Source organism: Roseivirga sp. UBA1976, from assembly GCF_002336325.1.
Taxonomy (GTDB): domain Bacteria; phylum Bacteroidota; class Bacteroidia; order Cytophagales; family Cyclobacteriaceae; genus Roseivirga; species Roseivirga thermotolerans.
Genome location: NZ_DDDQ01000088.1, coordinates 1 through 45,805 on the forward strand (window position 1 = coordinate 1; position 45,805 = coordinate 45,805).

A 45,805-nucleotide genomic window follows, 5' to 3' on the forward strand; every position below is an offset into this window, starting at 1 on the left:
TTCTGAATAATGAAGACATAGTAAGCGTTAAAGATTACTTTGCTCCAGCCCTCAGGGCCCATCTGGGAGAATATATTCCCGAAGAAAAGCGCAACTTCTTTACCATTGGTGAGCACTATGATGCGCGCCCCTTATACTCCCATTTCTATCACTGGTTTGAGTTGGCCAGAATGGACAATGAACCCCACTCTAGCGAAATTAGAAGAGGACCTCTGCTCTACAATATCTTTGACTCCAGAAATGAAGGAACAGCCACTGCCGTAGAAGAAATGTTTATGCAGGCTGGCCTTTATAACGATGACCCAAGGGTTAGAGAAATTGTTTATATAATGATTGCCCAACGGGCAGCCAGAGGCCTGGGTTCACTCTATGCTCATGCCAATGAGATGACTATGGAAGAAGCCGGTGGAATCCACTCAGAATATACGCCCAGGGGATGGATGAAAACGGAAAAGGAGTTACTCATTTTCGAACAACATCTCTACCTCAGACAGCCCGGCTACGGCACCAGCTACATTACAGGTAAATACCTTTTGGAAGCCGCCATGGCAGATTATGCCCGCATAAATGAACAAGACTTTGAGCTGAAAGAATTTTTCGATCAACTCAATAGCATTGGCAATATCCCAATATCTCTGGGCCACTGGCAAATGACAGGAGTAAATGATCAGGTTCTGACCATAACCAGGCCGAACAAATGATTGGATTCTTCAGGAAAATAAGGCTTCAACTCATGGTTTCTCAAGAGAAAAGCAAGTATCTAAAATATGCCATTGGAGAAATTACTCTGGTGGTAATTGGTATTCTCATAGCTCTGAGCATAAACAACTGAAACGAAAGAAGGAAGACCCGAAATGAAGAGCAAGTTTACTTACTCGGGCTAAGGGATGAATTCCAATTCAATCAACAGGCCCTTCTCAAAGCATCCAGAATAAACGAAACCAACCTCAGACACGCATTGGAGCTTATTAAATATACCGGCCCAGGCACTCCTCAATTAACTGAGTCTCAGTTCGACTCTCTACTATATGGATCCATCGTCAATGAAGTGCAATTTTTGCCAAGTCCGGGCGTATTGAACGAGATTACCAATTCCGGCAAGCTGGGCAATTTTTCAGATGTCGAGCTTAAAAAAGCTCTGGCCTCATGGGAATCCATTCTTTCCAGAGTTAGATTTCAGGAACAAGAAGAAGTACAGCGCACAAGATTAGGCATCTTAAATTTCTTGTCTGATAAAGTCAACGAAAGAAGAGGATCATATGCCAAATACGGAGCAGTTGTAGGCTTTGGGCCAAGCAAGTTTAAGGGCAACAACCAAAACGTTTTACAGCTCGAAGAATTCGAAAATAAGCTGCTGGAATTCATATTTACCAACACCTTTTTAAGGGATAACTACTACCCGCAACTCAGGGAGCGAATAGACCTGATTCTATCCCTTATCAACCAAAACATTGACCCATCTTCATAAAGCCTCCAAGCAGAGTAAACGAATATTCTAACATTGTACTTTTCGTGTTATCTTAAAGCCATGTCAAAATTCCAATTCCATAGCCTTTCGGTGTACCCATACCTGTTTATCCTGTTTATTAGCCTCTCTTGCCATCCTTCCGGAGAGCAGGCCGATACCGACAAAACCTCGGGCAATCCGATTTTTGAAGGCTGGTATGCCGACCCCGAAGGAACTGTTTTTGGCGATGAGTATTGGATATTCCCTACCTACAGCAACCGATACAAACAACAGGTTTTCTTCGATGCATTTTCGTCTAAAGATTTGGTTACCTGGCAGAAACACGAGAGAATACTCGACACTACCATCATTAGCTGGGCCCGGCAGGCCATGTGGGCTCCTGCTGCTATTGAAAACAACGGCAAATACTTCCTGTTCTTCTCTGCCAATGATATACAGCGCCCCGGCAGCTCGCTATACAATGCCAACGACAACATTAACCACACGGGTGGCATTGGTATTGCCGTGGCCGATGCACCCGGTGGCCCCTATAGAGACTACCTGGGTAAACCCCTGATCGATGATTTCTATAACGATGCCCAGCCGATCGACCAATTTGTGTTTAAAGACACCGATGGCCAACACTATATTTTCTATGGCGGTTGGAGGCACTGCAACATTGGTAAGCTCAGTGCTGACTTTAAAGAGATTATTCCATGGGATGAAGAAAACCTTTTCAAGGAAATTACACCCGAGGGCTATGTAGAGGGCCCTTTTATGTTCCTTAGGAACAACAAGTACTACCTCATGTGGTCAGAAGGTGGCTGGACCAACGGTAGTTATAAGGTAGCCTACGCCATGGCCGATAAAGTAGACGGCCCATACCACCGAATTGGTACAATTCTGGAGTCCGATACCACCGTTGCCACCGGAGCCGGACATAACTCGGCCATCAATGTGCCCCATACAGATGAATGGTATATGGTATATCACAGACGCCCCATTCCTAACGAAGACCGTGACCACCGCGTGACCTGTATCGACAAAATGGAGTTCAATAGTGACGGAACCATTAAGCCTGTGAAAATGACATTTGAAGGCGTAAAAGCCCGCCCCATAAAATAGCCACCACTTTTTTCCACCGAACAAATAACTGACTATCAGTTATTTATAAATAAATGTAAAAAATTTTTAACATCATGTTAAACTTTATATACCTTTGGTACGTCATTTTTTACATAAGGTCAAATTTTATATACAACTAAAGTCATGTCATATCGAGAAAACAAAAACCTGGTCAACATTGTCAGTGCCATAGCGGTGCCGGCCATTTACTTTTTCTTCATTTTCAAAAACTCGCCTTACGAACACATGGACACTGCCGAACTGCTTAAGTTCTGGGGTAAGGAAATGATGACCTACATATTGGTGGCCATTGGAGTGCGCATAGGTATAGAAATACTGTACTCTGTGCTCTATGCGGTAATTACCCGTGAGTCTATTCCAAAAACTGATGAGCGCGACAAGATCATTGAGCTAAAGTCTAAAAACATCAGTCAGGTTATTTTCATCTTCGGAATTATAGCCGGCATGGGTTCACTAGCCCTGGAAATGTCGGTAAACACTTTCTTCCTGGCTTTTCTTATTGGAGGAGTAATTGCAGAAATCGTTGAAAATCTGGTGCAGCTATTTTACTACCAAAGAGGCTTTTAATGGCAAAGTATAAAATTCAAAATAACATAAGAACACTCAGGTTCCTGAACGAAGAAATGACCCAGCAGCAATTGGCTGAAAAAGTGGACGTATCGCGACAAACCATTGTGGCTATAGAAAAGGGCAAATACTCCCCCACTCTGGAACTGGCATTCAAGATTGCCCAGGTATTTGAGGTTCCTTTACATGAAGTATTTTCTTATGAGCCGGAAGGCAAAAACTCAAAATAGCTTGGTCATTCCATTAATTAAATTCAAAACAACATGAAAAGGTATATCAGAAAAAGGTACTGCGGTCCGGAAGGGCTAGAAGTTGTGAACATACCAACTCCTGAACCGGCTGAGGATGAAGTGCTCGTTAAGGTACAAGCAACCTCTATAAACCCGGCCGACTCGCACACCATGCGAGGCACTCCCTACTTCTATAGGTTAATGTTGGGTGTTTCCAGGCCCAAAAACCCAAAACTGGGTGCCGACCTTTCAGGTATCATTGAAAAAGTAGGAGCCAACGTAAATCAATGGCAAGTAGGCGATGAAGTTTTCAGTGACATTCTTTCGGTGGGAGCAGGAGCCTTTGGTGAATACATTTGCGTAAAACAGCAACATCTGGTTAGAAAACCAAATGGCATCTCACATCAGGCGGCTGCCGCGGTGCCCCTTGCCGGAATTACTGCCTTGCAAAGCGTAACCAGCAACGGCTCATTGAAACCCGGCCAACAAGTAATGATTATAGGGGCCGGAGGTGGAGTAGGCACTTTTTTGGTGCAACTGGCTAAACACTATGGAGCCGAGGTAACTGCGGTGTGCAGCACCGGCAAAGCGAAGAAAGTAAAAATGCTTGGAGCTACTGAAATAATAGATTACACCCGGGAAGATTACAGAAACTGCCAAAAAGCATTCGACCTCATAATAGATGCCGTAGGTAATTGCTCGGCCGGCACGGCCAAAAAACTACTCAAACCCAATGGCACCTGCCTGCTCATTGGCTGGGGCGGATTTGGCCACTTAATCAGCTATATGCTGTACGGTTGGTGGATAGGCCTTCGAACGGATAGAAAAATCAGCATACTGACAGCCCAATTCTCCACAGCAGACCTCAGCACTCTTGGTTCCCTGATAGAAGCCGGGGCCATAGTACCGGTTATAGACAAGATTTACTCATTTAAGGAGCTGCCACAGGCTATAGCCTATCAGGAATTGGGGCATTCCGGTGGCAAGGTGGTGGTTACACTTTCCAATGAATAACCACTCAGCAACTCAGCGCAACAACTGGGGCATTTCATTCACCGTTTCGGCAAGATATTCAGTCGATTAGGTGATTTTTTGAACACATTGCAGATATAAATATCAAGGTCATGAAACTCCTTATTTTTAAAACCAACATTGAAAACGAACTGAAGGTAAAAAAGGTCAATGCCTTACTGGCCTACAGCCCTGAAATTATGGACTGGTCAGTAGATCTGGAAGATAGAGATAAAATACTACGCATAGAAGCCGAAGACGAAGTTGTAGAGGCAGACATTATGGATATTGTGAACTCATGGGGACTACACTGTGAAGCACTGGAAGACTGACAGAGATTACTGATTTTTGCTACACGTTACAGTCCTGCAGACTCTGATTTCTTCAGAAAATGCAGGACGACTATTTACCCGCATGGCTCGAAGTAAAAGGCACCCTACAAGACCTCTATTCGGTTGCGGTGCAGCTCAATTTTTTCCTGTCGTTCCAACTTCTTTAACAAACGCGAAACCACCACCCGACTGGTATTGAGTTCCTGCGCTATCTGCTCATGGGTTTTATGAATGATGTAAGAACCGGTACTTTGCTTCTTGTCCAGCAGGTATTTCATTAGTCGCTCATCCATGTTCATAAAAGCAATACTATCAACCGTGCTAAGCATTTCATCGAACCGATTGTGATAGGCATCGAAAATAAACTTTCGAAACGACTGATAACGAGCCAGCCAATGATCGATTTGACTCATGGGAACCATCCACAACCATGTATCTTCTTCCGCTACCGCTTTGAACGAAGCCAACTGATTGCCCAAACAGCAGGAAATGGACATGGCGCAAGCATCGCCTCCTTCCAAATCATAAAGCAAAAGTTCTCTCCCGCTGTCTTCCTCACGCATCACCCGCAAAACACCGGAAACCACCAGAGGCATTTCCGCTGCTTTCATTCCCGGCTCAATGAGCGATTGACCCTGAATTATTTTCAAAGGTCTTCCTGTCTGAAGAATATCCTGCTTGAGATCTTCTTCAAAACCCATTTGACTCAGTAGCTCAGCTACTCTCACATGCACACTTTCCATCGGTTATCTAAAGTTTAGATAAGGTTTACCTGCCGCCCAAAGTAACTCTACTTTGGCCTTTTCTATAGCTACCCGCTGCTTAATAAGTTTCACCTGAGCCTCCAGCAACTTGTCTTGTTGGAAATTGATTTTAAACAGGTCGCTTTCGCCCACATTGAGGTTAAAAATCTCGGCCTCCAGTAATCGTTCATAGTTGCTCACCGCTTGTTGTAAAAGGCTCACCATTTCGCGACCATTGACCATTTCAAAATAGGCACCCTCAACCTCATTAAGAATTTGCTGTTGCGCAAACTGGGTCTCAAAACTGGTTTGATCTATCTTAATTCGTGTTTGCCTCAACTTGGCCCTTTCCTTTCTCAAAAACAACGGAAACTCCACCTCCAGGCCAAACTTGTAGTTACTACCCAAAGCAATATCTGTGAAGTCGCCAGAGTAGTTTATGGGTGAATTAATGAAGTTATAATTAAGGTCTACTCTTGGTTTAAGGTTTTCTTTGGCCAGTCGTTCATCTACTCCCAACTGCTCTAGTTTAAAGCCTAACTTCTGAAGTTCAGGGTGATTCTGAACGGCAAAATCAAGAAGACTGTCCAGCGATTCTTCCGGAAGGGTAAACTCGGCATCCCAACGTGGGGCTACATCATCCTGCAATTCCAATGGCTCCTCATTTTCACCCCACAAAAAGTTAGAAAGCATAAGGCCAGAACGCTTAAACTGAATGAGAGCGGCCTGCCTTTCCGTACTTCTGTTCTGCAGCGTAATGGCGGCCTGAACAGTATCTACAGCAGCTAGTTCGCCAAGCTCAAAGTCTACTTTAACTCTACGGTAAATCTCCTGTGAAATGACCAAACTCTGGTCAACCATTCGAAACTGAAAATAGCTGTAATACCAGTCCCAATAGGCCTTAACAGCCGAAAGCAGTGCCTTATTAATCATCTTTATGCGTTCAGCATCTGTTATCTGGGCAAAAAGCTCAGCCTGTTGCACAGCTGCCCTTCGCTGGTCGATTAGCAAACCCCGGCCCACCGGCAAACTCAAACCGGCCGTTACTTGTCTAAAGTCTTCGCTTTCGGCAATAGAACGCTCCGGGTTTAGGTATACCCCACGGTTTCTGTCTACGCTAATCTTAGGGTCTACCGGAAACCACAGGGGCACTTTTAGAGTGGTGTTGAAAATATCGTAGTACTCCGTGTCTTTGTAGTTTTTCACATCCCAGTTACCGGTAAGCTTGGGATCGAAGGCTCCACGAGCCAGGCGAATTTCTTCACGAGCATTTTCGGGCAGTAAATCGGCTTGTTTGATCACCGGATGGTTGGCCAAAACTACTTTCACGTAGGCTTCGAGAGGAAATACCTCTGCACTATCGCTCGGTGCCACTATCTCGGCAATGGTTTTTACCTCAATTTGTTGCGCCAGCGTAGCACTTACGCACATAAAAAAGGATGAAAGAATAATCAGTACCTGCTTCATGAGCTTTTTACTTCTTTTCTTCTTTAACCAAAACCGCATCTTCCGGAGCCTCATACAAACTTGGAGGGAAACCATTGAGTTGACGCCATATCTCGTACCAAACGGGCACATTGTCTAGCATAACCCAACCTTTGGTACCTGAGCCCATTCGCAACTGTTGCGGCCATTCCTCTTCGGCCGGGTCTGGCGTTACTAAAATCCTGAACTCTCCCGGTCTGGACTCTACCCTGTCGATCACCTGTACCACACCTCCAAAGGTACCAACAGAAACACTCGGCCAGCCGGAAAACTGCAATGCCGGCCAACCATCGAACTCAATTCGCACTTTTCTACCCTTTTGAATAAGCGGCACATCCATGGCTTTCACATACATTTCTACTGCCAATCGAGGGTTCTCCGATATGATTTGCACAATGGACTCTCCCTCTTTTATGGTTTCGCCAACTCCTGCTTTGAGTGCTTTTACCACATAGCCCGACTGTGGCGCTCTCAGCTGATAGTTCTGGGTGCGTATTTGATAGTTGCTAAACTGATTCTCCAGTTTGGCCAAATCGGCCTCTGCCTCAAAAACTTCGGCCGCAGTGTTATTCAGATCAGATCTTGCCTTGCTGATTTTGTCCTGATACTCGGCTTCCACACCGGTAATATTTACCCGTGCATTAATCACTTCCGTTTTGGATTCCAGAAATTTATTTTCAGCACTAATGAGCTTCATTTTCGCCTCCTGATACTTAGATTCTAACTCCTGAAACTTGGTAAGGGCAATGTTTCCGGCCTCATAGCGCTGTTTGTTTCGGTAGAATATATTTTCCTGGTTGGCATATCTTACTTTCTCGGCCTCATAATCTACACTATCGCTTGTCAGCTTAAAACGAGACTGCCTGAGCTTGTTTTGCGCCTGCTCCAACTTAACTTTCATTAAGTTTTGCAGTGCCTCAATCTGATTTTCCAGTTGGGTAATTTTCTCCTTCTTGGAATCTATACTCTGTCTTTTAGCCTCAATCTGTTCCTGGGTACGCTGCAATAATTGCGGATCGAAATAGTCGTCTTTTACCTCTGAAAGAGTGAGAATGGTATCTCCTTTTTCTACAAATTGCCCTTCAATTACATGCCAGGCTTCAATTCTACCTGCAATGGCCGATTCTACCGACTGAGGTCTTTGCCCGGGAGAGAAGGCAGTTACTTTTCCCTTTCCTCTTATGTTTTGCTGCCAAGGAAAAAACAATAGCACAAAGAAGACCAACGAAATGGATACCAACACCTTGGCCAGAAGCTTGCCGGCATTAGGAGTTTTAAGGGTTTTGAACAAAATGCTTTTCTGCTCTACACTCCTGTTATCGGTTTGTTCAGAAATATTCAACATAAGCTTATCCGTTTACCAGGTCTTGTAAATATCCTTTAGAAAGCAATTCTTCGTAGGTCGAATCGGCCTTAATCTGGCCGTCCTCCATCAGTACCACACGGTCGCAGGCCGACATCACGGCCGGATCGTTAGAAACGGCCACCACAGTGCACACACTCATTTCCATAACCAATTGTATGAGCTTGAGCTTCTCCGAACGCTGAAACATATGAAAGAAGTCGTTCAGAATCATGAGCTTAGGCTTCTTAACCAGGCAACGTGCCAATATGAGCTTGCTCACAAAAGAAGTGGAATATCCTTTGCCTCCACTTAAAATGTGGGTATTCATTCCGTTAGGCAACATGTTCACCTTGTCTTGCAAGCCAACCAGGCGAATGGCCTCAATGGCATCGCTCACAGAAACCTGAGGTTTGCCCACCGTTACGTTGTCCAGAATTGTACCTTCAAAAATATCTTCCTGAGACACATTCTTGGCAATCTTATCGCGTAGATTGGTGAAATCCAGGTCTCTCAAACTGTATCCGTTAATGGTGATAAGGCCTTTGTACTTATGATTGAGTCCGGATAACATGTTGGTGAGAGTGGTTTTGCCCGACTCGTTGCCTCCGGCAATACACAACTTGGTTCCGCAGGCAATGGAAAGGTTAATATTCTTGAGGCTTAGATCGTCAGCACCAGGGTACGAGTAATTAAGGTCTTTTACTTCGATAGAAAAACCACGGTCTACATCTTCCTTGCGTAAATCAATCCCACCAACTTTTTCAAGCGGCAAATCAGTTACCTGGCTAATTTTATCTACTGCCGTGAGCATATCATAGACTACATCCATGTAGGTGATAATCTTTTCCACAGAGTTGAGAATAAGGATAATGATTACCTCAGAAGCTACGAACTGTCCGAGGGTAATTTCCCGATTAATAACCAGTGAAGTACCAATAATGAGGAGCCCTCCCGTAATGGCTGCCTTAAACAGTACAATGTAACTGTATTGTGTAATGAGCACCCGGAAATGGTTCTTTCTGTTTTTGAGGTAGTTGTTTACGTTGTACTCTGTCTTCTTTATGGGCAGGTTGGTATTGCCCGAAATTTTGAAGGAGTTAAGCACCCTGGCTATTTCTTCCAACCAATACACCACCTTATACTTGTACTTAGACTCCTGAATGGATGACTCCAACCCCTTGGGGCCGGTTAATCTGAAAATGAGCACCAAAGTAAGTACCAGCACCAAACCAAAAAACACAAAGAATGGGTGGTAGAAAGAAAGAAGCAGCAAACCAAAAACTATCTGTATTACGCCTGACATCAGGTCGCCCAGCAACTTGGGCAATCCCTTTTGCAGAGTAAGCACATCAAAGAACCGGTTCATAAGTTCGGGGGTATGCAGATTAGAAAGTGCTTCTACTTTCATGCGTGGAATTCGGAACGTAAACTCCAGTGCTGCTTTGGTGAAGATTCTTCGTTGAATATATTCCACCAGGGTTATTTGCATAATTTGTAGCCCTCCGGCCGCCAAAATACCCAGCAACACAAGCCCTATAAGCAGGTATATGGAGCTAAACACCACACCACCGGAAACCAATTCAACCGTAGCCTGAATGCCCAATGGCAGGGTGAGCGATACAATACCCACAAAGGCTGCATAAATAAACACATAGAAGATGTCTTTCTTTTCCTCTCCCAATACCCTTAGCAGTCGCTTTACGGGCGAAAGTGGCTTAGGCACCTCGTCTTCGTCATGCTCAGACACCAGGCTCTTGTAACTAAACGTGCCCAGCAGAATAATCTCGCCACTCTCGTTTTTGATTAAACGGCCCTCAAGTTCTTCAAGGGTTATTTCCAGAGTCTCGCTTTCCGTTACTTCCTGAACAACCACCTCACCCTTCTTGTCCTTGTGAATAATTACCGGGGCAAAACCCGACTCAGTAGTCTTCAGGGCAATCAAAGGAATGCTTACTTCCTTAAGAAACGGAATCAGTTCATCGTCTTTCAACGGCTGATCGAGTAAAACCACCCGTACTTTGTTGGCCGACTCTAGCAAGTCACGCTTAAATTCGTACGATTCATCGATGGAATACAGCCGGGTACCCACCTGTAAATCCTGGTACAAAGCATCTTCGATGCCTTCACCCAGCAATAGCTTTACTTCTTTTATGGTGTTAGCAATGTGCTGATTGGTCATGTTTTATTCTTGAATAGCTTTTAAAACTAATTGATGGATGAACTCATAGTTTTGAGTATATACCTTGTCGTTGGCTCCTGAATGATCGGTAAGTGAAGGCAAATGCTCCGAAAAGAAGACTTGCTGATGAGCCGCCTGCAAACAGGTACTTATCAGCGAATGGGCATACGGATAATCAGGGTTTATCTCCTTAACTATGTCTGCAATGCGCCCACAGAGCGATTTAACCCCTCTAAAAAGGCCAAAGCTGTTGTCATGATCTACCTGTTTGGTTAGGTATGTTTTGTCAAATTCATTAATCACTATGCGCTGCAAGGCTGTTTCGTCTACATCTGGAAATGAATTATCGTATGTCTTTTTCTCCGTTACCAAGCGCAAAGCTTTTGATAGTCTCAGGTAAGGGTCGGCCACGTTGTTGGTCTCAAATTCAATCTTATACTCCAGCCACGTCCAGTACCACGTAATAAGATACACCAAAAGCTTGTGTTTGTTTTCAAAGTATCGATATATCGAAGCTTCGGTAGAATCTATAACCAAAGAAAGTTTCTTGAACGTAAAGGCTTCGAGCCCCAACTCGTCAATCATTTGAATGGATTGCTGTACTATTTTTCTCCCCAATTCGGTGTCTTGAGGATCTTTTAAATACAGGCATTCATTCATTTGCAACTTAAGCAGAGTGGCCATGCATTAGTAGGTTAATTTTACTTTAGATAATAATAGTATTACTATTGTTAAAATTAGTAATACAACGTAGGCAGTTTAATTTTGTTCATTGGCTGCGAAAAAAAACGAGAATATTTTTTCAATAAGGCTTCAAACCCCTGACTTACAGAAGACTACGCGATAAAATATTTCGGACCGGGCACAAAAAAAAGGATCACTCCCCAGTGATCCTTTCCGTATTTTTACAAATACCCCCAAATAACAAAAGCGGGGGACGATTACTCGCCCCCACTCACCCTGTTTCAACTAGTGTTAAAACAGGATGCCAAGGTACTGTTCAGAACCAGACTGTCAATAGGAAAACCTACCTTGGTCTATCTCCTTTCAGCTTCGCCTTACCCGAGCCACTTCGTGACAAGGGAGGGTGAATTTTGCAGCTTCCAGCATTTACATGCCAATGCCTATTTATACTAAGAACAAGTCTTTTCTAAATTCCTCGCTCTCGTGGAGTTTGGCGCACCGTTTCCGGTGGGGCATTGCAACGCAGCTCGTGGCTGCGTTGGCCGTAACATACATTACGGCCGCTTCTCATCTACGGCCTGCTTTAATCACCTTTCAGCAGAAAGATTTTTAAAACGTCTTCAGATTACTCCCTTTCAAAGTTGTGATCTGGCACCTGTGGAGTGAGTCCCTGAAAGCCTCAGTTCCACACCACTGAGACTATTGCCTCAACGGTCGATTCGAAACGTTTGCTATTTCAGATTTACCTGAGTAAACCCTTTCATTACACTTTTTCAGGCTTCCCCTGAAGAGAGATTGAAGCCATGCTTCAGTTCTTTATCCCTCACTTGGTATGTCTAAGGTATCCTTAATAATTTTACGCGCAAACTTTGTAAGTCCTTAGTTTTCAACAAGTTTCCCACTCCCTAATTCACAAGGTTATACACAGGGTTATCCACATAGTTATACACACATCTCTCAGCTTCAATCATTTAACATCTTCTACCTCCTATTTAAGCCTCTTTCGGTTTCCATAAGAAGCTTTCTATCTTATACTGCCATTTGAGGCATTTTTACTAAAATTGCAGCCTAATTGAAACGACCATGAGCGAAAACGAAAAGCACGAATCCCTGAACTTTATTGAGCAAATGATTGAGGCTGATTTGAAATCGGGCAAACGACAGGCCGTGCATACCCGTTTTCCTCCTGAGCCCAATGGCTACCTGCATATAGGTCATGCCAAATCTATTGTGCTAAACTTTGGCCTGGCCGAAAAATACAATGGCACCTGCAACCTTCGGTTTGACGATACAAATCCGGTAAAAGAAAGCACCGAATATGTAGACGCGATTAAGGCCGATATCGAATGGCTTGGTTATGAGTGGAACGGAAAGGCGCGTTATGCTTCAGATTATTTTGAGCAACTCTACACGTTTGCCGTAACCCTCATTGAAAAAGGACTTGCCTATGTAGATGAGCAAACAGCCGAACAAATAAGTGCCGGTCGCACCAACCCTTCTACCCCCGGGATTGAAAGCCCGTTCCGAAACCGACCGGTAGAGGAAAACCTGGACTTGTTTAAACAAATGCGCGATGGTGAATTCGAAGAAGGCTCGCATGTACTTAGGGCCAAAGTAGATATGAATTCGCCCAATATGCATATGCGCGACCCTATTATGTATCGCATACGCAAGGTGAAGCACCACCGCACAGGCGACCAGTGGTGCATTTACCCTACCTATGATTTTGCCCATGGGCAGTCGGACTCCATAGAAGAAATTACCTACAGCCTTTGTACCCTCGAGTTTCGTGACCACCGGCCTTTATACGACTGGTTTATTGAGAAACTGGGCATATTCCCTTCGCAACAAACCGAGTTTGCCCGGCTAAACCTGGGGTATACTGTAGTGAGTAAACGTAAGCTGCTACAGTTGGTAGAAGAAGGGCATGTTTCCGGCTGGGACGACCCCCGAATGCCTACCATAAGTGGTTACAGACGCAGAGGCTACACCCCGGACTCCATTAAGAACTTTATTAAAAAAGTTGGAGTAGCCCGGAGAGATGGCATAACAGACATTGCCTTACTGGAACACTCTATAAGAGAAGACCTGAATAAGAAAGCTAATCGTGTTTTTGGTATTCAAAATCCGCTAAAAGTGGTGATTACCAACTGGCCGGAAGATAAAGTAGAAATGCTTCAGGCCGTAAACAACCCTGAAGATGAGTCGGCAGGAACTCGTGAAATGCCATTTTCGCGCGAAATTTATATTGAACGAGACGACTTTATGGAAGACCCTCCATCGCCTCGAAAATGGTTCCGCCTTGGCCCCGACAGAGAGGTTCGGCTGAAGTATGCTTACATTGTGAAATGTACGGGCTTTAAAAAAAGCGAATCGGGAGAAATTGAAGAAATCTACTGTGAGTATGATCCGGAAACAAAAAGCGGACAAGACACCAGTGGTAAAAAAGTGAAAGGAACCCTGGGTTGGGTATCTGTGGCTCATGCCGTTGACGCAGAAATCAGGCTTTACGACCGTCTTTTCAGAACAGAGAACCTGAACACTATAGAAGACGACTACCTGAATCACCTCAACCCCAACTCGCTGGAGGTGATTGAGCACGCCAAGCTGGAGGCATCATTGGCCCACGCAAAGCCGGGGGACCAGTTTCAGTTTGAGCGTCAGGGATACTTTATTGTAGATAAAGACAGTTCTTCTAACAAATTGGTATTTAACCGTACAGTGACACTAAGAGACAACTGGGGTAAACAGAATTAATGGTTAAATTCATGAGACTAACACTCATGAAATGACCCTTCGACTACCCGTCTTTTTTTGTCTTCTATTAATGACTCTAAATGCTTTTGAGCTTACTGCATGGCAGCCAACTCAAAAGCATTTTTCATTAAAAGAACAGGCCGATTCGCTCTATAAAGCTCAGCAATGGGCCGAAGCCCTGGCACTTTTTCATCAATTAGAAAACCTATCTTCATCCGATTCAGACAGGGCATCCCTCCTTTCCAAAATAGCCCGTTCGTATTTTAATCTTTCCCGCATTGACGATGCCATTGAAGCCTATGAGGAAAGCTTGCATATTCGTTCACAATACCTACCTGCAACAGACACCTTGCTAGCTCCTACCTACGCTATGCTCGGCTATCTGTACAGGTATTATAAGTATGACGATCGCAAGGCGCTCCTCAATTACAGGCAGCAGGCCCATTGCATTGAAGACCACCCTGAAAGCTTCGATGCACAAACCTCTTTTTACAATGCCTATAATCTGGCTACTACTTATCGGTTAATTGAAGACCATGAAATGGGGCTCAACTATGCATACAAAGCCCTGCAAATTGCACACAATGAAAACAACGATGGCTTTAGAAGCCTGAGCTATTCTGTAATGGCCAATCTGTACAACGCCCTAAACCAAAATGAAAAAGCCATAGCAGCCTATCAGGCTAAGATTGAACTTACACCTGCCTCATCCAAAACAGCCGCTGAATTGGTTACAGACTATAACAATATGGCCACGGCCTATCTGGACTTGAATCGGACTACTGAAGCCGAACACGCTTTACAGCAAACCATTGATCTCCAACAAGGAAAACCCATTTCGGCTCGTAGTTGGCTTATTTACGGCAATCTACGTGTAAAACAAAATCGGCCCACAGCTGCAAACAGGCTTTACAACAATGCACTGAACAACTCCAATAGCAACAGGGAAAAAGCAGTGATTCACGCCCAAATTGGCAGGGCCTATGAAGACCACAATCACCTGCACCAGGCCATAAGCCACTACAACCTGGCCATTGAACTGGAAACCAAAGAAATGTTGGGAGAGGCAGTCTCTCTCTCCGAGGTTTCAACCCCCAATCCTTTTCTTTTCAGAGTTCAGAGTCACCTTGCTCGCAGCAAAGTGAAGCTTTTTAAAACCAGTTCGGAATACCATTGGCTCAAAGAAGCTCTCGATAGCTACGACCGTCTGTTGGATTTTGCCGGCAGGCAGCGAGAACAGTTTGTAACAGAACAAGCAAAACTGGCTTTTCAGGGTTATGCACATAACCACTATGAATCGGCTTTAGAGGCCCTATTTTTAAGTAAAGATTCCCTACCGGCCGAAGAGGTATGGAATAAAGCCTGGGCATATATGGAAGACAGCAAGGCTCAAGACCTCCTTGAATCTATTGGTAGGGCCAAAAACTACGCCTTCATAGCGGTAAGTGACTCCATTCTTCAGGCCGAAAGCGATCTAAGAGACAAACTGGTACGCCTTACGGCCAGTTTGCAAGCTTGCGAGGTGTCTGCCTGCCCCGACTCTCTCATTATAAACCGCAGAAGGCAACTGCTGCAGATTAACGAAGACCTGGAGCAGATAAGACTACTTGTAGAAGAGCAATACCCAACCTACCATCAGGCCCTGGCCGGTAGTGAAGCCATTTCGCTAGATGATTATGCGAAGCAGATGGAAAACAACCAGACCATCATGTATTTTATGGGGCAACACTATGTATACTACCTGGCCATAGCAGGTAATCGAGGAGCGTTTGGCCGCCAACCCATAGACCATCAGTTCACACAGGAGCTAAATAATTTTCAGAACCTGGTACACCACAGGCTGCTCTTCGCAAATAGAGAGTCTGTCGATTTTCGCACTTTCACCAACTCAGCTTATGCTTTATACACCAAACTAATGCCCTCAGGGCTCAAAGGTTCTTCACAACAGTTGACCATCATTCCCGATGGTGCCCTCAACCAGCTTCCTTTCGAGGCACTCCTTACCCGGCTTCCATCCCACAAAACCATTAACTACAAAAGCCTCGACTACCTGATTCATCAAAAGGAAATTGCCTATGCATTTTCGGCTGCCCAATTGTTGAGCCAAATAAGAGCGCAAACCACCACCGAACCTGCTAAAATCATTGCCTTTGGAGAACCAGCTTCGCAGGAATTCAGCTCCTTAAAAGGCTCCACAACCGAGCTGCAATACATTAAAGAGTCGGTTAAAAACAGTCGATTTTATACAGGGCCAGCAGCTACTAAAGCAGAATGGCTACAGTCGGTAAAGTCAGACCACAATATTCTGCACTTGGCCCTTCATGCCTCGGCCGATACTCTTACTCCCTTGTATTCAAGTATCTATTTTAGCCAAGGGGAAAATACAAACAACAGGCTTCAGCTTTATGAGCTATATGAATCAGGAATTCGTTCTCAGCTGGTTATTCTATCGGCCTGTGAAACCGGCCTGGGCAAATGGCAAAAAGGAGAAGGAGTACTTAGTTTGAGTAAGGGCTTTAGCTATGCCAATAACCCCAACCTTATTATGTCTTTATGGAAAGTAGCCGACCGGGCTACTGCAGAACTTTTTAAACAGTTTTATAGGGAAATAGCTGCTGGCCAACCTGTGGGCAACTCGCTCAGGCAGGCAAAACTCCAATACCTCAACCGGGCCGATGAGCTAAGTGCTCACCCCGCCAACTGGGCCGGATTCATTCAACTGGGCAATGCCAGGCAAACTTTTGAGTCTGCACCCCAACAAAGCCGGACTTACTGGCTACTGGCTCTTGCTCTTGCTCTGACCACAATAGGCATGGTAGTGTTAAAAAAAGCCCGGGCCAAGAAGGACAATATTCTTGAGCCCAGACTTTGATATTGCTAAGCGCAACCACAAACAATCCACTGCCAAAGCGTGTACAGTATATACACTATAGAGGCAGCACCAACAGCGTACCCTCCAAAATAAACTGGCGGAGGCGGTGGTGGTGGCTTGTGGTCTTCAAGTACTCGGTTGTCTGTGCTGTCATCATTATCAGTTTCACTCATGGCTTATTGGTTTTGGTTAAAAAATATTACATCTCTTGTAGGAGTTCATTTGCCCTTTCTGAATAAGACGAATCACCCTCTGCCAATACCTTCAACTGTTCCTTTGCCTTTTCAGTCTCTTTTGTATGTAAGTAACAAAGTGCCAAATACCATCGCGCTTGGCTTACAAGTAGACCTTGCCTTCGGAGTACATCTTGCAAGTGCTCTATGGCTTCGGTATGTTCGTTCAACACCATATGAGCCTGAGCACTATAAAACAGCACATACTCTTTCTGTTCTGCTTCTAGTATTTGGTTAAAGAGCTGCACAGCTCTTTCATAGTCTTCATTGTCATAGGCCAAAAAGGCCTGTTCTTCTTTAGTAAGTGTTTCGTTGCTACGCGTATTGGGAAGCACCACATTCGCATATACCTCAAAATAATTATTGTACAGTCTTTTATGGCTTTGGTTTGCTCCAAAATACCAGGCCACAACACTTACTACTCCCACCAGGAAAACGGCAGCCCAGCGCATAATCAGCGAAGGCCCCAAACTTCTCTGCTCACCTTGCGGCTCTTCTAAAGGGTTTCCAAGATCTTTTTCCCAAGAATCCATAGTGTGCCTCAGCGCATTTCTACCTGCTTGCTCTATCCCCTCCTTCAGTGCTACAAAATCCTCCTTCAGAGCTAGAAAGTCTTTGTCTTCGGACAGTCGATGCTCTACCTCAGTCCGTTCCTCTGCCGACAACTGGTCGTTCAAATATTGTTCTATGCGCTCTAAGTCTCTTTCCTTCTCCTCCATCTAATTCCCTCCGGTAAATAATTTTCGTAGTCTGTTCAAACACTTATACTTCAAGTTCTTGGTCGTATCAGTGTTTTTATATTCCAGCGCCAGCGTAATCTCCGCCAGGCTCATTTTCTTATAGTAGTATAGTTCCAGCAATTTCTGGCAGGGATCTCCTAACTGATGTAATGCCTGTTCAACCTTGTTGAGCAGCGATTCTCTGCTCAATCGTTCGTCAGTCGATTCTGCCTCAAAGCGGCCCGCTTCGGGCTGCTTTAACCTAAGCTCGCGCAACTCCCGGATTTTGTTTTTCCCAATACCGAAAATATACGTTTTGGGATCGCTGGTAAACACCTGCAACTTGCCCGAAACCACATTTTCATAGAACTGTACCATGCTGAGCTGGTAGGCCTCTTTGCACTCTTCAAAATCAAGATCGAAGTGTTTGTTGGCCCATACCATAAACTCACCTCTGTACATTTCATAGACCTTTTGCAATTCAGCATTGTCTCCGCGCCTAATACGGTCAATCAGCGATCCGCTATCCATTCAAATGCTATCCTTTAATGATCTTATAGTGAAAAAGGTAACCCTCCACTATGGAAAGATTTCTCAAAAACTCATTCAAAATAGACAATTGTATGCTTAACAAAAAGTAAGGCACCCCTGAGTCGCTCAGGCGTCTTTGAACGGTAATTCAATTTTTTTCTTTTGCCTGGGTTACCTTTTTCTATTTCTCCCATTAAGGGTGCTAAAGTTTCTCGAAAACGCACCTTAAAATGAGAGAACACCTTATCATAAAGCTCCATAAACCTGTTTCCAGGCAGTTCAGCTCCTGGCAACAGCTTATTCATGATAAATCCTCTCCACAATTTTCACTTGCAGCCGATGTAGACTCCATACTGGAGAAAAACCAAGTACCCGTTTGGGTAACCCATGAATATGAAAAGGCCAAAAAGTCAGGATGGTCGCCCACAGAAGTAAAGAATGGGCTCAACCGAATCTACCGTCTCATTCTTCGTAACAAAGCCAGCATACCCCAAAGCCTGGTAGACCAAATAGCCTTGCTTCCGGAAGTAGAGTATGTTCGAAAATTTGAAATTGCATCGGCCGAGCTGCCAAAGTACGAAGCCCATTCAGTACTGAACGACCAGTTTCCACAGCGAGCGCAGGAAAAAATCATAAAAGAAGCCCATCGGTTCACCCAGGGCCACCCCACCATAAAAGTGGCCGTGTTAGACACGGGCATTACGGCTACCCATCCGGAGCTGCGCCATGCCCTCTTAGACGGAAAAGACTTTGTAGACATTATAGATGGCCAAAGCGACTTTGTTGGCGATTTTTTAGGGTTTGATAATGATCCGGGCGATGAGGTTGGCCATGGCACTCATGTAACCGGCATTATAGCTGCCCGCGGGCTTCATATGCCCATGGGGCTTTCGCCACGCTCAAAAATTATTCCGGTGAGAGTACTAGGGGCCATGAGGAAAGGTGACTCAGTGGTTGGTGCCGGCATAGTTGATAATATCAATGCTGGGTTAAAATTCGCCATCGATGCCAAGGCCGACATTATTAACATGAGCCTGGGCATTAAACATTCCGGTGGCGGCCTCCCTCACAAGGAGGTAATCGACTATGCCAAAGACGAAGGGGTAACCATTGTGGCTGCAGCCGGCAATGACGGCAGGCACCAAATGTATTATCCCGGAGCTAATCCTTATGTAATTGCCGTTGGTGCCTTAGATACCAACGGTGAAATTGCCCCCTACTCCACCTACGGTGCCCACATATCCTTTGTGGCTCCGGGCACCAATATTTACAGCACTTACCTGGAAAATAAGTATGCCTACTCTAGCGGCACCAGCCAGGCTGCTCCTTTTGTAACCGCACTTATTGCGCTTATGAAGTCTTATGCCAAAAAACGAGACAAAGCCCTCTCCGACTCGAGCATTAAAAAACTACTAATGCTCACGGCAGATCGAAAAACAAGAAAACTAAAAGAAATGAAAACCGGCTTCGGTGCCGTCAACCCTGTTGACGCCCTTAAGCTACTGGATTATAAGTTAAACTGATACACATTATGAAAACCAAAAACGAAAACAACGGCACCGTAGAATCAGTAGGTTTAGACTACCAATTACTGGAACTGGTAGCCAATGATTTTAGAATTGCAGCTCCCCGGCTAACGGCAGATGAGCACAGCAAACATGCCCTCAAAATCCTTAAAGAGAAAGCCTCTAAGGAGCATCAAGCCAAGAGGCAAGAGCTTATTAAAGCGGGCTACTCCCTCACTATCGATGAAGTGAGTAAAAAAATCAATAAGAGCGGTATACACAATACCCTCCGGTATCTGCTGGCCGAAGAAAGCCTCTATGTAACCATTCTTCATGAGGTGATTCTCAAAGAAGGAATTACCGATACTCAGGGTATATACTCCAGAGTATCGGCCCTGACCAATCGCATGAAAGTAGAGTTCTTCAGCGAAGTTATCAGGCATGTGATGGACGATGCCAACATTGACAAACAAGCGGTTTCCATCAAAGCCCTATTAACGGAGGTGATAAAGAAGAACCCCTCCATTAATGCCACTCAATCGCCCATCCTAAAACTTATCGATGAACTGGACGATTTGGGCCTTATTCCTGATCTTATAGAAGCCTTCTTTTCTCGCCCCAAACCTGAGGTAGACCCTTCCAAAGCCACCGATGAAGTCAAAAAATCAATGGCCAATTACCTTATGAGTGTAGGTCTGGTGGTCACTCAGGACGCCATTAACAACCCCTCTCAAAAATTCGATGAAGCTCTGTTTTACGCCTATGCTCAGGCCATTAAAAAAAGCTCGAACGGTGAAGACCCCATAAGTAATTTGTATTCCAACACTTATGACAGCGAGTGGGACTATTCGGTAGATACCTTTGAAACGATTGAAGAACAAGGAGTAGACAAAGAAAATATTTATGCCGCTGCGGCTCTTTTCTACATTAAAACACTAGGCGATGACCTGGGTATTTTCAGAGTTGCCGATGCCATTATTCTGGCCTGGACTCAAGGCCGACTGGACATTCCACAGGGAGAAACCTCCTCAAAGTTATATCGCTACTACAAGCTTCGTGAAGAACGCACCACTATGGAAGAAAGAGCCATGTTCTACAAACAGGTGCTCAACATTGGCGATGCCGAAATGCTCGATAACATGGTGGCCAACGAGGAGTTCTCACAACTGTGGGAGGTGCTCATGGAAGAAGTTGTACGCTACATAGAAAAATATGAGTCGGCCGACAGCCCCGATTATATTTCAAAAACCCCTGTTTACCAATCGCTTAAAGACATCCAGTATAACCTTACCACTCGTACCAGCGGCATGGTAAAAGCTATGACCCGCGAAATGTACGCCCACCTGCAAAGCGCCATTGAGATACTGCGTGAGCAAACCGTAGTAGACCAACTGGGCTATGGTTATCAGAAAAGCATGTGGAAGGTAATAGAGCGCGTAAGCCAGTCAGAGTTTGACTCTATTCCGAACGTTTCGGCCCTGAGAAGAGCTGCCATAGAAGGCAATAAGCTGTTGCGTTGGATAGCCGATTTCGATGAAGGTTCTGTTACAGAAGAAAACTTTGTTGAATTCCTTCACATTGCCGAGAACTTCATCATATCTCAAAGTCAACTCATTGATAATGATGACAATGATGGCTATAACGAGAGAGAAATTGACAACATGTTGGATGAGGATAATGATGATTGGGACTTCTAAACCCAGAGGCCACCATTCACTCATGTTCAAAAACCATTAAATCATTTCAACGATGACACAAGAAGAACAATTAAAGGAAATAGCCCGGTCTAAGGCGCGCAATGCCCTGGCACTCTCCCCTTCTTTCAGAAGCATGCCCATAAAAGACCAGAAGTCTATTTATAGAGAAACCGTAAAAGCAGAATACGACAAGCTGGCCCACCAGAGTGGTTTAACCACCGCCATGGCCAATGTGCCCAAAGCCAGCGACAACATTGACGACAGTCGCCATGCCCCCAATTATGAGGCTGGAGTGGATGCCTTCAAAGACCTTCAGGAAGACATTAACTTTGCCGATTTTGTAGGGGACTTACTGCGTTCGGTTTTCGATGCCAACATGGACGTAATGAAGTCGCAAACAGACGATTACATCCGCCTGATGAAACAGGCCACAACCGATTTGGCCTCGTTCATCAACAAAATTGATGATACCACCACTTTTGCCTATCTGGCCGAAAACAACAGCGATGAATTCGGCATGTCTTTTCAAGACCTGGATGATGACTCAGACAGCGGCAATAGTGGCGATGGACAAAAGACGGTGCTAACAAACTCAAACGGTGAACCTGTAGACCTGGGAGACAACCAGATAAAAGCCAAAATAATGGAGGCTAAAATAGCCATGGCCAAAGAACACCGTACCGCTTTGCGCGAAATGATACTCATGGGGGTTACGCGCCTGGTGGTAGAAAAAGGTAAGGTAAAAGCCGGGGTAGTGTTCGACTTTAAGGCCAACCGGAATGTGCAAAAACAAGACAAAGCACTTAATAAAAACTCAACCTCCAGTGGCAAGTCGAGCCGTGTTGGTGGAGGTTTGTTTGGCATTTTCAGAGCCGGAGGTGGTAGCACAAGCAGTACCAGAAACACCAACATGAGCGTGAGCTCGGCCAAAAGTGTGGCCAATGACGAACTCAAAGCCAAGCTTATGGGTGAAGTGGAAATTGTGTTTAAGACCGACCACTTTCAGTTAGATAACTTTGCCCAGATGTACGGCCCCGTTACTAACAACGGTTCGCAACAGGCCGCTCCACCAACCAGTCCAACACCTAAGTAGTTGTGGCCCTGGCTTATCTAAAATATGAAGGTAGCTTCGGAGGAAATCATCACTTCACCTTCGACTTGGGAGCCAATCGCTTCTTCAAGTTGGGTGTAGGGCGCGAAACCCGAAGATCCAAGCGATCAGGGCTTAGGTTTATAGACAATGTCTATTACACCACCCCGCTCAAAAACATACCTGAGCAAGCCCTGGGAAGAGGTAAGATAGTATTGCCTAACGAACGCCTTCAGGAAAGGCAGTCGTATGTGCAGCTAATTAGCTATGCCGATCGCAAACAAACGGGGGCAACCTTCTCCGACCTGATAAGCATTCGAATGCTGTCTTCATTGAATGGAAACGATGGAGATTTCACCATGCCAGAGTTAGGATTTTCAAACCAACAAACCATGAATACAATTAACATAGACCATAAACCACTTACACTAAAAGAAGAGCAATATAGCGATGCCATGTTCATTCAAGGGTTAATTGCAGCCATACCGGGAGTTATAAGTGCTGCAGGCCCCATACTCAAAGGATTGGTATCGGGTGCCGGAGGAGCATCGGGCATAGCCAATATTGTAGGCAGCCTGTTAGGTGGTGCCGGAGGAGGCCTACTCAACGGTGGAGCTACAGCAACCGCTCCTGCCCAGGCAGGCAATGGGAGAGCTTCCATAGACCTTACGAATCCTGAATTTCTTAACCTGGTCAAAACTGTGCTCGAAAAACTCCCCAACCTTTCCACCGCCAGGGCACAAAGCCAATATTCCGAAGCCAAGGTGGCTCCGGCACTGGCTGCTCTGATTCCCATGCTCCAGAAGGTGCTTTCTCCGGAGGTAATGAAATCAATAATAGAAAGCCCTAATAAAATGCTGAACACCATAATCGATGGCACGGCCAAGCTAGACAAGCAAGATATGGAGCATCTGGAAAAACTTAACCCGGGTGTAGACGACCCCTCAGTGGAACGAATTCTGGCCGGAATGAGCCTGATGCTGGCAAGTAATGCCAAGGCCATCCCGTTTAAGCAGATCAGATCAGTAGATTTCGACTTTAAACTCAAAAGAGCCGAATCGGGCAAGTCTCAGAGCAAAGCCTTTCTCAAAGGTGCTGCCATTAGGGTGCCCATTCAGGTGAGTACTCCCAAAACCCTGCCCGAAACCATTGTGCAGGTAATTATCAAAGACCCTGAAAAACTCACGGTGTTTGTAGAAAAGAAGTTCAAAGTGCCCACCCTCCAAAATGGGGAAGTTTTGGACACCATTTCTTTCGATGCCCATGAACTGCTGGATGTACCTTCTAACAAAGACCTGCTGCTTTGCCTCTCGCTGGTCTGGAAAAACAGTAAGGGACAAAAAATAGGCACTCAGAAAACTACCCTGGTCACCTTTACTTCGGCCTATATGTTTGGCCACGTGGGAGGTGTGGTAGGCTCATCGGCTCCTCTAAACGATGTGAACCAGCACAGGGACTTCTGGCACAAAGTATGGCAAGCCGACCTTAAGGGTTCTACACGAAAGGTCACTTTCGACACCAAGTACATTTATCAGCTTTCTAACCAAACCAGCAGGAATGCACAGAACCAAACCCGGATAAAATGGAATAACCCGGCAGAGTTTGGAGAGGAGCGGAACGTACAGGGCAAGTTGCTTAGTGGCTTTGAAGCAAGCATTACATTGCTCAACCAGCTATTGCCTCGTGTAAGCGATTACCCTTCGCTTTCCCAAGATCAACTGGAGGCTCTAAGCAGCGACCACTTTGTAGGGCAGTCTGCTTTTTCGGCCCGAACACAACTGGAGTTCAGAGGAAGAACCGGAGACACTTTAGCACTTTGGATATTTCCCGAACTGCAAATCAGAGAGATTGTATTGAAAAAGACAGCTGAGGCCGACCTCAACGGCCAGCCGACAGCCTTTACCGAAGAAACCGTGCACTTTGGGCTACCTGCCGCGGTGCACTTTATAGGAGTAAGTTCAGACCGATAAATCATTGACATGAAAAACCCAACAAAATATCCCATAAAACAGGGCCTGAGCCAAAACATGAACATATCGGGCATTCAGATTAATGGAATGAAGGTATTGTTCGAAGAAAAGGTAAGTCTCATGCCCATTAAGACCGTGAACATAAGCCACAAATAATATGGAAAAAGAGTCCTACCAATTGATTGATGAGGCCCTAGCCCCAGTTTCCGGGTTCTTCAGCGATATGATTGACATAGCCGGAGAATTGCGCGATGAGGAACAAGGCCTTAGTCTCTACCTGGAAAATATGAGCATTTCTACTCCCATAGAAATGGATGTGATAATGACAGAAAGTGGAGAGATGGTATTAGGTAGTGCTCCACCCACACAAACTGTAGAAACCTCATTTATGCCTGTTTTTCATCAACTCAAAGTAAACATAAGCCTGGAAAAAGATGAGAAGTAACAATCAATCGTGGAAACTGGAAACCTTCATTGACACGCTCACTGTAGAATTAGACAAAGTGCGCGAAACTTTGGCGGTAAAGGCACTCAACAAGCCACTCACCTATTCGGTGAAAGATGTTGAACTGGAACTACAGATTTTTCCTGAATTCGATGGTGACGACATCCGCTTCTTAACCGCCAAACCAGGTCAGCAGGGAGCCTCCAAAGTCTCCTTACAGCTGGGTTCTATTACCGACAGACAGGTGAGGGAAACATCTAAGGCTCCCAGTGCCAATGACATTTCTATTGAAGAAGTGGAAGACATAGATCAGGAAACCAAAAAAGAGCTTAGAAAAATAGGAATCACCAGCGTGGGCGATCTGAAGAAGACCGAACCGATTCTCAAAAAAACCGGCAAACCCATTAACTACAACAAACTGGCCAATCTCATTAACAGATCCAGGAGAGATCAGCACGCACCGCGCATTCAAAAAGTATCCCTCTCTCAGGCCAATAACAACCGCTTGCTAGACATTCGCGGAGAATACCTGGCTCTTAGCAGCGACTTTACCCCGGTGGTAAAAATAAACAATAAGGAAGCACAGGTACTGGAAGCCTCCGAAGAACTGGTTAGGGTTATAATCCCTCAAGACCAGACACTTAGCCAAGCCAATGAGGTAATGATTGCCTTTGACCCATACGCATTGTACACACTGAACTTAAAGAACTAATCATGAAGAATCGATTAAACGCCCTTCAGAAAGAATTGAAACGGACCTCCCCTGCCAAACGGCACCGGGACTCTCGTCCTTACATGTTCAACAAAAGCGAAATTATTGTTTCGTTCAAAAATGGAGTCAATCAGGCAGCCGTTTCCGATTATTCTCTTCAGGTTATAAAAGACCTGCTCAAAGCTGCCAATCTCACCAAGGCCACTATTTCTGACAGTACCCGAACACCCGAAGATCAGGCCGCCATTATGTACAGAAATCTTGAAAACGAAGGAGTAGAAGCTCAACTGAGGCTCTATGGAGCCAGTGGAGACAAAGTAATTCAGGAGTACGTGAGATTAAAAGCCGAAGGCAAAAGCAAGAGTGAAATAATAGCCGGAATGCTAGCCAAAATTAATGCCTTGGGCCCCACTAACGTTTCCCGACATACGGCCGATCCAAGCCAGGTAAACATCATTGACATTGCACCCTCATCTATAGAAGACAAACCCGCTTTCGAGAAAGCCATAAAAACAGAAAGTCGAATATCGAGGTATTTTTTGCCACCGGACGACCCTGCCTACCATATCGAAATCCCTCAAAACCAGGCTGTAGCTCAATCGCTTCGACTAACCCGACAAAGCCGTTCCGAGCAGTTCTATGACGACCTCTCGGCCATTCAACTTCAATTCAACTCAGAATCTATTGAAATAACCCACGAACAATCAGCCGAAAGCGCAATTAAAGAGTTTTTCAGTCCATCAGAAGAAGCCGAAGCGCAAGGTTCTTTTGAGTTGGTAAACAATGACTATGTATACAAAGACGACTCCCCTAACACCGCCTCTCCCCGAAGAGCTACCATTGGAACAGATAAATTCTCGGACCTTAAACCGGCAGAACCTTCAGATCAGGTAGACAGGGAAATGAATCGCATTGACCAAAAGCTCGATAATCCTTCCGGTGGCAACAGTTCTGCCGTATTGGCCAAAGACATTCCTGACTTCGACCGATTGGAAGAGGAAGTTCCCGATAAACCCGATTCAAAAACCAAAGAGGAAATAGATTTTGCCAAAGATCTAAAAGCCATACTGAGTGGTGAAAAACTCTACGATCCGGAAACCAAAAACCTGGTAGATCACAAAAGAGAGGTGCATTTGGACGATGAAGTACCCGAAGCTCCTTCTGCCCCTGCCAAAGCCGAAGCTACTCCCCCAAAAGAGCAGGCCGCTGCTCAGGTTACCAATGAGCCCTACGACTTATTCGAGCAGATTGAGAAAAACCGAAGTACGGAAAAGGGAGCCTCTATTGCCATAGAAGATGATTACCTGGCCTTTGAAGACCTGGAAATGCCTCCGGTATCAGCGCAATCTAAAAACACCATTGTGAACATAGAGGTGTTGGAGCAAGCCGATAAGACCATGGACAATGGCTTTATTCCGCAAAGGGCCTCTGCTGTAGCAGGAGAATTAAGAGCCACCAGCGTGAGTGACATGGTACAGAAAGTATTAGCACACTTGCAGCCGGGACAAAAAATTGGAAGACTCACTCTAAGCGGCCACGGAGCCAAAGGCAATATTTCTGTAGGGGCCGGTATGGGCAACATCGGAGGTAAGATAATCAATGGTGATGCTACCCTATGGAAACCGGAACTGGCTAAGTTAAAGGATAAGTTTGACGAAACCCGTGGAGAACTCTTTCTCAGAGGCTGCAATGTGGGAGCCGGACAGGCCGGAAGTAAAAAACTTAAGGAACTGGCCGATTTTCTAAACGTGAAAGTATATGCCCCCACAGGCAAGGTATACGACAGCTCGGAAGAAGCCGGTTCGGTACATCAGGTGGCCTTCCCGGGTTCTCCGGCTCCAATACCCAAAAAAACACCTAGCGAAGAAAAAGCAGCCAAGGCCACAGCCCACACCAATCCAAACAGTATGCTCTTTAGAGGTTTAGAAGAAATACTATTCAGTACCCGTGAAGAAATAAACTGGAACGAGAAACCGGAACAGGCCGATATTAGCAAAACCGATAGCGAGTGGATTGGCAACTTCCAAACCCAGTTGACACCCACCGATGCAGCCGATCTGAAAGGGCTTGCGGCCAAAGCCAATGGCCTTGTATTCCTCAAACGAGGGGGCCAATACCAGCACCTTACAATCTTCAACGACTTCCACCATTTGATAGACAAAGACTTTACCCTGGCCTATGAACTTAGCCCCCACTTGCGCGAGCAAGTATTGACCCTCTTCGATCCCAACTCCAAACTCTCTTACAATAGTTCGCAAAGGGCTGAAGACTTTGGTACTAACACCACCGTAGATATTACGGTGATTGATCACAACAATGATGGTTACCTGGGAGGCAGTGCACTATTCACTCTCGGTGAGTTAAGGGCCGGAAGCGTGAAAGACATGGTCGATAAGGTACTAAACCACCTCAAAGAAGGTCAAAAGATAGGCAAGCTTACCATTATTGGCCATGGCAACAAAGGCATTATAGTAATGGGTAGTGCCAAAGTACTAAAGACCAATAAGTACATAAACAGTAACGAATCAGAGTGGAAACCACAACTGCAAAGACTTAAGGGCAAGTTTGCCGAAACCGGTGAAATTTTTCTGAGAGGCTGTAATACAGGAGCAGGTACCAAGGGGGCCAACAAGCTCAAGAAGATAGCCGATATAGTAGGTGTAAAAGTTTCTGCTCCCACCGGCAAGGTTTATCCGCTTTCTGAAGAAAGCGGTTCTAAACACCAGGTGGCCTATCCGAACAAACCGGCTCCAACCCCTATTCCAACACCCACTGAGAGCAAAAAACTTAAGCTTTCGAAAGCCAAATCCATTGATATGACACCAACCGAATCCATAAAGGCCATCATGCTGCATGCAGCCGGGTTAGACGATTTCCCCGCTAACCCTGCCGATTATGCCGTTATGGAAAATAGCTCAGAATTCATTCAGCAATTTGTAAATGGAATTGACTTTAGCCAGAAAGAAGATGCCTCACAGCTTGCGGCAATTATAGATGCCCAATTGGTGGTAATAACTCCGCAAGGACATAAAACCTATCAGCTGTTCAACGACTTTGAGTTGATCGCTGTTGGCAACGAATGGGCCAGTGCCTATAGCGTGAGCTACGACCTGAAGCAGGCCATACTGCAAAAACTTGAAAACCGGAACGACTCTACTCCATCAGTCTGATCGCTATGAAAAGGGGTAAACTGTTCATATTACATCATGACGTTCAACGTCATAAAAAGGCCAAACCTGCTCCTGACCGGCTAGCTGAAGCACGCATGGTTCAGTCCGGTCAGGTAAGGTCTGGCTACTTCGATGACCTAAAGGCCATTGAACTGAGCTGTAATGAACAGCCAACCATTCCGGTACTACCCAACTCTCCCGATTATTCTCAGGCCAAAGATGCACTCCACGAAGTAAAGCAACTGGAAATAACTGATGGGTTTTCAGACTTTATGGACTCCGCTTTCGAAGATCAATTCGATGAGTTTTTTAACGAAAACCCGGAAGAGATAAACCATTCTCCCCAGGCCAGTAGTGAACAAAGCACAGCTCCACCAAAGCAAAAGAAGCAGCCAGTGTACTCACAGCCTAAGGCCGAAACAGTACCTGTCGACTATTCCGACCCACATCATTTATTCGATCAGATTGGCAATAACATAGCCAAAACGAAAGCCATAAGCCTGGGTGAATTTTCTATCGAAACCAGTGAAAATGCTTCAACACCTCCGCCACTCATGGGCGAAGATGAATTAAACGAAGACTTAAACCTTTTGAACAATACAAAAAAACATAGTGATGAGAAATAGAATGCTGGCGATACAACAAGAGTTGTTAACCAATAACCCAAAAATGAAGAAAGTGGCCAAAGCCAGTGCCAAGCGCCACCTGCACAGCGCCTATAACAAAAGCAATTACGATAAGTACCTACCCATAATAGGAAGGGTATTAAGAAACGGACAACCGGTTAGCGGTGCTGAAGTGGCATTTGTACAAATGGTAAACGATACCGGCCAACGCATGAACTATCAGGTACATACAGGCAGCTCTATAACCAATCAGAACGGAGAGTTTTTTATGGGCATTCAGTATGAGAACCACAACTTTGCAGCGGTCACTCAAGCGACTATAGAAGTAACCGTTAATACGGAAAACCACAATATGGTCACCCAAACCGGAATAGACTTAAGAGCTGCCATGGGAGCCGTTTTCCCTACCACTACTATGGACGCTATTCTTACTCTCCTGAAAGCACCCAATCCATTCAGTTTGATATCCACCAATTTCGTTGGGATTGCCGCCATCAAAGACATAACTATTCAATAACACTGCTATGAGAAACAGAATATTATCTATACAACAAGAGCTAAAAGCACCCGGTGTAGCCCAAAGCTACTCCCTCATTGGTGTAAATAAAAAAAGCAGGAGTGCTCGGCCGGGCGGACTATTGGCACGAACTAAAAGCAAAGATCATGACAAATACCTGATTGTGACGGGTCAGCTGATTAAAAACGATAGTCCGGTGGCCAATAAAAATGTGGAATTGGTAGGGCTGTGGCATGAGAACGGCTACGCCATGTCTTCGACCAACTATATTGCATCGGCCAAAACAGACGCCAACGGGTATTTTAAAATGGCACTAAAGTATGATCAAACCAATACCATTGAAGTGGCCGCCCGAGCTTTGGTAAAAATAAAAGTAGACGGGCAAGAGTACTTGCTGAAACCAAAGCCTATGGCCGATCTCACACACATGCTTTCTATTATATTCCCAGGCGATATGAAAGGGGCTATTCTAAAGTTTCTAAAGGTCAGAAACCCAATGAAGCTTATCTCAACCAATTTTATTGGTTTGGCCACGGCTCAAAAAGTACCCCTAAAATAAGGCAAGCTATACAGAGAGGTGAGTTCAAAACCAGATTTTACCACCTGCCACCCACGGAAATACATTTTCGGCAGGCCACTATAAAGTCTTACTTTTGAGCCAACCTCTTTGTTTGCCATGAGTCTTAACCCCACCCGTATCCACCAACTATCTCCGGGCGATATAGCCCTTGTAGGACTACCATACGATGAAAACTCTTCTTTTCTGAAAGGGCCTGCCCTGGCTCCCCAGCTCATAGTGGATGCCATTAATTCCGACTCAGCAAACTTCTACACTGAATCTCTCATTCAGATAGCAGATATCCCCCATCTCAAATGGTGTGGAGAAACCAGTCTCTCTGACTATTGGGCAATTGAGAAAACAATTGACAGCATCCTTGCTAAGGGAGCTATACCCTTTAGTCTTGGAGGTGATCACTCCATTACCTATCCTATTGTTAAAGCAATGGCCAAAAAGTATGCTCAACTGAGCATTCTTCACTTCGATGCCCATGGCGACCTCTACGATGTGCTGGATGGCAATAAGCTTTCGCATGCGTGCCCCTTTGCCCGAATAATGGAAAACCAATATGCACAACAGCTCACGCAAATAGGCATACGCACCATGACTCAGCATCAAAAAGAACAAGCCGATCGGTTTGGAGTAACCGTAAACACCATGAAAGACCGGCACCAACTCAAAGGCTTGAATCTGGAGGGACCGGTTTACCTGAGTTTCGATCTGGATGTGCTAGACCCGGCTTATGCACCGGGTGTTTCGCACCATGAGCCGGGTGGTTATTCCACCCGAGAGGTACTTGATATTATTCAGTCGCTTGAGCTCGAAATTGTGGGTTTAGATGTGGTAGAATACAACCCCAAAAGAGACCTGAATGGTGTAACGGGAATGGTTGCCGCTAAAATTGTCAAGGAGCTGATCGAAAAAGTGCTTTAATTAACCTCTATTGCCCTTACCAGCACTTAGGACTACAGCTTCTATGCCCCGGTGCCATATCTGTAGAACTCTTCCAGCTTATCGGTATTGATAAAGTCTACACCCAGCTTTTCCATTTGCTGCCAACTATTCCGGTTATCCGGAATTGCCCAGAAACGAAACTTCTTCCCCTCAGCATGGGCTTCTTTTATCAGTTTGCTGATTTTCTTTCGATCTGCCTTCGGCAGTTTCCCCTCACCATTCCATTGAGAGTAGGCTCTAAAGCTCACACTAATTACCGGCATAATGTGGCTACCAATACCCTTACCTAAGTCGTCCGGCCGGCCATCCAGTGCGGCTAAATCCGGGTTGTCATTCACCAACCCAAGCGGTCGGTTGCCAGAAATAAAGAGTGTAACAGGCCCTTCTTTCTCCACTCTAGTTTTGGTGAGTTTAGTAAATAGGTGTGCATACTTTTTTTGCAACTCAGCCAAAGCCATATACGTGGTGTGAGCATCGCTCTTAAAGTCTACCATTAAGTAAAAAGGCAAGTCGCTATTCGCATAGACACTGCCATGGTTAACCCTCACTATACTATCCAAGGGTTGAAAATAAAGTGCTTCGAGTGTCCTTTCTACCGAGATATCTTCATAATCATGCGCCACAAACAGTTCACCATTTACCTCAAACACATCTGCTTCAATTGAAGTAAACCCGAAGGAATAGGCATCTAAGAGTGGTCTTTCATGGTAGTAATCATTGTGTGCATGAGATTTTGGCAGGGGCTTTTGTGCATGAACACATAGCCCTGAAAAAAGCACACACACGAGTATTAATGTTCGCAACATACTCAGCCCATATTAAGGTTTGGCAATATGCTCCCAAGGGCCGGTAATGGCCAGGGTATCTCCGTTTTCCTGAATATTCACAAAAAGGGTTTTTCCTGAAGGTGAGAAAGTAACCCCGGCAAATTCCGACTTGGAACTCCTATTGCAGGCTATATCGTACAACTCTCCTTTTTGATTGATACCTCGTACATGGTTCAACTCTCCATTGTCTTCAGTAAGTACCACATCGCCCCAGGGCGCAATGCACAAGTTGTCGCACATATGGAGTATGGTTTTATCGGCAGACTCTGCAAATAGCTCCAGCGTTTGGTCTTCCGGTGAGTATCTGAACACCTGACCAAACTTTTTCGGGCCACCATTGGTACAGGCAAAGTACACTTCCTTATTGCCATACCACATTCCCTCACCTCTGGCGAAACGAGCCGCTCCTTTATCGAAACCTCTGTATCTTAGATCATCTTCTTCAGAATCTACATTGTCAAGGTCGATCCACTCTACTTCTAACTTTTCATTGGGTTGAATGGTGATCTCTTCCCAGTTTCGGGTATCGAAACCTGGTTTATCCTTTATGGCAAGGGCTTGTAAGATACCTCCGCTATGCAAGTCGTTTTTGTTATTTGGTATAAACCGGTAGATCAGTCCATCATGAGTATCTTCGGTCTGGTACACATAATGTGTTTCCGGATCTACCGCCACAGCTTCATGGTTGAAGCGCCCCATTGCCTTAATTGGCTTGGGTTCGGCCACCAGAATGTTTTCAGAAGCCGGCACCTCAAATACATATCCATGATATTGCTCTACCGGGCCTTCAGGTCTGGTTACGTCTTCTTCACAAGTGAGCCAACTACCCCAGGGGGTAATTCCACCGGCACAGTTACGGTAGGTTCCGGCCAGACTCAGGTATTGTTTCTCAACCTCTCCGGTTTCTTCATTGTAAACCAAAGTGGTGGTTCCTCCTAAACCCGGGTATTCCGAATTACCCGCATCGAACAGGTTTTCTGTCCCAAAAGACTTCAGGTTTTCATTTTCATTGCCAAAAGCACCTTCTTCCTTTCGGCCCGGGCTATTCTCATGATTCCTGACTATTATTACTTTGCCGTCTGCCGCTTCAAAAGTCCCCATTCCATCGGGTCGGGCAGGTACTTTCAGGCCATCGTCCATGGGGTCTCCCCATTTGGATATAATCTTATAAGAAAAGCCCTCGGGTAAATCCAGGTAGCCCTTAGGATCACTGATAAGTTGCACTTTACCATTGGATATCGCTTTGCCGGCACATCGCGAGAGGGCTATAAAGCCAAGGCTCACAACGGCTGATTGTTTGATGAACTTTCGTCTGCTGTTGGCGGTCATGTCTTGATTGAAAGTGTGAGAGGCTGTTTCTAAAACTTGTTTCCATCATCCTAAACTCATGGAAAGCCATTCGGGGCTTTGTATCTATTTAGAATGACCGTATAAACGTTCGAAACAGCCTCATCACCATTACTAATTGAAAATAAACCTAATCTACTTTAAATAGCTGTTGATGTGGGGCTCAGGGCATGAACCCTTTGTTAAATCTATTTTACGAAGGCTTCAACGGCCTTTCCGGCTCCTTTGAGTTGGTAGTTGAGTCCCAACAGTTTAGCTACGGTAGCTGCCACCTGATTTTGATAGTATTGGCCTGTTTTTACCTCTCCCAAGGCCGGAGTATCGGGGCCAATAGCAGCCATCCAGATTTGATCTGCTCCTTTTATGTCAGTTCCGTGGCTTCTCCAGGTATCCAGCGGCTCTGTTCCTCTGCCATGATCTGTAGTAATAATCAAAGTGGTTTTATCCTTGTATTGAGGGGTAGACTGAATGTACTCCCAAATTTCTTTGATAAACTGATCGGTTTGCCTGGCCGACTTCAGGTAGTGATCATACTCCCCATCGTGGGCAAAATCGTCTGTTTCGCCATAGGCAATATATACGAGCCTTGGCGAGTGTTTTTTTACATATTCCATGGCAAAATGGTGCGTAAAAGCATCAAGTCTCACTCCTCCCCAGGGGCTTGGAATTTCGTCCTGAAGCTTATTAAGAAATTGCTCTTTTTCAGAAAGCGGCTCATCAGTAGATTTTTCGAACCCGGCATTTACGGGAACTCCGCTCCTTTCTTCGTTGATAATGTATGGAAAGACATCCCAGGAACCAAAAGCTGCCACTTTGCCTTCAAAACCTTTTTGCTTGTGAGCAAACTCCAGTATGGTTTCGTTAGGATTCTGAATTTTTGCGTTGGAGTTGATTCTCTCATCATCTGCTTTACCGGTCAAAATCTCGTTATACCCCGGGTAGGAAAACCACATATTGTTGGTGCAATTGACCAAGCTTCCCAACTCTCTGTTTCCTAATAGCTGACCTTCTTTGGCCAAGGTGTTCCAGAAAAAGGGCATCAGTACCTCTCTTCTTTCAGCAGGATTTTCTCTCCAAAAAAGCTCCCTCAGTTCTTCTGCGTTGCCCACATAGGTTTTGTTGCCTATGAGTTGTTCATCGGCACCGGTATAGAGTTCCTGCCAACGAAGCCCATCGAGCGTAATAATGAACACATTTTCGGTTTTATATTGGCCACAGGCACTTAGTGTTACAAGGCACAAGGCCAGGGCTATTATATTTTTTTTCATTTCTTCTTTTTTTAATAAGAGGTTATGGCCACCCTTACTATGACCATAACCCTAAATCTAAAAATTAACTAACAACTATGATTACTGAACATCCCACCAAACCCGTGTGGTTAGGTTGTCCGGCCCCTGTCTTTGTATAGCGGCATTATAGTTTTCTTTGTTGAGTGCCTGAACACCTGAAGGATACATGAACCTTACCGGAACGGTGGCCTGCACAGCTCCCGGTCCGGGAGTTATCTGTGGCACACCGGTTCTTCTCCAATCGAACCAAGCCTCTAAACCACTGAAAAAGTTGGCGATCCACTTTTGCATAGCAATTTTCTCTAATCGCTGAGCAGGAGTACCCACATAAGCCACCTCCGGTTGAGCGTAATAAAGAGCATCGGCTTCTACAGCATCTTTTATGGCATGGTAGCCTCCCACTTCCAGGCGTTCATCGTAATAATCGAATGAAGCCTGAATACCGTTTCGGTAATAATCTGCTGCTGTACCTGTAGTAATAAACCCTCTTTCTCTAGCCTCGGCCAATATAAACTGAAGCTCGGAGTAGCTCATTATCATGGCTTGTCTGGCAATTGGCGAGGCCAATGAATTGCAAGCCGAGCAAGAGAACATAAGCCCCAGTCTGGAGATGAAGTTAGAACCTCCTTTGGCAGGATCGCCACTTGGCGAATACTGAAGAGCCTCCTCATCGGCCAGTCCATTAGGCACTCCCTGGTAGTCATCCCAGTCGCCAACCAGCCCGGCTCCAGAGTCGGTAGTTGGCTGAGCATAGGCAAAAAGCCTGGTATCGTTGAGCGACTTGAGTGTATTCTCCATTTTTTCACTCAAACGGTATTCATCGAAAGAGCCCGAACGGGTGGTATACAAAGGCTGCTGGTTGGGTAAATCGGCCAGGTATTGCAGAGCTACATTGTCTGCATTGCTCTCCATTATCGGGTGATCGACCGGGTTGCCCACAATGGCCTGCATGGCCGCACTTGGATCTATACGATCGGACAAGCGGAGGTGTATTCTGAGCAATAGAGAGTTGGCAAACTTCTTCCAGCGCAGTATATCACCATTGAACAGTATATCGCCTTCAATACCCGGTCCATTCACATCGAGGATGTCATTTGCCTCATTGAGCTGAGCAATTATCCCTTGGTAGATCTCTTGCTGAGCATCGAACTTTGGTAGGTTCACCCCTTCTTTGGCCATAGTAGCTTCAGAATAAGGCACATCTCCGTAAGCATCGGTTAGTACAGAAAATAACCAGGCCTGGTATACCATTGCCACTCCCAGAAAGTTGTTGTTGCCCGACTCTGTGGCTATTTTCTTAATGTTTTCAACATCGCGCATAATGTTGTAGTACGAGTTATAGGGCGAAGACTCCGGCCCCCAGTTGTACCGGTCTTCATTGGTAAACTGTATTTTGGCAGAATATTGCATTACCACGTTGCCAAGGCCCCAGGCCAGACCAGCACTCTCGTTTATTCCGTTTCTCAGCACCGTAGGGAGCAGCAACGAAGCCGGTACTTCTTCCGGACTGTTGGGATTCATGTTGAGCTCTTCGAAGCCATCGTCACAAGCCGCCAGGCCAAAACATACGGCTAGGACCGCTACTACAAATAGTTTATTGAAACTTTTCATTTCAGTAGTTTTTAAAAGGTCTTAAAATTTGATATTAAGGTTGAAGCCTATGCTTCTGGCTGATGGATAAGCCATGTTTTCGATACCGGGCTGCAGGGTTCCTCCACTCATGGCCATAACATCCGGGTCGAAGTGAGGGTTTTCTGTCCAAAGGGCCAGATTTCTGCCCACCACAGAAGCTCTAACAGACTGAATGAAGCTGTTTTGGAACCAGCTAACAGGCAGGTTGTAACTCACCCTCACCTCTCTCAGTTTTACGTAAGAGGCATCGTATTTGGCAGCCTCCACGTTGTTTCTCTCATAGTAGCGATTGTGCCAGTTTCTGGAACTGATTTTCACCGTGTTGGGAGAATATGAGCCGTCTTCATTCTGAATAACTCCGGGGGAGACTATGCCATTACCTTCTTCGGTTAGGTCATATCCGTTTTCGCGTCCGTAAAGAGTTTCTTTTAACTGACCGGATGTGCTACCAATCGTTTTGGTACGCGATACCACAATGCCGCCATAGCGTATGTCGAACAAAAAGCCCAGGGAAAGATTTTTATAAGACAGACTGTTTTGAATGCCCATCATCCAATCCGGGTTATAGTTGCCTTGTTTCACCAATTCTGAGCCTCTCAAAGGAGTTCCTTCGGCAGAATGTATAATCTGGCCATAGTACGGACTGTTTTTGTCTTCTACTCTGGCAAAGCCAACTCCGTAAATGTCGCCCATTCGCTCTCCTTCTCTAGCCTGTATATAGGCTCCATTTCTCGCTGTTAGCGTGTAAGCATCCACACTTTCATCGAGCTCAATTACCTTAGACCTATTGCGGGTAAGGTTCACGGAGGCATCCCACTTCAATCCGCTGGCATTTTCCAGTGGTGTACCGTAAACCATCAACTCAATTCCGCTATTCTGAATTTCACCGGCATTAATAATGCGGCTGCTATAGCCTGTGGCAATGTCGAGGGTAATGGGAATAATCTGATCTTTGGTGCGATTGTCGTAGTAGGTAAAGTCCACGCCCAATCGGCCGGCAAATAGCCTCAGATCGGCTCCAAGCTCATACGAATTGGTTCTTTCGGGCTTCAACTCACTGTTGGCCAGTGTAGAAGACTCTGACTTGGCTTGGGTACCACCCCATGGTGTGCTGGAGTTATAAACATTGGAAAGGCTGTATGGGTTGGTATCGTTCCCCACCTCGGCATATGCAAGCCGCACTTTAGCAAAAGAGATAAAGCTTGGCAACAAGAAAATATCGCTGAGAGCTGCACTAAGAGTGGCTGAAGGGTAGAAATAGCTATTGTTGTTTACCGGCAAGGTAGAAGACCAGTCGTTTCGACCTGTAACATCCAGGAAAATCATGTTTTTATAGGCAAACTGTCCGTAGCCATATATGGAATTGATTTTCTTTTCCTGATCATATTGTTCTACCTGAAGGTTTACGGCCGAGTTGGAGAAGTTGTAGATACCCGGAATTAACAGCTGAGGAGCAACCGTTTCATTGTAGTTATTGGTTTGTCTCATCTGGTTACCTCCAACTGACACGGTAAATTCAAAATCCGGATTCAACTCTTTGCTGTAAGTCAATAGGAAATCGGTGTTTTGCTCATAGAAGAACAGCTTGTCTTCTCGGTACATACCCTTTGGAAAGCGCTGGGTGCTGAAGGCTCTTCTTCTATCTCGCAGTTCGTTGTAGAAGTCTATTCCGGTGCGGAACATTAGGCTGAGCTCATCGGTAAACTGATAGCTTGCCGATACTGTACCAAACATTCGGTTTTTATTCTGACCGTTGGTGTTCTCGTAGGTAGTAAAGTAAGGGTTATCGTGGTAGTTGTAGTTGTAATTAAACTGCTGCTGACCTTCCAACCCCGGCATCCAGTAGTTGCGAAGGTTTTTGGTATTGATTTGTCTACCGTACCAAATCCACAGATACATTAAGCTTTCGGTACCATAGCTTATGGCCGGGCGATTGTCGCTTTGTGAATTTACATAGTTTACAGAGGCATTAAACTTGAGTTTCTCGGTCAGGTTAAGGTCGGTTTTTAAAGAAACAGTGTTTCTTCGCAAATCCGTATTGGGTACCATTCCCTTTTGGTCCAGATTGGTGTAAGAGAATCGCACATTGCCAAACTCGCTGGCCGAAGTAACGCTTATGTTGTTGGATAGGGTGACTCCTGTTTCAAAAAAGTCACTCACATTGTCCGGATTACTCACCCAAGGGGTTGGAATAATTGAGCTTCCGGCCGGGGCATTCAAATCTCCTCCCCTGTAACCATCCACATTTCTGGGCGAATCAAACTGAGGAATTAGTCGCCCGTCCATTCTGGGACCCCAGCTTTCATCTACACCATCGGCTATTCCTGAGCCAGACCCGTCTACAAAAGCAAACTGCCCGTTGTTTCCCTGGCCGTATACATCTTGCCACTCCGGCAGGCGCAATGGGTTTTCAAAGCTTACATTGGAATTGAGAGTAACCCCAAGGCCTCTGCGGCCTTTACCCGATTTAGTGGTGATGAGTATGGCACCGTTGGCTGCTCTGGATCCATAAAGAGCTGCGGCTGCCGGTCCTTTTAATACGGAAACTGAGGCAATATCGTCCGGGTTAATTTCTCCGGCTGAGTTGCCATAATCTACCTCCAGATTGCCGCTTCCGGAAGAGCCGCTCACGTTGTTGCTTATAGGCACTCCATCGACCACAAACAACGGTTGGTTGGCATTGATGTTAAGAGAAGATTCTCCACGAATAATTACCCTGGCAGAACCTCCAATGGAAGTACCTGAACCGGTAACCTGTACTCCGGCTACTTTTCCACTCAAGGCATTGACCATATTGGTTTCCCGAGCCTCCGTCATTTCATCGCCCTGAATTTCCTGAACAGAGTAGCCCAGGGCTTTGGATTCGCGTTCTACCCCAAGAGCCGTAACAACCACTTCTTGCAGTGAGGTTACCTGTTCTTTGAGCGATACATTAATTACCGTGCGGGTACCAATAGTTTCTTCTACCGACACGTAGCCTACAAATGAAAACACGAGTGTTTTAGCATCGGCCGGTACTCGAAGCGAGTACTTACCATTGGCATCGGTAACCATTCCTACAGTAGAACCTTTTACTGAAACTGTTACAAATGGAAACGGCTGATTGGTTGCTTCATCGGTTACGGTTCCTGTGATGGTTTTTTCTGCTCCTCCCGATTGTGGAAAAGCTATATTGGCCTGTGCAGTTGGGCGAATAAAGAGCCCTATTGCCACTGCCAGAAGAGTAAGCCAAGGCCCAGCGGGCAAAGGCCTGTTAGCACTTTTTTTCATAAATTTGAACGTTTATTAAAGTTGTCTTTTGGTTGCTTTAGTAAATTTTTGTTAGCCGAAGTCTGAGGTTTCCGCCAAGAAGATTCAGACTCGGAATGCGAAAAATGGAGTGCCTGCAGGGGCACTTCTTTGTTTTATATCAGTAGAAGTTTCTATTCATAGGCAGCTGAGTTTTTTTTCGTCTCATCATTACAAGTTTTCCAATACTTCCTCAGTTAAACCGAACGACAGGGTCATGCCGGCTCCACCAAGACCGTTGATTATGCTCACCCCCGGTTCAGGGCTCTCTACTATTTCGGTGGCTCCGTTAGTCATTTTAGGGTAAATCCCCATCCACCGTGAGCCTACTGACCAATCTTTGAACTGAGCAAAAGAGGCCAGATAGTCCAAAATCATCTGATCTATAAATTCCTGATTAAAGGGGCTCAATTGCCGGCCATATTCGTGCGAATCGCCAACAGTAAGCTCTCCATGACCATTCTGAGAGACCATTACATTGAGTCCCCATTTGAGGTATTCGGAATGATGCTGCTGAAAGTAGGCTTTAAGTGCTGCATGCGAAGCTACCCCCTTAAAGGCTTCGTAGTGAACGAGGGTGAGTCCACCACATAAGGCAGGGCCAATGGACCAGTTATCGGGTTGTGCCCTCAGGCGCATCATTTGAAGCTTGCACTTTGTAATGGCCAGTTCTGCAAAGCGCTCCGGATATAGTGTTTCAAAATCGGCTCCGTTACATACTACAATCACATCGGCCTCAAGCTTATCTCCTTTAGCAGTTTTCACATAGGGATGTCTCACTTCCACGGCTGTAGTGTTCCACCGGAACTTCACACCAAGCTGTTCATTGAGGTAATGGGGCAACCGGGCTATGGCTTCTCTTGGGTCTACAATTAGCTCCTCATTACTCCAAAGTGCCACTCTTAACCCTTCTTTGACAACTGCCTCGGAACGGACAGCCGATGGACTTAACAAGGTGTACTGAGGGTTTTGATCTACAAACTCTTCGAGTACGGCCTGTTCTTCTTGTCGATGGGCCAGGTGCAAGCTTCCTACTTCTCCATACCAAATTCCGGCCTTCTCGGCCAATTCCTTCCATATGCTGCGAGAGCGCAATGCACGCTCGTACAGTTTTCCTTTGGGTTGGCCAATAGGCCATATCATTCCAAAATTGCGAATAGAGGCACCTTGTGCTCTTTCTCCTCTTTCCAGCACCTCAACGGCATACCCTTTCTGTGCCAGTTTTCTGGCCGTTGCCAAACCAACTATGCCGGCTCCTATTACAATTGCTCTCTTTTTCATTTACTTCAATTCAATGCCAACTGCGCGCTTTGCAACACCTGACCGTGATACTTTCTTTTAAAATATATGGCCGCGGCTGTGGTCACAGCCAATCCAAAAACTGAGATTACCAGAAGGGATTGTTGGAAAAACAGTGTCCACGACATTTCTCCAAAACCTGCCAGTTCTTTGTAAAACAAAAAGCCTATACTCCCCAGGTAGCCAAAGCTATCGGCTACGTACATCAGAAAACCGGCATTGCCTTTATGCTTAAAGGTGGACATGAACCGATCGAAAATGACGCAGTTGAAGGGGACATAGGCCAAATACAACCCAAAACCTACGAGCATCATCCAGGGCAAAGCTTCTAACCGCTGCGCAGAAAAGGCATAGGTGCTTAAGCAAATAATGGCAAAGCCTATTCCTATGAGCCAATGATTGAGCATGAATGCCCGAAGATTATTCTTGACCAGCACCAGTAACCCAATGATGAGCAATACACCCAGTGCTACGGGCACTTCGGTTTGAGTGAATATTCCGGGCTGCTCCCCATAGCCTTGTTCCACCCAAATATTAGCCACAAAATTGTCGCGCACATCGCGCAAGAGGGTTAAAAAAACATAGGCCACTACCAGTAATAAAATGCCGCTGGCATATTGCCAGAAGAAGCTTCTTCTTTCGGGCCGGGCCATTGATTCACGCTTGTTTCTCAGGCGCACGTCTTCCGGGTTTGGTGGAGGTATCTGGTCAAGCAGCCAGACAAATGCAAGAAGCGGAACCACAAAAACAAGCCCGGTAAAAAAGGGCATCCACCAGGCTGAAACACTATAGTCGACCATCAAATGGGCACCAACAGTCTTTACTAATCCCGATGAAAAAATAAAGCTAACCCCAAGAAAGGCCCCCATAAGCTCAGTAGCTCTTCTACCCTCCAGATAACTGAACACCAGCCCCCAGACCATGCCTAACGGAAAGCCATTGACAAGGAGTAAGATCATATTGGCCGGCTTCGGAACCAAAGGAAAAAGCAGTAAAGCCAGCCAACTAAGAGCTATGAGCCATAGAATTTGTCTGGCTCTGCCTTTATCTCCACGCTCAGCGATAAAACGAATACCATAGAACTTAGAGAGTGTATAACCAATAGTCTGGGCAAAAATGAGCCATATTTTATAGTCAATACCTAGCCACTCCATATCGGCATAGGTAGCTGCAGTGAATGGTTTTCTGAAAGCATACATGCATGAGTATGTACCAAAGGCAGCTACTGCTCCCACCAATGCTACCACACGGTGGTCCGACTTTAAAAGGTATGCTTTCAGTGGACTCATTGGGCCTCGAGTATTTGGATGATTTCGCTAAATTGGTCGATGGCATGAGTAGCTCCCATACTGAGTAGTTGCTCGCGGGAGTACTGGTCGGAACTAATGCCTACGATAATCCCACAACCTGCATTCCTTCCTTCGTCAATATCGGACTGGGTATCGCCCACTTTCATAATGGTTTGCGGGTTTTCAACTCCCAAAGCCTCCATTGCCAAACGAATCATGTGGGGTTGCGGACGCCCTTCTTCGACCTCATCTGAAGTCACCGAAAAATCTATAAGGTCTTGATCTTCCCATCCCATTTTATCAATGAGTAAGTCGGCCGTAGACCGGTGGTAGCCCGTGTCGAGTACTACCTTTATGTGGTTAGATTTTAGGTAAGAAAACAAAGCGGAGGCTCCCTTCATCTCCTTTAACCCACGAGCACTCTCATAGGCCGCCTCTACATTCTTTTTAAAGAGCCTGAAAACTACCTCTACAGCTTCTTCGGTAATGGCCTCTCCACTCTCTCTCATGAGCAGGGCAATACCCTCTCGCTTATTCATGCCTCCAATTTTATGCACAATGGTTTCCAACGAGTACTCAAAACCAAATTCAGCCAATGCCTCACCCACACTGCGGTACACTGTTTTCTGTTCGTCTATGGTAGTACCGGCCATATCGAAGACCGCCATCTTTATATTTTCTTTAATCATTCTTTACACTGGTTTGGGCATGTAATTCATGCCTTTGCTTACATTTAAAAATTCCAAAAGGGTATTGTATGAAATCGGATATATTGAGCGCCATTGGCAAAAAGCTTCGGAACGTACGAAAGGAAAAAGGGCTGAGCCTTGCCGAGGTGGCCAGAAAGAGTGGCATAACGGCCGGATTGCTTTCAAAAATTGAAAACTTTCGAACCATGCCTTCCCTGCCTGTTTTGTATAAAATTTCGGAAGCTCTGGAAGAACCTCTCTCCGAACTGGTGAAACCGGTAGATAATGAGCCTGAAAGTTCATATACCATTATTCGCAAGGGTGAAGGAGAAATTGAACTTCGCTACGACTCTAAAGGGCTGACCTATGAAAAGTTGATGTCTCAGATTATTCACAACCATCCGGTCAAAGTGGTTACGGTAACAGTACAGCCTGGAGTTTTTCGAAAACCACTGGCCAACGATTCGTACGAACTGGTATATATGCTCGAAGGCGAAATTATCTATGGCCTTCTCGATGAAGAAGTTCATCTGAAGCAGGGAGACACACTTTACTTTAATGGACAGATTCCTCATTCTCTTAAAAACCCAGGCGACCAGAGCGCCATATTGTTCAAGACTTACTTCATGAACTCAGGCGACTGAATGGGCGGCCAAATAGTTCATATAGGTAAAATTACTAAGAGAATTCTTCGAGAAAATCCTTGGGGAATTGTTTAATGAAAGGGTAACTCTCTTTACTTAGAGTTAATAAATAAAATACTGAAAAACAGATTATTACGACCAATAGAAAAGCCTTCTTTACAAAAAGAAGGCTTCAATAGATTAAATTTTATTAACGTATTGACTTGAATATTTGTCAACACCTATGATTTACAAATAGTAAAATTCTATTTCAACTTTTGCAGTAGCTCCAACAGCTTGCTCACTTCTTCTTCGGTGTTATAATAGTGCACGCAGACCCTTACTATTTCCGAAAGCCCCTTTGCGGTCATGTCCAGATAGGTATTGGGGGTTCCGTTCCAGCTCACATTTATCCCTTCTTTTAAAAGGTATTGCTGAACCTGGGCAGCACTATGGCCTGAGACTGTAAATGAAACTATTCCGGCCAGCAGGCTACCTTCATCATGACAATGTACGTGAGGCATTTGTCCAAAGCCTTTGCGTACTTCATGGGCCAATGCCTGAATACGGTGCCATATAGCCTCAAGTCCTATGGCATGGGCATAGTCGGCTGCTGCCTTTAGCCCTAGTTGGTTGGCCCTGTTCCCTTCCCAGTTTTCGAATTTGCGCGCATCGGTGCGAATGGTATACGTTTGCTCTCCTGTCCAGGTGGCTGAATGAAGGTCTACCACATAAGGTGTGAGCTGCAGTAATACTTCTTTTCTCACATATAAGAAACCGGTACCTCTTGGAGCCCTCAGGTATTTTCTGCCGGTAGCAGAAAGCATATCGCACTTTATTTTTTCCACGTCTACGGGATACTGACCCACCGACTGGCAGGCATCGAGCAAAAAGAGAATGTTTCGGGAGCGACAGATTGATCCGATTTGCTCAGCCGGAGCCACATGGCCTGAATTGGTTGGAATATGGGTAATGGACACCAGTTTGGTGCGGGAGTTGATCATTTTCTCAAAGGCCTCCAGATCTTCATCGCCAGAAGCGGTGGTTGGAATTACTTTAACCTTTGGTTTTTTGGGGTGATGTAAATAGGCCAGGTAGTTGCTGGCATAGTCTGGCCGGTTACAAATTATTTCATCGCCCTCTTGCCAATCTATGGCCTGGAAGGCCGCATTCCACGCAGAGGTGGCATTTTCCACAATGGCTATTTCTTCTTTCTGCGCATTAATGAGCCTGGCCAGCGAATAATAAGTTTCATCTAACTCATTCGCTCTTTGCGCCTGAATTTCGTAGCCCCCAAGCAGAGACTCCTGTTTCCAATAGTCAATAACCGTATCTCGTACCACATTGGGAGGTAAGGCACTGCCGGCATTATTGAAGTGTATTACATGTTGTACACCGTCCGTTTCGGCTCTGAGTCTGGCAATATCTTTGTTTGAAAGCATAGTTGAAATTAGTGATCTAAAAAGTAATCCGTCCAATAAAAAGTAATCTATTTCTGAGTGAATGCTTCTTCACTATCTTTAGTTCAAAATCGTTCTGTATGCGCTACACCCTGACTACCATTTTTCTATTCTGTTTTGCCGGCCTCTATGCTCAGGTAAACACTACCGAAGTTGAAGAATTCATAAAAGAGTATGTGAAAGAACACCGAGCTGATGAAACCAAAATAAGAGCCATCCTGAATGAGGCTCAGTTTCAACAAGAGATTATTGATAAGATTAGCCGACCGGCAGAGGGCACAATGACATGGGAAAGGTATCGTAAAATATTTGTGACGGAAGAACGCACTCAGGCCGGCTTAGAATTTTGGAAAAAATACCAAAAAGAGGTTCGTACCGTAAGCGAACAAACGGGAGTAAATGAAGAAATCATTTTGGGTATTATTGGAGTAGAAACCTACTTCGGACGAATTATGGGCACTTACCGTGTCTTGGACGCCCTCTACACGCTCGGTTTTGGATACCCAAGAAGAGCCAGCTTTTTTAAATCGGAACTG

40 protein-coding genes and 1 pseudogene are annotated in these 45,805 nt (G+C 45.4%); 24 read left to right on the forward strand and 17 right to left on the reverse strand.

Annotation, left to right across the window (positions count from 1 at the left end; genetic code table 11):
* From B3763_RS08365 to B3763_RS08400, 8 genes and pseudogenes are all read left to right on the forward strand, one after another.
* A pseudogene (locus B3763_RS08365) lies at window positions 1–701 on the forward strand (DUF885 family protein); the annotation flags it as partial.
* The gene (locus B3763_RS08370) at window positions 698–832 is read left to right on the forward strand and encodes a hypothetical protein (protein ID WP_286745645.1); all 135 of its coding nucleotides are present in this window, start codon (window positions 698–700) and stop codon (window positions 830–832) included. The pseudogene B3763_RS08365 and the gene B3763_RS08370, both read left to right, overlap by 4 nt.
* A 126-nt stretch (window positions 833–958) precedes the next feature.
* Window positions 959–1,468 carry a hypothetical protein gene (locus B3763_RS08375; protein ID WP_286745647.1) on the forward strand — a complete coding sequence of 170 codons (510 nt, stop codon included), beginning with the start codon at window positions 959–961 and terminating at the stop codon, window positions 1,466–1,468.
* Between the two features lie 60 nt (window positions 1,469–1,528).
* Window positions 1,529–2,572: a glycoside hydrolase family 43 protein gene (locus B3763_RS08380; RefSeq protein ID WP_286745649.1), complete on the forward strand. Its 1,044-nt coding sequence runs from the start codon at window positions 1,529–1,531 to the stop codon at window positions 2,570–2,572.
* Between the two features lie 144 nt (window positions 2,573–2,716).
* A complete protein-coding gene (locus tag B3763_RS08385) occupies window positions 2,717–3,160 on the forward strand; it encodes a hypothetical protein (protein ID WP_189629614.1) in 444 nt (147 codons plus the stop codon).
* Window positions 3,160–3,390, forward strand: a complete 231-nt coding sequence (locus B3763_RS08390) for a helix-turn-helix transcriptional regulator (RefSeq protein ID WP_189629613.1) — start codon at window positions 3,160–3,162, stop codon at window positions 3,388–3,390. Before B3763_RS08385 ends, B3763_RS08390 begins: the two co-directional genes overlap by 1 nt.
* Before the next feature lie 33 nt (window positions 3,391–3,423).
* Window positions 3,424–4,404 carry an NAD(P)-dependent alcohol dehydrogenase gene (locus B3763_RS08395; RefSeq protein ID WP_286745650.1) on the forward strand — a complete coding sequence of 327 codons (981 nt, stop codon included), beginning with the start codon at window positions 3,424–3,426 and terminating at the stop codon, window positions 4,402–4,404.
* 110 nt (window positions 4,405–4,514) lie between these two features.
* Window positions 4,515–4,733 (forward strand): hypothetical protein, encoded by a 219-nt coding sequence (locus tag B3763_RS08400; RefSeq protein WP_189629611.1) that lies wholly within the window; start codon window positions 4,515–4,517, stop codon window positions 4,731–4,733.
* A 104-nt stretch (window positions 4,734–4,837) separates the two neighbouring features.
* Here B3763_RS08400 and B3763_RS08405 read toward each other — a convergent pair whose 3' ends face one another.
* The 5 genes from B3763_RS08405 to B3763_RS08425 are packed head-to-tail and all read right to left on the reverse strand — an operon-like array spanning window position 4,838 to window position 11,169.
* Window positions 4,838–5,476: a Crp/Fnr family transcriptional regulator gene (locus B3763_RS08405; protein WP_286745653.1), complete on the reverse strand. Its 639-nt coding sequence runs from the start codon at window positions 5,474–5,476 to the stop codon at window positions 4,838–4,840.
* Between the two features lie 3 nt (window positions 5,477–5,479).
* Window positions 5,480–6,943 carry a TolC family protein gene (locus tag B3763_RS08410; protein WP_189629609.1) on the reverse strand — a complete coding sequence of 488 codons (1,464 nt, stop codon included), beginning with the start codon at window positions 6,941–6,943 and terminating at the stop codon, window positions 5,480–5,482.
* Between the two features lie 7 nt (window positions 6,944–6,950).
* A complete protein-coding gene (locus tag B3763_RS08415) occupies window positions 6,951–8,306 on the reverse strand; it encodes an HlyD family secretion protein (protein ID WP_286745656.1) in 1,356 nt (451 codons plus the stop codon).
* 4 nt (window positions 8,307–8,310) lie between these two features.
* Window positions 8,311–10,485: a peptidase domain-containing ABC transporter gene (locus B3763_RS08420; RefSeq protein ID WP_286745658.1), complete on the reverse strand. Its 2,175-nt coding sequence runs from the start codon at window positions 10,483–10,485 to the stop codon at window positions 8,311–8,313.
* Between the two features lie 3 nt (window positions 10,486–10,488).
* Window positions 10,489–11,169 (reverse strand): TetR/AcrR family transcriptional regulator, encoded by a 681-nt coding sequence (locus B3763_RS08425; protein ID WP_189629606.1) that lies wholly within the window; start codon window positions 11,167–11,169, stop codon window positions 10,489–10,491.
* Window positions 11,170–12,252: 1,083 nt separating this feature from the next.
* Between B3763_RS08425 and B3763_RS08430 the strand changes: the two genes are divergently transcribed.
* Together B3763_RS08430 and B3763_RS08435 are read left to right on the forward strand one after the other, a co-directional pair.
* Window positions 12,253–13,926: a glutamine--tRNA ligase/YqeY domain fusion protein gene (locus tag B3763_RS08430; RefSeq protein ID WP_286745661.1), complete on the forward strand. Its 1,674-nt coding sequence runs from the start codon at window positions 12,253–12,255 to the stop codon at window positions 13,924–13,926.
* Between the two features lie 31 nt (window positions 13,927–13,957).
* Window positions 13,958–16,798 carry a CHAT domain-containing protein gene (locus tag B3763_RS08435; protein WP_286745663.1) on the forward strand — a complete coding sequence of 947 codons (2,841 nt, stop codon included), beginning with the start codon at window positions 13,958–13,960 and terminating at the stop codon, window positions 16,796–16,798.
* A gap of 5 nt (window positions 16,799–16,803) precedes the next feature.
* Here the strand turns inward: B3763_RS08435 and B3763_RS08440 are convergent, their stop codons facing one another.
* The 3 genes from B3763_RS08440 to B3763_RS08450 are packed head-to-tail and all read right to left on the reverse strand — an operon-like array spanning window position 16,804 to window position 18,281.
* Window positions 16,804–16,971 carry a hypothetical protein gene (locus tag B3763_RS08440; RefSeq protein ID WP_189629603.1) on the reverse strand — a complete coding sequence of 56 codons (168 nt, stop codon included), beginning with the start codon at window positions 16,969–16,971 and terminating at the stop codon, window positions 16,804–16,806.
* Between the two features lie 26 nt (window positions 16,972–16,997).
* Window positions 16,998–17,750 carry a tetratricopeptide repeat protein gene (locus B3763_RS08445; protein ID WP_286745666.1) on the reverse strand — a complete coding sequence of 251 codons (753 nt, stop codon included), beginning with the start codon at window positions 17,748–17,750 and terminating at the stop codon, window positions 16,998–17,000.
* Window positions 17,751–18,281, reverse strand: a complete 531-nt coding sequence (locus B3763_RS08450) for an RNA polymerase sigma factor (protein WP_189629601.1) — start codon at window positions 18,279–18,281, stop codon at window positions 17,751–17,753.
* A gap of 230 nt (window positions 18,282–18,511) precedes the next feature.
* Between B3763_RS08450 and B3763_RS08455 the strand changes: the two genes are divergently transcribed.
* From B3763_RS08455 to speB, 12 genes are all read left to right on the forward strand, one after another.
* Window positions 18,512–19,804 carry a S8 family serine peptidase gene (locus B3763_RS08455; RefSeq protein WP_286745669.1) on the forward strand — a complete coding sequence of 431 codons (1,293 nt, stop codon included), beginning with the start codon at window positions 18,512–18,514 and terminating at the stop codon, window positions 19,802–19,804.
* An 8-nt stretch (window positions 19,805–19,812) separates the two neighbouring features.
* Window positions 19,813–21,483 carry a hypothetical protein gene (locus B3763_RS08460; protein WP_286745671.1) on the forward strand — a complete coding sequence of 557 codons (1,671 nt, stop codon included), beginning with the start codon at window positions 19,813–19,815 and terminating at the stop codon, window positions 21,481–21,483.
* A gap of 52 nt (window positions 21,484–21,535) precedes the next feature.
* Window positions 21,536–22,576 (forward strand): hypothetical protein, encoded by a 1,041-nt coding sequence (locus tag B3763_RS08465; protein WP_189629599.1) that lies wholly within the window; start codon window positions 21,536–21,538, stop codon window positions 22,574–22,576.
* A 2-nt stretch (window positions 22,577–22,578) separates the two neighbouring features.
* Window positions 22,579–24,543 carry a hypothetical protein gene (locus B3763_RS08470; protein ID WP_286745673.1) on the forward strand — a complete coding sequence of 655 codons (1,965 nt, stop codon included), beginning with the start codon at window positions 22,579–22,581 and terminating at the stop codon, window positions 24,541–24,543.
* A gap of 9 nt (window positions 24,544–24,552) precedes the next feature.
* Entirely contained in the window at window positions 24,553–24,699 is a 147-nt protein-coding gene (locus B3763_RS08475; RefSeq protein ID WP_189629597.1) for a hypothetical protein, read from the forward strand.
* 1 nt (window position 24,700) lies between these two features.
* Window positions 24,701–24,988 (forward strand): hypothetical protein, encoded by a 288-nt coding sequence (locus B3763_RS08480; protein ID WP_286745676.1) that lies wholly within the window; start codon window positions 24,701–24,703, stop codon window positions 24,986–24,988.
* Entirely contained in the window at window positions 24,978–25,700 is a 723-nt protein-coding gene (locus tag B3763_RS08485; RefSeq protein ID WP_189629595.1) for a hypothetical protein, read from the forward strand. Before B3763_RS08480 ends, B3763_RS08485 begins: the two co-directional genes overlap by 11 nt.
* 2 nt (window positions 25,701–25,702) lie before the next feature.
* On the forward strand, window positions 25,703–28,870 hold the full coding sequence (locus B3763_RS08490; RefSeq protein ID WP_286745679.1) for a DUF4347 domain-containing protein: 3,168 nt from the start codon (window positions 25,703–25,705) through the stop codon (window positions 28,868–28,870).
* 5 nt (window positions 28,871–28,875) lie between these two features.
* Window positions 28,876–29,496 carry a hypothetical protein gene (locus B3763_RS08495; RefSeq protein ID WP_286745681.1) on the forward strand — a complete coding sequence of 207 codons (621 nt, stop codon included), beginning with the start codon at window positions 28,876–28,878 and terminating at the stop codon, window positions 29,494–29,496.
* Entirely contained in the window at window positions 29,486–30,013 is a 528-nt protein-coding gene (locus tag B3763_RS08500; RefSeq protein WP_189629592.1) for a hypothetical protein, read from the forward strand. The genes B3763_RS08495 and B3763_RS08500 overlap by 11 nt, the downstream gene beginning before the upstream one ends.
* A gap of 7 nt (window positions 30,014–30,020) precedes the next feature.
* Window positions 30,021–30,572 (forward strand): hypothetical protein, encoded by a 552-nt coding sequence (locus tag B3763_RS08505; RefSeq protein WP_189629591.1) that lies wholly within the window; start codon window positions 30,021–30,023, stop codon window positions 30,570–30,572.
* Between the two features lie 117 nt (window positions 30,573–30,689).
* A complete protein-coding gene (gene speB, locus B3763_RS08510) occupies window positions 30,690–31,505 on the forward strand; it encodes an agmatinase (protein WP_189629590.1) in 816 nt (271 codons plus the stop codon).
* 41 nt (window positions 31,506–31,546) lie between these two features.
* Here the strand turns inward: speB and B3763_RS08515 are convergent, their stop codons facing one another.
* From B3763_RS08515 to B3763_RS08550, 8 genes are all read right to left on the reverse strand, one after another.
* A complete protein-coding gene (locus tag B3763_RS08515) occupies window positions 31,547–32,332 on the reverse strand; it encodes a phosphatidylinositol-specific phospholipase C/glycerophosphodiester phosphodiesterase family protein (protein ID WP_286745685.1) in 786 nt (261 codons plus the stop codon).
* A gap of 12 nt (window positions 32,333–32,344) precedes the next feature.
* Entirely contained in the window at window positions 32,345–33,682 is a 1,338-nt protein-coding gene (locus B3763_RS08520) for an alkaline phosphatase PhoX (protein WP_286745687.1), read from the reverse strand.
* Window positions 33,683–33,888: 206 nt separating this feature from the next.
* Window positions 33,889–34,968 (reverse strand): sulfatase-like hydrolase/transferase, encoded by a 1,080-nt coding sequence (locus B3763_RS08525; protein ID WP_286745689.1) that lies wholly within the window; start codon window positions 34,966–34,968, stop codon window positions 33,889–33,891.
* Window positions 34,969–35,049: 81 nt separating this feature from the next.
* A complete protein-coding gene (locus tag B3763_RS08530) occupies window positions 35,050–36,600 on the reverse strand; it encodes a SusD/RagB family nutrient-binding outer membrane lipoprotein (RefSeq protein ID WP_286745691.1) in 1,551 nt (516 codons plus the stop codon).
* A 21-nt stretch (window positions 36,601–36,621) separates the two neighbouring features.
* Window positions 36,622–39,891: a SusC/RagA family TonB-linked outer membrane protein gene (locus tag B3763_RS08535; protein WP_286745693.1), complete on the reverse strand. Its 3,270-nt coding sequence runs from the start codon at window positions 39,889–39,891 to the stop codon at window positions 36,622–36,624.
* Between the two features lie 189 nt (window positions 39,892–40,080).
* On the reverse strand, window positions 40,081–41,190 hold the full coding sequence (locus tag B3763_RS08540) for a TIGR03364 family FAD-dependent oxidoreductase (RefSeq protein WP_286745695.1): 1,110 nt from the start codon (window positions 41,188–41,190) through the stop codon (window positions 40,081–40,083).
* A gap of 5 nt (window positions 41,191–41,195) precedes the next feature.
* A complete protein-coding gene (locus B3763_RS08545; protein WP_286745697.1) occupies window positions 41,196–42,497 on the reverse strand; it encodes a DUF5690 family protein in 1,302 nt (433 codons plus the stop codon).
* Window positions 42,494–43,186 (reverse strand): HAD-IA family hydrolase, encoded by a 693-nt coding sequence (locus B3763_RS08550; protein WP_286745699.1) that lies wholly within the window; start codon window positions 43,184–43,186, stop codon window positions 42,494–42,496. The genes B3763_RS08545 and B3763_RS08550 overlap by 4 nt, the downstream gene beginning before the upstream one ends.
* Before the next feature lie 68 nt (window positions 43,187–43,254).
* On the opposite strand from B3763_RS08550, the gene B3763_RS08555 reads away from it, so the two are divergent.
* The gene (locus B3763_RS08555; protein WP_189629581.1) at window positions 43,255–43,830 is read left to right on the forward strand and encodes a helix-turn-helix domain-containing protein; all 576 of its coding nucleotides are present in this window, start codon (window positions 43,255–43,257) and stop codon (window positions 43,828–43,830) included.
* Window positions 43,831–44,075: 245 nt separating this feature from the next.
* Here the strand turns inward: B3763_RS08555 and B3763_RS08560 are convergent, their stop codons facing one another.
* Complete coding sequence (locus tag B3763_RS08560) at window positions 44,076–45,251, reverse strand: aminotransferase class V-fold PLP-dependent enzyme (protein ID WP_286745700.1); 1,176 nt, start codon at window positions 45,249–45,251, stop codon at window positions 44,076–44,078.
* Between the two features lie 98 nt (window positions 45,252–45,349).
* Here B3763_RS08560 and B3763_RS08565 point away from each other — a divergent pair.
* A partial coding sequence (locus B3763_RS08565) for a lytic murein transglycosylase (RefSeq protein ID WP_286745702.1) occupies window positions 45,350–45,805 on the forward strand: 456 nt, incomplete at its 3' end.

Coding starts and splice junctions, on each gene's coding strand:
- B3763_RS08370 (WP_286745645.1), top strand. CDS start 698: ATGATTGGATTCTTCAGGAAAATAAGGCTTCAACTCATGGTTTCTCAA.
- B3763_RS08380 (WP_286745649.1), top strand. CDS start 1,529: ATGTCAAAATTCCAATTCCATAGCCTTTCGGTGTACCCATACCTGTTT.
- B3763_RS08385 (WP_189629614.1), top strand. CDS start 2,717: ATGTCATATCGAGAAAACAAAAACCTGGTCAACATTGTCAGTGCCATA.
- B3763_RS08390 (WP_189629613.1), top strand. CDS start 3,160: ATGGCAAAGTATAAAATTCAAAATAACATAAGAACACTCAGGTTCCTG.
- B3763_RS08395 (WP_286745650.1), top strand. CDS start 3,424: ATGAAAAGGTATATCAGAAAAAGGTACTGCGGTCCGGAAGGGCTAGAA.
- B3763_RS08400 (WP_189629611.1), top strand. CDS start 4,515: ATGAAACTCCTTATTTTTAAAACCAACATTGAAAACGAACTGAAGGTA.
- B3763_RS08405 (WP_286745653.1), bottom strand. CDS start 5,476: ATGGAAAGTGTGCATGTGAGAGTAGCTGAGCTACTGAGTCAAATGGGT.
- B3763_RS08410 (WP_189629609.1), bottom strand. CDS start 6,943: ATGAAGCAGGTACTGATTATTCTTTCATCCTTTTTTATGTGCGTAAGT.
- B3763_RS08415 (WP_286745656.1), bottom strand. CDS start 8,306: ATGTTGAATATTTCTGAACAAACCGATAACAGGAGTGTAGAGCAGAAA.
- B3763_RS08420 (WP_286745658.1), bottom strand. CDS start 10,485: ATGACCAATCAGCACATTGCTAACACCATAAAAGAAGTAAAGCTATTG.
- B3763_RS08425 (WP_189629606.1), bottom strand. CDS start 11,169: ATGGCCACTCTGCTTAAGTTGCAAATGAATGAATGCCTGTATTTAAAA.
- B3763_RS08430 (WP_286745661.1), top strand. CDS start 12,253: ATGAGCGAAAACGAAAAGCACGAATCCCTGAACTTTATTGAGCAAATG.
- B3763_RS08435 (WP_286745663.1), top strand. CDS start 13,958: ATGACCCTTCGACTACCCGTCTTTTTTTGTCTTCTATTAATGACTCTA.
- B3763_RS08440 (WP_189629603.1), bottom strand. CDS start 16,971: ATGAGTGAAACTGATAATGATGACAGCACAGACAACCGAGTACTTGAA.
- B3763_RS08445 (WP_286745666.1), bottom strand. CDS start 17,750: ATGGAGGAGAAGGAAAGAGACTTAGAGCGCATAGAACAATATTTGAAC.
- B3763_RS08450 (WP_189629601.1), bottom strand. CDS start 18,281: ATGGATAGCGGATCGCTGATTGACCGTATTAGGCGCGGAGACAATGCT.
- B3763_RS08455 (WP_286745669.1), top strand. CDS start 18,512: ATGAGAGAACACCTTATCATAAAGCTCCATAAACCTGTTTCCAGGCAG.
- B3763_RS08460 (WP_286745671.1), top strand. CDS start 19,813: ATGAAAACCAAAAACGAAAACAACGGCACCGTAGAATCAGTAGGTTTA.
- B3763_RS08465 (WP_189629599.1), top strand. CDS start 21,536: ATGACACAAGAAGAACAATTAAAGGAAATAGCCCGGTCTAAGGCGCGC.
- B3763_RS08475 (WP_189629597.1), top strand. CDS start 24,553: ATGAAAAACCCAACAAAATATCCCATAAAACAGGGCCTGAGCCAAAAC.
- B3763_RS08480 (WP_286745676.1), top strand. CDS start 24,701: ATGGAAAAAGAGTCCTACCAATTGATTGATGAGGCCCTAGCCCCAGTT.
- B3763_RS08485 (WP_189629595.1), top strand. CDS start 24,978: ATGAGAAGTAACAATCAATCGTGGAAACTGGAAACCTTCATTGACACG.
- B3763_RS08490 (WP_286745679.1), top strand. CDS start 25,703: ATGAAGAATCGATTAAACGCCCTTCAGAAAGAATTGAAACGGACCTCC.
- B3763_RS08495 (WP_286745681.1), top strand. CDS start 28,876: ATGAAAAGGGGTAAACTGTTCATATTACATCATGACGTTCAACGTCAT.
- B3763_RS08500 (WP_189629592.1), top strand. CDS start 29,486: ATGAGAAATAGAATGCTGGCGATACAACAAGAGTTGTTAACCAATAAC.
- B3763_RS08505 (WP_189629591.1), top strand. CDS start 30,021: ATGAGAAACAGAATATTATCTATACAACAAGAGCTAAAAGCACCCGGT.
- speB (WP_189629590.1), top strand. CDS start 30,690: ATGAGTCTTAACCCCACCCGTATCCACCAACTATCTCCGGGCGATATA.
- B3763_RS08515 (WP_286745685.1), bottom strand. CDS start 32,332: ATGTTGCGAACATTAATACTCGTGTGTGTGCTTTTTTCAGGGCTATGT.
- B3763_RS08520 (WP_286745687.1), bottom strand. CDS start 33,682: ATGACCGCCAACAGCAGACGAAAGTTCATCAAACAATCAGCCGTTGTG.
- B3763_RS08525 (WP_286745689.1), bottom strand. CDS start 34,968: ATGAAAAAAAATATAATAGCCCTGGCCTTGTGCCTTGTAACACTAAGT.
- B3763_RS08530 (WP_286745691.1), bottom strand. CDS start 36,600: ATGAAAAGTTTCAATAAACTATTTGTAGTAGCGGTCCTAGCCGTATGT.
- B3763_RS08535 (WP_286745693.1), bottom strand. CDS start 39,891: ATGAAAAAAAGTGCTAACAGGCCTTTGCCCGCTGGGCCTTGGCTTACT.
- B3763_RS08540 (WP_286745695.1), bottom strand. CDS start 41,190: ATGAAAAAGAGAGCAATTGTAATAGGAGCCGGCATAGTTGGTTTGGCA.
- B3763_RS08545 (WP_286745697.1), bottom strand. CDS start 42,497: ATGAGTCCACTGAAAGCATACCTTTTAAAGTCGGACCACCGTGTGGTA.
- B3763_RS08550 (WP_286745699.1), bottom strand. CDS start 43,186: ATGATTAAAGAAAATATAAAGATGGCGGTCTTCGATATGGCCGGTACT.
- B3763_RS08555 (WP_189629581.1), top strand. CDS start 43,255: ATGAAATCGGATATATTGAGCGCCATTGGCAAAAAGCTTCGGAACGTA.
- B3763_RS08560 (WP_286745700.1), bottom strand. CDS start 45,251: ATGCTTTCAAACAAAGATATTGCCAGACTCAGAGCCGAAACGGACGGT.